Source organism: Brevibacillus fluminis (assembly GCF_052072235.1).
In the GTDB taxonomy this organism is placed as follows: Bacteria; Bacillota; Bacilli; order Brevibacillales; family Brevibacillaceae; genus Brevibacillus_D; species Brevibacillus_D fluminis_A.
This window is the reverse complement of sequence record NZ_CM125436.1, coordinates 3,862,674-3,919,067: the sequence shown is the minus strand read 5'-3', so window position 1 is coordinate 3,919,067 and position 56,394 is coordinate 3,862,674. Positions and strand designations below refer to the sequence as shown.

General features: G+C 52.3%; 58 protein-coding genes and 3 tRNA genes (2 of these 61 running past the window's edge). 32 read left to right on the top strand and 29 right to left on the bottom strand.

Going from position 1 to position 56,394, the window contains the following annotated elements:
- Window positions 1-171, top strand: the final stretch of a protein-coding gene (locus ACTID9_RS19495; RefSeq protein ID WP_441066571.1) for a hypothetical protein. The gene continues 498 nt to the left of window position 1, outside the view; 171 of the gene's 669 nt are visible here — the last part of the coding sequence; the start codon falls outside the window, past its left edge; its stop codon occupies window positions 169-171.
- 46 nt (window positions 172-217) lie between these two features.
- On the opposite strand, the gene ACTID9_RS19490 is transcribed toward ACTID9_RS19495, so the two are convergent.
- The 6 genes from ACTID9_RS19490 to ACTID9_RS19465 all read right to left on the bottom strand — a co-directional run bounded on the left by ACTID9_RS19490 (window position 218) and on the right by ACTID9_RS19465 (window position 5,370).
- The gene (locus ACTID9_RS19490) at window positions 218-1,525 is read right to left on the bottom strand and encodes an NCS2 family permease (RefSeq protein WP_441066570.1); all 1,308 of its coding nucleotides are present in this window, start codon (window positions 1,523-1,525) and stop codon (window positions 218-220) included.
- A gap of 143 nt (window positions 1,526-1,668) precedes the next feature.
- Complete coding sequence (locus ACTID9_RS19485) at window positions 1,669-2,157, bottom strand: chemotaxis protein CheW (protein ID WP_441066569.1); 489 nt, start codon at window positions 2,155-2,157, stop codon at window positions 1,669-1,671.
- A 65-nt stretch (window positions 2,158-2,222) separates the two neighbouring features.
- Window positions 2,223-2,555, bottom strand: coding sequence for an AzlD domain-containing protein (locus ACTID9_RS19480; RefSeq protein WP_441066568.1), 333 nt, complete (start codon window positions 2,553-2,555; stop codon window positions 2,223-2,225).
- Window positions 2,552-3,301, bottom strand: coding sequence for an AzlC family ABC transporter permease (locus ACTID9_RS19475; protein WP_441066567.1), 750 nt, complete (start codon window positions 3,299-3,301; stop codon window positions 2,552-2,554). The genes ACTID9_RS19480 and ACTID9_RS19475 overlap by 4 nt, the downstream gene beginning before the upstream one ends.
- On the bottom strand, window positions 3,298-4,725 hold the full coding sequence (pdxR, locus tag ACTID9_RS19470) for a MocR-like pyridoxine biosynthesis transcription factor PdxR (protein ID WP_441066566.1): 1,428 nt from the start codon (window positions 4,723-4,725) through the stop codon (window positions 3,298-3,300). The genes ACTID9_RS19475 and pdxR overlap by 4 nt, the downstream gene beginning before the upstream one ends.
- 129 nt (window positions 4,726-4,854) lie before the next feature.
- The gene (locus ACTID9_RS19465) at window positions 4,855-5,370 is read right to left on the bottom strand and encodes an ADP-heptose synthase (RefSeq protein ID WP_441066565.1); all 516 of its coding nucleotides are present in this window, start codon (window positions 5,368-5,370) and stop codon (window positions 4,855-4,857) included.
- A 328-nt stretch (window positions 5,371-5,698) separates the two neighbouring features.
- Here ACTID9_RS19465 and ACTID9_RS19460 point away from each other — a divergent pair, with 328 nt between their 5' ends.
- Window positions 5,699-6,406, top strand: coding sequence for a TerC family protein (locus tag ACTID9_RS19460; RefSeq protein ID WP_441066564.1), 708 nt, complete (start codon window positions 5,699-5,701; stop codon window positions 6,404-6,406).
- 139 nt (window positions 6,407-6,545) lie between these two features.
- On the opposite strand, the gene ACTID9_RS19455 is transcribed toward ACTID9_RS19460, so the two are convergent.
- Window positions 6,546-7,178, bottom strand: a complete 633-nt coding sequence (locus ACTID9_RS19455; RefSeq protein ID WP_441066563.1) for a MerR family transcriptional regulator — start codon at window positions 7,176-7,178, stop codon at window positions 6,546-6,548.
- Between the two features lie 117 nt (window positions 7,179-7,295).
- Window positions 7,296-7,952 carry a metallophosphoesterase family protein gene (locus ACTID9_RS19450; RefSeq protein ID WP_441066562.1) on the bottom strand — a complete coding sequence of 219 codons (657 nt, stop codon included), beginning with the start codon at window positions 7,950-7,952 and terminating at the stop codon, window positions 7,296-7,298.
- 163 nt (window positions 7,953-8,115) lie between these two features.
- Between ACTID9_RS19450 and ACTID9_RS19445 the strand changes: the two genes are divergently transcribed.
- From ACTID9_RS19445 to fabI, 3 genes are all read left to right on the top strand, one after another.
- On the top strand, window positions 8,116-8,841 hold the full coding sequence (locus ACTID9_RS19445) for a ZIP family metal transporter (protein ID WP_441066561.1): 726 nt from the start codon (window positions 8,116-8,118) through the stop codon (window positions 8,839-8,841).
- Between the two features lie 68 nt (window positions 8,842-8,909).
- On the top strand, window positions 8,910-9,032 hold the full coding sequence (locus ACTID9_RS19440) for a hypothetical protein (protein ID WP_441066560.1): 123 nt from the start codon (window positions 8,910-8,912) through the stop codon (window positions 9,030-9,032).
- Between the two features lie 97 nt (window positions 9,033-9,129).
- Window positions 9,130-9,906: an enoyl-ACP reductase FabI gene (gene fabI, locus ACTID9_RS19435; protein ID WP_441066559.1), complete on the top strand. Its 777-nt coding sequence runs from the start codon at window positions 9,130-9,132 to the stop codon at window positions 9,904-9,906.
- 69 nt (window positions 9,907-9,975) lie between these two features.
- On the opposite strand, the gene abc-f is transcribed toward fabI, so the two are convergent.
- The 3 genes from abc-f to ACTID9_RS19420 form a co-directional block, all read right to left on the bottom strand.
- Window positions 9,976-11,625 (bottom strand): ribosomal protection-like ABC-F family protein, encoded by a 1,650-nt coding sequence (gene abc-f / locus ACTID9_RS19430; protein ID WP_441066558.1) that lies wholly within the window; start codon window positions 11,623-11,625, stop codon window positions 9,976-9,978.
- A gap of 444 nt (window positions 11,626-12,069) precedes the next feature.
- On the bottom strand, window positions 12,070-14,268 hold the full coding sequence (locus ACTID9_RS19425; RefSeq protein WP_441066557.1) for a UvrD-helicase domain-containing protein: 2,199 nt from the start codon (window positions 14,266-14,268) through the stop codon (window positions 12,070-12,072).
- Window positions 14,269-14,429: 161 nt separating this feature from the next.
- Window positions 14,430-15,788, bottom strand: a complete 1,359-nt coding sequence (locus tag ACTID9_RS19420) for a hemolysin family protein (RefSeq protein ID WP_441066556.1) — start codon at window positions 15,786-15,788, stop codon at window positions 14,430-14,432.
- A 289-nt stretch (window positions 15,789-16,077) separates the two neighbouring features.
- On the opposite strand from ACTID9_RS19420, the gene ACTID9_RS19415 reads away from it, so the two are divergent.
- On the top strand, window positions 16,078-16,992 hold the full coding sequence (locus ACTID9_RS19415) for an MBL fold metallo-hydrolase (protein WP_441066555.1): 915 nt from the start codon (window positions 16,078-16,080) through the stop codon (window positions 16,990-16,992).
- Here ACTID9_RS19415 and ACTID9_RS19410 read toward each other — a convergent pair.
- Window positions 16,963-17,310 (bottom strand): hypothetical protein, encoded by a 348-nt coding sequence (locus ACTID9_RS19410; RefSeq protein ID WP_441066554.1) that lies wholly within the window; start codon window positions 17,308-17,310, stop codon window positions 16,963-16,965. The genes ACTID9_RS19415 and ACTID9_RS19410 overlap by 30 nt on opposite strands.
- A gap of 99 nt (window positions 17,311-17,409) precedes the next feature.
- Here ACTID9_RS19410 and ACTID9_RS19405 point away from each other — a divergent pair, with 99 nt between their 5' ends.
- Entirely contained in the window at window positions 17,410-18,264 is an 855-nt protein-coding gene (locus tag ACTID9_RS19405) for a PHP domain-containing protein (protein WP_441066553.1), read from the top strand.
- A 391-nt stretch (window positions 18,265-18,655) separates the two neighbouring features.
- Here the strand turns inward: ACTID9_RS19405 and ACTID9_RS19400 are convergent, their stop codons facing one another.
- Window positions 18,656-19,612 carry a cation diffusion facilitator family transporter gene (locus tag ACTID9_RS19400; RefSeq protein ID WP_441066552.1) on the bottom strand — a complete coding sequence of 319 codons (957 nt, stop codon included), beginning with the start codon at window positions 19,610-19,612 and terminating at the stop codon, window positions 18,656-18,658.
- A 12-nt stretch (window positions 19,613-19,624) separates the two neighbouring features.
- Window positions 19,625-19,933, bottom strand: a complete 309-nt coding sequence (locus ACTID9_RS19395; RefSeq protein ID WP_441066551.1) for an ArsR/SmtB family transcription factor — start codon at window positions 19,931-19,933, stop codon at window positions 19,625-19,627.
- Between the two features lie 229 nt (window positions 19,934-20,162).
- Here ACTID9_RS19395 and ACTID9_RS19390 point away from each other — a divergent pair.
- A protein-coding gene (locus ACTID9_RS19390; RefSeq protein ID WP_441066550.1) for an IS3 family transposase occupies window positions 20,163-21,307 on the top strand; the annotation gives its coding sequence in 2 pieces (ribosomal slippage) (window positions 20,163-20,451 and window positions 20,451-21,307; 1,146 coding nt in all).
- 64 nt (window positions 21,308-21,371) lie between these two features.
- Here the strand turns inward: ACTID9_RS19390 and ACTID9_RS19385 are convergent.
- Both ACTID9_RS19385 and ACTID9_RS19380 read right to left on the bottom strand, forming a co-directional pair.
- Complete coding sequence (locus ACTID9_RS19385) at window positions 21,372-21,818, bottom strand: GNAT family N-acetyltransferase (protein ID WP_441066549.1); 447 nt, start codon at window positions 21,816-21,818, stop codon at window positions 21,372-21,374.
- Between the two features lie 6 nt (window positions 21,819-21,824).
- The gene (locus ACTID9_RS19380; RefSeq protein ID WP_441066548.1) at window positions 21,825-22,334 is read right to left on the bottom strand and encodes a 2'-5' RNA ligase family protein; all 510 of its coding nucleotides are present in this window, start codon (window positions 22,332-22,334) and stop codon (window positions 21,825-21,827) included.
- 774 nt (window positions 22,335-23,108) lie between these two features.
- Between ACTID9_RS19380 and ACTID9_RS19375 the strand changes: the two genes are divergently transcribed.
- The 11 genes from ACTID9_RS19375 (at window position 23,109) to ACTID9_RS19325 (ending at window position 33,661) form a co-directional block, all read left to right on the top strand.
- A complete protein-coding gene (locus ACTID9_RS19375) occupies window positions 23,109-24,680 on the top strand; it encodes a sensor histidine kinase (RefSeq protein ID WP_441066547.1) in 1,572 nt (523 codons plus the stop codon).
- Complete coding sequence (locus tag ACTID9_RS19370; protein ID WP_441066546.1) at window positions 24,673-25,311, top strand: response regulator; 639 nt, start codon at window positions 24,673-24,675, stop codon at window positions 25,309-25,311. The genes ACTID9_RS19375 and ACTID9_RS19370 overlap by 8 nt, the downstream gene beginning before the upstream one ends.
- On the top strand, window positions 25,308-26,492 hold the full coding sequence (locus ACTID9_RS19365; protein ID WP_441066545.1) for an HD-GYP domain-containing protein: 1,185 nt from the start codon (window positions 25,308-25,310) through the stop codon (window positions 26,490-26,492). The genes ACTID9_RS19370 and ACTID9_RS19365 overlap by 4 nt, the downstream gene beginning before the upstream one ends.
- Window positions 26,493-26,947: 455 nt before the next feature.
- Entirely contained in the window at window positions 26,948-27,472 is a 525-nt protein-coding gene (locus ACTID9_RS19360; RefSeq protein WP_441066544.1) for a signal peptidase I, read from the top strand.
- Entirely contained in the window at window positions 27,469-28,746 is a 1,278-nt protein-coding gene (locus ACTID9_RS19355) for a TasA family protein (protein WP_441066543.1), read from the top strand. The genes ACTID9_RS19360 and ACTID9_RS19355 overlap by 4 nt, the downstream gene beginning before the upstream one ends.
- 12 nt (window positions 28,747-28,758) lie before the next feature.
- On the top strand, window positions 28,759-29,382 hold the full coding sequence (locus ACTID9_RS19350) for a hypothetical protein (RefSeq protein ID WP_441066542.1): 624 nt from the start codon (window positions 28,759-28,761) through the stop codon (window positions 29,380-29,382).
- 11 nt (window positions 29,383-29,393) lie between these two features.
- The gene (locus tag ACTID9_RS19345) at window positions 29,394-30,452 is read left to right on the top strand and encodes a hypothetical protein (protein ID WP_441066541.1); all 1,059 of its coding nucleotides are present in this window, start codon (window positions 29,394-29,396) and stop codon (window positions 30,450-30,452) included.
- A gap of 394 nt (window positions 30,453-30,846) precedes the next feature.
- Window positions 30,847-31,398, top strand: coding sequence for a signal peptidase I (locus ACTID9_RS19340; protein WP_441066540.1), 552 nt, complete (start codon window positions 30,847-30,849; stop codon window positions 31,396-31,398).
- Window positions 31,399-31,401: 3 nt separating this feature from the next.
- Window positions 31,402-31,944 carry a signal peptidase I SipW gene (sipW, locus tag ACTID9_RS19335; protein ID WP_441066539.1) on the top strand — a complete coding sequence of 181 codons (543 nt, stop codon included), beginning with the start codon at window positions 31,402-31,404 and terminating at the stop codon, window positions 31,942-31,944.
- A gap of 112 nt (window positions 31,945-32,056) precedes the next feature.
- Window positions 32,057-32,794, top strand: a complete 738-nt coding sequence (locus ACTID9_RS19330) for a TasA family protein (RefSeq protein WP_441066538.1) — start codon at window positions 32,057-32,059, stop codon at window positions 32,792-32,794.
- 135 nt (window positions 32,795-32,929) lie between these two features.
- The gene (locus ACTID9_RS19325) at window positions 32,930-33,661 is read left to right on the top strand and encodes a TasA family protein (RefSeq protein ID WP_441066537.1); all 732 of its coding nucleotides are present in this window, start codon (window positions 32,930-32,932) and stop codon (window positions 33,659-33,661) included.
- An 84-nt stretch (window positions 33,662-33,745) separates the two neighbouring features.
- Here the strand turns inward: ACTID9_RS19325 and ACTID9_RS19320 are convergent, their stop codons facing one another.
- Window positions 33,746-34,678 carry a manganese-dependent inorganic pyrophosphatase gene (locus ACTID9_RS19320; protein ID WP_441066536.1) on the bottom strand — a complete coding sequence of 311 codons (933 nt, stop codon included), beginning with the start codon at window positions 34,676-34,678 and terminating at the stop codon, window positions 33,746-33,748.
- 401 nt (window positions 34,679-35,079) lie between these two features.
- Here ACTID9_RS19320 and ACTID9_RS19315 point away from each other — a divergent pair, with 401 nt between their 5' ends.
- The gene (locus tag ACTID9_RS19315; protein WP_441066535.1) at window positions 35,080-36,597 is read left to right on the top strand and encodes a DUF4077 domain-containing protein; all 1,518 of its coding nucleotides are present in this window, start codon (window positions 35,080-35,082) and stop codon (window positions 36,595-36,597) included.
- A gap of 87 nt (window positions 36,598-36,684) precedes the next feature.
- Here the strand turns inward: ACTID9_RS19315 and ACTID9_RS19310 are convergent, their stop codons facing one another.
- The 3 genes from ACTID9_RS19310 to ACTID9_RS19300 form a co-directional block, all read right to left on the bottom strand.
- Window positions 36,685-37,098, bottom strand: coding sequence for a hypothetical protein (locus ACTID9_RS19310; RefSeq protein WP_441066534.1), 414 nt, complete (start codon window positions 37,096-37,098; stop codon window positions 36,685-36,687).
- A 448-nt stretch (window positions 37,099-37,546) separates the two neighbouring features.
- Window positions 37,547-37,622, bottom strand: a tRNA-Val gene (locus ACTID9_RS19305).
- Window positions 37,623-37,647: 25 nt separating this feature from the next.
- A tRNA-Ile gene (locus ACTID9_RS19300) sits at window positions 37,648-37,724 on the bottom strand.
- Window positions 37,725-37,888: 164 nt separating this feature from the next.
- On the opposite strand from ACTID9_RS19300, the gene ACTID9_RS19295 reads away from it, so the two are divergent.
- From ACTID9_RS19295 to ACTID9_RS19275, 5 genes are all read left to right on the top strand, one after another.
- Window positions 37,889-38,809 (top strand): DMT family transporter, encoded by a 921-nt coding sequence (locus ACTID9_RS19295; protein ID WP_441066533.1) that lies wholly within the window; start codon window positions 37,889-37,891, stop codon window positions 38,807-38,809.
- A gap of 132 nt (window positions 38,810-38,941) precedes the next feature.
- A complete protein-coding gene (locus ACTID9_RS19290) occupies window positions 38,942-39,151 on the top strand; it encodes an acetyl-CoA carboxylase biotin carboxyl carrier protein subunit (protein ID WP_441066532.1) in 210 nt (69 codons plus the stop codon).
- Between the two features lie 30 nt (window positions 39,152-39,181).
- A complete protein-coding gene (locus ACTID9_RS19285) occupies window positions 39,182-40,090 on the top strand; it encodes a hydroxymethylglutaryl-CoA lyase (protein WP_441066531.1) in 909 nt (302 codons plus the stop codon).
- A 21-nt stretch (window positions 40,091-40,111) separates the two neighbouring features.
- Window positions 40,112-40,891, top strand: a complete 780-nt coding sequence (locus tag ACTID9_RS19280; protein WP_441066530.1) for an enoyl-CoA hydratase — start codon at window positions 40,112-40,114, stop codon at window positions 40,889-40,891.
- A 60-nt stretch (window positions 40,892-40,951) separates the two neighbouring features.
- Entirely contained in the window at window positions 40,952-42,484 is a 1,533-nt protein-coding gene (locus tag ACTID9_RS19275) for an acyl-CoA carboxylase subunit beta (RefSeq protein ID WP_441066529.1), read from the top strand.
- A gap of 159 nt (window positions 42,485-42,643) precedes the next feature.
- Here the strand turns inward: ACTID9_RS19275 and ACTID9_RS19270 are convergent, their stop codons facing one another.
- The 4 genes from ACTID9_RS19270 to ACTID9_RS19255 form a co-directional block, all read right to left on the bottom strand.
- Window positions 42,644-43,534 (bottom strand): NAD-dependent epimerase/dehydratase family protein, encoded by an 891-nt coding sequence (locus ACTID9_RS19270; protein ID WP_441066528.1) that lies wholly within the window; start codon window positions 43,532-43,534, stop codon window positions 42,644-42,646.
- Between the two features lie 174 nt (window positions 43,535-43,708).
- On the bottom strand, window positions 43,709-44,947 hold the full coding sequence (locus tag ACTID9_RS19265; protein WP_441066527.1) for a site-specific DNA-methyltransferase: 1,239 nt from the start codon (window positions 44,945-44,947) through the stop codon (window positions 43,709-43,711).
- A 120-nt stretch (window positions 44,948-45,067) separates the two neighbouring features.
- Window positions 45,068-45,757, bottom strand: a complete 690-nt coding sequence (locus ACTID9_RS19260; protein ID WP_441066526.1) for a YidC/Oxa1 family membrane protein insertase — start codon at window positions 45,755-45,757, stop codon at window positions 45,068-45,070.
- A gap of 35 nt (window positions 45,758-45,792) precedes the next feature.
- A complete protein-coding gene (locus ACTID9_RS19255) occupies window positions 45,793-46,053 on the bottom strand; it encodes a hypothetical protein (protein ID WP_441066525.1) in 261 nt (86 codons plus the stop codon).
- 89 nt (window positions 46,054-46,142) lie between these two features.
- On the opposite strand from ACTID9_RS19255, the gene ACTID9_RS19250 reads away from it, so the two are divergent.
- Window positions 46,143-46,532 carry an alpha/beta fold hydrolase gene (locus ACTID9_RS19250; protein WP_441066524.1) on the top strand — a complete coding sequence of 130 codons (390 nt, stop codon included), beginning with the start codon at window positions 46,143-46,145 and terminating at the stop codon, window positions 46,530-46,532.
- On the top strand, window positions 46,489-46,641 hold the full coding sequence (locus tag ACTID9_RS19245) for a hypothetical protein (RefSeq protein WP_441066523.1): 153 nt from the start codon (window positions 46,489-46,491) through the stop codon (window positions 46,639-46,641). The genes ACTID9_RS19250 and ACTID9_RS19245 overlap by 44 nt, the downstream gene beginning before the upstream one ends.
- A gap of 120 nt (window positions 46,642-46,761) precedes the next feature.
- Here ACTID9_RS19245 and ACTID9_RS19240 read toward each other — a convergent pair.
- Together ACTID9_RS19240 and ACTID9_RS19235 are read right to left on the bottom strand one after the other, a co-directional pair.
- Window positions 46,762-46,837, bottom strand: a tRNA-Val gene (locus tag ACTID9_RS19240).
- Between the two features lie 120 nt (window positions 46,838-46,957).
- Window positions 46,958-47,524, bottom strand: a complete 567-nt coding sequence (locus ACTID9_RS19235) for a phosphatidylglycerophosphatase A family protein (RefSeq protein WP_441066522.1) — start codon at window positions 47,522-47,524, stop codon at window positions 46,958-46,960.
- Between the two features lie 460 nt (window positions 47,525-47,984).
- Here ACTID9_RS19235 and ACTID9_RS19230 point away from each other — a divergent pair, with 460 nt between their 5' ends.
- From ACTID9_RS19230 to ACTID9_RS19220, 3 genes are all read left to right on the top strand, one after another.
- On the top strand, window positions 47,985-50,288 hold the full coding sequence (locus tag ACTID9_RS19230) for an Ig-like domain-containing protein (protein ID WP_441072656.1): 2,304 nt from the start codon (window positions 47,985-47,987) through the stop codon (window positions 50,286-50,288).
- Between the two features lie 489 nt (window positions 50,289-50,777).
- A complete protein-coding gene (locus ACTID9_RS19225) occupies window positions 50,778-52,517 on the top strand; it encodes a methyl-accepting chemotaxis protein (RefSeq protein ID WP_441066521.1) in 1,740 nt (579 codons plus the stop codon).
- 127 nt (window positions 52,518-52,644) lie between these two features.
- Complete coding sequence (locus ACTID9_RS19220; RefSeq protein WP_441066520.1) at window positions 52,645-53,235, top strand: SET domain-containing protein; 591 nt, start codon at window positions 52,645-52,647, stop codon at window positions 53,233-53,235.
- Window positions 53,236-53,552: 317 nt separating this feature from the next.
- Here ACTID9_RS19220 and ACTID9_RS19215 read toward each other — a convergent pair whose 3' ends face one another.
- A complete protein-coding gene (locus ACTID9_RS19215) occupies window positions 53,553-53,891 on the bottom strand; it encodes a YmaF family protein (RefSeq protein ID WP_441066519.1) in 339 nt (112 codons plus the stop codon).
- Window positions 53,892-54,107: 216 nt separating this feature from the next.
- Here ACTID9_RS19215 and ACTID9_RS19210 point away from each other — a divergent pair, with 216 nt between their 5' ends.
- Window positions 54,108-54,422, top strand: coding sequence for a YbjQ family protein (locus tag ACTID9_RS19210; protein ID WP_441072654.1), 315 nt, complete (start codon window positions 54,108-54,110; stop codon window positions 54,420-54,422).
- Window positions 54,423-54,526: 104 nt separating this feature from the next.
- On the opposite strand, the gene ACTID9_RS19205 is transcribed toward ACTID9_RS19210, so the two are convergent.
- Together ACTID9_RS19205 and ACTID9_RS19200 are read right to left on the bottom strand one after the other, a co-directional pair.
- A complete protein-coding gene (locus tag ACTID9_RS19205) occupies window positions 54,527-55,495 on the bottom strand; it encodes a carbohydrate kinase family protein (RefSeq protein WP_441066518.1) in 969 nt (322 codons plus the stop codon).
- Window positions 55,496-55,627: 132 nt separating this feature from the next.
- Entirely contained in the window at window positions 55,628-56,044 is a 417-nt protein-coding gene (locus ACTID9_RS19200) for a YjdF family protein (protein WP_441066517.1), read from the bottom strand.
- Window positions 56,045-56,338: 294 nt separating this feature from the next.
- On the opposite strand from ACTID9_RS19200, the gene ACTID9_RS19195 reads away from it, so the two are divergent.
- Window positions 56,339-56,394 carry the beginning of a VCBS repeat-containing protein gene (locus ACTID9_RS19195; RefSeq protein ID WP_441066516.1) on the top strand. The gene runs 1,300 nt beyond the window's last position, so only the first 56 of its 1,356 coding nucleotides appear in the window; it begins with the start codon at window positions 56,339-56,341; the stop codon falls past the right edge of the window.

Sequence of the window (56,394 nt, the reverse complement as noted above, 5' to 3'; positions counted from 1 at the left end):
CAGATTGCCCAGCTTCGCTCTTTGTTCGACATCCACGTGCTGACAGAGGTGGAGGAAGAAACGGGGGGATCGGTTTTGTACGATTCCGTCGATTTGTTCAAGGAGATTTTGGGGATCGAGGAGATGGTCTGGGTTAACTACGCATATTTGGCGAGCGGTCAAAAGGAATAAAAACACCCCCTCTCCTGTTACAAGGAAAGGGGGTGGGCTCGCGCCATCAGAGAGCGGTGCCAAGCGCATGCAGGGCAAAATTGAGCAGAAACAAACCTGCGATGACATAAAGGGGAGTGGCCACCTCACGCGCTCTGCCCATCGCCACTTTCAGCAACGGATACGCGATGAAGCCAAAGGCGATCCCATCGACGATGCTGAACGTAAGCGGAATGAGCGCGATGATGAGGAAGGCAGGGAACCCCTCGGAAAAATCTTGCAGGTTGATTTTCTGGATGCTCTGCACCATCAGCCCGCCGATAATAATCAAAATAGGAGCGATTGCGCTGTCGGGAATCCACTTGATCCAAGGCAGGAACAGGAGGGAAACCAAAAACAGCGAGCCTGTGACCAGACTGGTTAACCCGGTCTTGCCTCCAGCGGCGATACCGGCGGCGCTCTCCACCGTCGAAACGGTCGGACTGCTGCCGAAAATGCCTGCCAGCATGACAGACAAGGCGTTCGCCTGCAGGGCTTTGGAGAACTTCTCCTCTTTCCCCAGCATGCCGAGAAAACCGTGGATCAGTCCCATATTCTCGAACACGACGACAAGCGTGAACGAGAAGGTGGCAATCCAGAAAGCGGGTTTTAACAAACCGGCAAACGAAAAGCCGGCAAAAACAGACGCATAGTCCGCTGCGGAAAAGCTGCTTGCTGCGGTGTTCGCAGCATTCGTTTGGCCTGTTACAATCGACAGAACCGTGCCCGCAATGACCGTGATCAAAAAACCCCCCGGCACTTTGCGGACAAACAAGACGAGTGCAAGGCAAAGCGTGAGCAGCGTCAACAGCACGTGCGGGTCAGAAAAGTTGCCCAAGGTCACGAACGTCGTCGGGCTGGCCGCAACGATGCCGCCTTTTTGCAAGCCGATCAACGTGAGGAGCAAACCGATGCCCACGGTGATAGCTTCCTTCAGCGACTCGCTGATCGATTCCGCAATTTTTGCCGCCAAGCTGGTGTACGACAAAATCGTGAACAAAATGCCGGAAACAAAAACGGCAGCCAATGCTTCCTGCCAGGTGAGTCCCATGGCTTGTACCGCGGTAAAGGCAAACATCGCATTGATGCCCATCCCGGGAACAAGCACGATCGGTACATTTGCGCGGAAGCACATCAACAGGCAGCCGGCAAATGCCGTCAGAACCGTCGCGATGATCCCTGCTGCGAGTGGAATCCCGGCGTCTGCCAGAATCGCCGAATTGACAGCGAGCACGTACACGATCGTAAAAAAGGAAACCGTTCCGGCCATCACTTCCCGTTGCCAGGTGGTCTGATGTCCGGCTAAATCAAAAAGCTTATGATTCCATTTATGCAACGTTTAACCTGCTTTCGAAAGTAAAGCCCCTCTCCCACCCATGACATAGCTCCAGGGGAGCCGCCATTGATTGTAATGGTACCAAAAGAGAGAGGGGAAAGGCAAGGATCGATTCGCCGCGAATGCGTGGCGACCCGGGAACGCTATTGCGCTGTACCCGGCTGGATGCTCGCCAGCGTTGCATGTAAATCCAGCAAAAGAATCAGGCGATCCTGCAGGCGGGCGACGCCGTACAAATATTTTCCATCCACGCCGGCGATGAGCGCCGGTGCCGCTTCCACTTGCGAGACCGGAATGCGCACGACCTCCGACACCGCATCGACGACGATGCCGACCTGCATGCCTTCCATATGGATGTCGATAAAGCGACTTTCCTCTGTGAGCGGAATGGACTCGAGGCCAAACAGCTTGCGCAGGTTGATGATCGGCAAAATTTTGTTGCGCAGATCGATAATCCCTTCCACATACTGAGGGGAGCGGGGAAACCGGGTCACAGGCAACGGCTTGATGATTTCTTTAATCGCTTCAATCGGCAATCCGTAAAACTCGTCGCCCATTCGAAACAGAATGGTTTGCAGCGAGTCGCCTGCCATTTCCCAGTCTGCCGCCCCTTTTTTTACTTGCGTGCTCATGAACGGACCCTCCTTTGTATGGACGAACTATTTCTTTTTTTCCCGCTTCTGTCAGGGCGAAACCATTATTTCCAAGGAAACGGGATGATTCCGGTTGAAACCAGCACGACCAGAGCCAGACTGACGCCAAAGCTGACGAACACGTTTTTGGACAGCCGCATCAGCAGCATGCACACCGTCGCAGCTAATAGGTAGAGCGGCTGCCAGGCAAGATGGCCTTCTTTCAAAAAGAGCGTGGGAAAAATGAGTGCCGCGAAAATGCCAATCGGAATGAAAGACAAGCCGTTGCGCAGTCGGAGGGAAAAATACTTGCTAGGCAACCGGAGGAATAGCCGTCTGGAAGGATAAGTGACGGCGGCCATGCCGAGGTAGAGCAGTATTGTATCCAAGAGGGTCATGCTGATTCAACTCCTTTTGGTAAATTCTCCTCAGATGGCGCGGTTTCCTGTTTGGGACCAAGGAAATATCCGATCCCAAAAGCGAGCAGACCGGCTGCCAAAAGATGCAGTCCATTGGGCAAAATAAAAGCGAGGACGACCGCGGCTCCGCCACAGGCAACAAACGTGACAATCCGCAGAGGGGAATAGAGCTGGTAGTAGACGAGGGCGAGGAACATGGCCGAAAAGCTGAAGCCCAGTCCGAGTGACGCCGGGTCAGGCAGCCACTTGCCAGCCACCGTGCCAAGCCAGGTCCCGCCGACCCAAGTCGCATAGAGAGCAAGGCTGGTGCCATAAACATACATCATATTGCTTGGATGTGTACGAAAGCGATTCAGGGTGATCGCATACGATTCGTCGATGAATAGGAAGGCGAGCATGTTCACGTGTTTGGTTGGATAGCTTTTGTAATAGGGTGACATGGACAAGCCCATCAGCAAGTGGCGCGAATTCAATAGGAACGTAGCGATGATGATCGCGACCAAGCCGGTGTGCTCGCCAAGCATCGACAAGGCGGTGAACTGGGCCGAGCCGGCAAAAACAACGAGCGACATGGCAACGCTTTGCCAAGCTAAAAGGCCCGTATTGGTCGCGAGCAGACCGAAGATGCCGCCAAATATTACAAAGCTGAACACCATGGGCAACGCATCGACCACGCCTTCGCGGAATGCGGCCCACTTGGATTCAGCAGGTTTTGCCTGTATCATTCTCCTCGCTCCTTTCCTTCCCGCAGCAATTCGTCCATAATCTCCATGCCTCTGGCGATCTCCTCCTCCGTCTCATGGGAATAACACAAGCGTACATAAGGCTGGATGGCTTCCCGCAGCAGAAACATGTCGCCGGACACGATCGACAACCCTCGCTCATGGCAGCGCTGCATCAGCTCGCGCGCATTCATTCCTTCAGGAAGCGAGACCCAGTAATAAAAGCCGCCTGTCGTTGGCTCAAAATGTACGCCCAGCGGTTTCATGCGGACGAGATGCTTTTGCATGGCTTGCGACTGCGTACGGTAAATCGCCCGAACTTTCGCGAGATGCTGCTCAATGTTTTGCTCCATCAAAAAGTCGGCGAGCGCGATCTGTCCCAGCGTATTCGTCGTGATCGACAGCTCTTTCATACGCGAACACATTTGAATGAAAGGGCGGCTCGCCGCAATCCAGCCGATGCGCAAGCCGGGAAACAATATTTTGGAGAACGTATTGACATAGATGATATTGCCGGAATCATCAAACGATTTGAGCGGTGGCGGCGGTTCTTTTTCCATATGGAGGTGCCGGTAAGCGTCGTCTTCAACGATCGGGATGCGGTATTGTTCGCTCAAGGCGACCAATCGCTTGCGGCGGGCAAGCGACAGCGTGACACCGGTCGGGTTGTGGAAAGTAGGTACCGTGTACACGAACTTGGGCCGGTACCGGGCCAGCACGCCTTCGAGCACGTCTACTTTCATCCCGTCTTTGTCCATCGGCAGCGGGATAATCCGCAAACCAAGCGATTGAAACAATTGCAGCGAGCCGAAGTAGGTCGGCATTTCCGTCGCGATCGTGTCGCCAGGCTTGGCTATCAGTGTCGCGATGAAAAAGAGAGCTTCCTGCGAACCGCTTGTGATCATTACTTGATCCGGTGAATGAATTTGCGAGATACCCAGCTGCTTGACGATCCATTCCCGCAGCGGCAAATAGCCGGAAATAGTATGAAAGTAGTAGGATTGCGGCTTTTCGGCAGCGCGTTTGACATATTCAGCGAATGGCGAAAAATTCCACGTATGCTTCCCGCCATCGCCATGGGCAAAGTTGATCAACTCTGGCGAAAGCACCGGCTTGTTCAACATTTCGGCCATATGGGAAGGTGTCGTCTGCAAGGCGGACAGCTGGGACACTTCCTGCCAATTGATGCGGCCGAGGCTCCGTTCCGGCGGGAGCGGTTCGACATAGCGCCCGCTGCCCATCCGGCTTTCGATGAAGCCCTCCGCTTGCAGCTCGTCATACGCCTTGACCACGGTATTGCGACTTACGCCCAATTGGCTGGACAGCTTTCGTTCTGGCGGAAGCATGGAGCCAATTGTCCATTCTCCACTCAATATTTGATAGCGGAGCTGATTGTACACTTCCTGATAAATCGGTTTTCGCCCCATTATTTCGCCTCATTTTCGTAATCGGTATGTAGCTTACTATAAGGCGGCACGCATGGAAATAAAAGAGCCAATTATCTGCTGATAAAAAGCCAACAGAGCTTCCTACCGGTTGAGGAGCTCTGTTAGCTTTTACATCCAGTCATCGCGGGAAATGCCATCTTCCACGGCAAAGTTGAAATCTTCGATGTCATAAAACTGAACGGGCAGCAAATATTCCAGAATACGGTCCTGCCAATCATCCTGGTCGGTGATGAGCGGCGCTTCGAAGCGCATCGAGGTGAGCAACAGCTCGGTTTCAATCGGATCGAACAACTCGCCCCACATTTCGTTGTCCTCCGCTTTCACGACGGTTAGCGATACGTTCGGGCGAATCGGAAAGGTTACAGTGGACCACGGTGCAACCAACGTTTTCTCCATTTTTTTGCTGCTGAATGGATCGCGGAAAAATTGGAGCATTTCGGTAATCATGGCACGAACATGCTTTTCTTCTTCGCTGTCGTACATGATCGGCTCCTGGCTATGTAGAAATTCGTCCAGCTCATGGATCGTCGATGTGGGGATGAGGTATTCTACGGGTTCAAGCGGATGGAGCAGCTCTCCGTAAATCGCCAGCATCACCGCTTCTATGACGAAACGTTTGGTCATTGAAAAAACCTCCTCCTGTTCATCATAGTAAAAAACAGCCTGTTCGCCAAGCGGGACAACTGTAAAGATCACAAAAGAGCGTGCAAGTGCCGGTTTGACAACAGCCCAAAACAGCGGTAAGATAGTCACGTAGCAAATTGAATAGCTGCAAAGGGGAGTAGCTTTAACAGCAAAGTCGTCATGACAGGATGCGAACCATCCTCGGCTTTGTTGGCGATGCCTGACATTGTTAGCAAGACCTTTGCCTATGGATGTGTCTTTGGTGACCCATTTATAGGCAAAGGTCTTTTTATTTGCTTCCAAAACTCACAGATAGGGGCGGGGATTCATGTTTACACCAGAGTTTTTTTCAGCGCTATCGATGATTATCATGATCAACATCGTCCTGAGCGGGGACAACGCGGTGGTCATCGCCATCGCGAGCCGCAGACTGCCTGCCGCACAGCGGAAGAAAGCGATTTTTACCGGGACATTTCTGGCGGTCATCGTGCGCGTCATTGCGACGGTGGCAGCGGCATATTTGCTCAAGATTCCGTTCCTTTATCTGATCGGCGGGCTGATCCTGATCTGGATTGCCTACAAGCTGCTGGCGGAAGAAGAGGATAGCGGCAAAATCAATTCGAGCGACAACCTGATTCAAGCGGTCAAAACGATCGTCATCGCGGACATCATGATGGGGTTGGACAACGTGATCGCCATTGCCGGTGCGGCGCAGGGCGATTTGCTTTTGATCGTGCTTGGCCTGTTGATCAGCGTGCCGCTGATGATTTTCGGCAGCCAGCTGATTTTGAAAGCGATGGAGCGGTTTCCCTGGATTTTGTACATCGGTTCTGCTGTCCTGGCATTGGCGGCCGCTGACATGATCGTCAATGAAAAGGCGCTGCATTGGATGTTGCCGGAGGGAAGCTGGATTGCCAACCTCTTTAAGGCAGCCGTCATCGCAGGGGTGCTGATCCTCGGCAAGAGACAAAGAGACAACTATGCAAAAAAGCACCAGGAACGAGCCGCAGCTAGCGGAATCGAAGAAACGGCGTAAGAGCCGTGAACGTTTGCGGGACAAGCCTGTGGCCGTTCCTTTCCACGAAAACGTCTTGCGCATAAGAAAAAAGAAAAGTCCGGTTGCGCTCGAAAGCGTGTCCCGGACTTGTTTTATTTTCAGGCTCAGGCCTGTGGCCTTATGATTCCGCTGCGTGCGTGGTGCCGGCCGACGTGGCAGGGCGGCTGAACCAGCGAAACGGATTGAGCGAAAAGCGCGATTGGTATCGTTCTTGCCGATGCTTGCGGCGAGTGAGGCTCTGCTGGATCAGGTCCAGCTCGAAAGACACGCGGCGCATCTCCAGCCGGAGCGTTTCCTGCATTTCCTCGATCTCGGTCATTTTTTGCAGAATGGTGGATTGCATCTGCTTGACTGCCGTAATTTGCGAAAGTTCCTGCTTGAACAGATAGAGCGTCTCGCTGACCGCTTGATCCATCTGGTTCAGCTCGACCATTCCGGGAACCGCTTGTCCAAGCGCAACCATTTCTTCTCCTGCCGCCACTTCCTGCATCGCAAGCATGTCCGGCGAGAGCTTTCCTTCTTCCACCAGTTCTTTCTGAATGTCCCGAAGCGACGAGTTGCCGGCTTCTTTCCGTTCTTTCACTTCTTTTAAAATCGACACGCCGCTCTCGCTGATCAGATAATGGCCCTGCGCGTTTTTCTGTCTCTCATGGGCAGGCACAAACATTTCCAGCCAATTTCGCAACGTGCGAACATGCACATCCAAACGCTCAGCTACTTCCTTGGAAGCCATCCAGACTTGTACGTCCATTTCATCCTCTCCTTTGAGCGACCGAGTATGGAGTCATTATACCACCAAATTTTCCCGGTAGAAGAGAATCGACAAAGGTTCTAAAAACTAGTGAAGATTCGGCTCATTTGGACAGGCCTACACAGGTTTGTCATTTTCTGGTAATGAAGCGGTTTCGCGGAAAAACGTGACGGTGTTGCCGGTTTCCTCATACAGGAGCCACTCCGGTTCCTCGCTTGCGACCGCGCCTACGTTGATGCCCCAATAACGGACCAAGTCCAGTTCAATCGGTACGCCGAATTGAATATCCAGCTTCTTTGGCTGCCATTGTTTGTTTTGCCACTGCAGCTGGTAGAGCGAGCTGTAATGGGAATGGCCGAAAAAGAGCAGATGTTTGTCGAGACGTTTCGGATAGGGCGCCCAGTTTTTGTCGTTGACGAACAGGTGCCCGTGCTCCAGGCGAGCGTGCATAAGCTCGATCGCAGGGGGAAGCGTCAGGAAATAGCGGAGATCCTCATCGGTTTCCTCCTTCGGCAGAAGATGGCGGATCCGTTCTTCCTGGTTGCCGACGATACAGCTGACGGATGAAAGCCGTTTGGCGAGCTTGGGATCGAAATCGACAATCTGATCGGCAAAGGCAAACAAAAAATCGTTGACCTGCGATTTCCCTACCTTGCACTCCCATATATCGCCGAGACAAAAAATATGATCGACATCATGTGCCTTGATCGCCTTCAGCACTTGTTTGAGATGTTTTCGCTTGCCATGGATATCGGACAAAATCGCGTATTTCATGCAGTCAACCCCTTTATACTCTGGAACAAAATCGTGATGAGGTATACTTCCCCATGGTTCGGGCGGAAACCTTCACATATCGCGAGAATTCCGTGAGTAAAATGGAAATAAGGGCGCGCAGGGAAGCGCTTGTGGGAGAAAAAAGGGGAGGCAGGCAATCGCCGTGGATGGAATCATCACTTCATTCCCGTTGTTGATGGCAGCATCGTTTGCCAGCATGATCGGCGGGCTACTCATTTTTTTCAGGAAACATTGGTCCGAAGATTCACTCATGTCCATGATAAGCATTGGTGCCGGACTGCTCTTGTCGATCACATTGTTTCACATGCTTCCACAGGTGGCGGGCAATGCCCAGCAATCGCTGATGCCGTTCGTGGTGATCGGGTATCTCTTCCTGTTTGCGATCGATCTGGCTGGTCACGGTCGAGGCAAGGCGGACGGGGCGGTGATCGGCTTTGTCATCCATGCCTTTTCCGAGGGCGTATCGCTTGCCGCGGCATTCCAGGTGAGTCCACAGCTGGGGCTGTCGATTTTGATCGCGCTGCTGTTCCACAAAATTCCGGAGGGTATCACGATGGCATCGTTGCTTCTGGCGGTCACTCACCGGAAGCAGACCGCGTTTCTCGGGAGCGTGCTGCTGGGAGTGGCGACGCTTGCGGGAGCGCTGCTGGCTGCGGTGATGGAGCGGTTCATCACGACCGCTTCCATTACAAATCCGCTGCTGGCATTGAGTGCAGGTGTATTCCTGTATGTGTCGACGAGCCATCTGATTCCGCACATTCGCCAGGCCAAAAATATGCGAGCAGGCTTTTATTTTTTCGGGGCCGTGCTTTTGTATATGCTCTTGTCGACCGTGCTGGGGCCGGCGGTGCACCATCATCATGTATAGCGGCGCTGCATTTTTTCCACTATAAAGGGGAGCAAGTCATCCAACCTGAGAGGAGAGTGTGTCCACCAATGAGCACAAAAGAACCAGACAACCAAATGGAAAATGAACAGGGGCCAAAACAGGAGCCTGAATTTCCATTGCAGGGAACCCCGCTCAACCCGATCATGGGCGAGTGGACCTCTTCGACCTGACGAAAGATTTTGTCCTCGGTCGCTGATCCCTGCTCGAAAGCATGTCCGAAATGGTATATAATGGAGGAATGTTGGAGAGGAAAGGGGTCAGATGACCATGAACACCTTGTTGCAGGGCAAAAATATTGTGGTTATGGGTGTGGCCAATCATCGCAGCATCGCCTGGGGAATCGCTCAATCGCTGTCAAAAGCGGGCGCGAACCTGATTTTTACCTACCAAGGGGACCGTTTGCGCGATAACGTGCTGGAGTTGGCCAAAACACTGGATCAGCCGGAGCAAATCCTGATCAATTGCGATGTCACCAAAGATGATGACATTGCAGCTGCTTTTGCACAAATCAAGGAAAAAGTCGGTGTCATCCATGGCCTGGCGCATTGCATCGCCTTTGCCAAAACGGAAGAGCTGGCGGGCGAGTACGTCAATACGTCCCGGGACGGCTACCATTTGGCACAGGACATCAGCGCTTACTCCCTGGTCGCGGTAGCGCGCGAAGCTCGCCCGCTGATGACAGAAGGGGCCAGCATCGTGACGCTTACATACCTAGGTGGCGAGCGCGCCATCCCGAACTATAACGTCATGGGCGTCGCCAAAGCGGCTCTCGATGCCAGCGTCCGCTATTTGGCAAACGATCTCGGCAAAGAGAACATCCGGGTGAACGCGATCTCGGCAGGACCGATCCGCACGCTCGCCGCAAAAGCGATCAGCGGCTTCAACACGATCTTGAAAGACATCGAGGAAAAAGCACCGCTCCGCCGCACGATTGATCAGTCCGACGTAGGCGATACCGCCCTGTTCCTGTTCAGCCACTTGTCCCGCGGCATCACAGGCGAAATTATCCACGTGGATGCCGGTTACAGCATTGTCGGCAATTAAAATAATAGGAAAGCATGGGAAAACTCCCGACTGCCAAAGCTGGCTGTTCGGGAGTTTTTTTGCGGTCGGCTATTTCCCCATTCGGGCGCGCAATGCCCGCAGTTTTTGCGTGATGTCCTGATATTGCTGCTCCAGCTCTTCTTTCAAAGCGGCATCCTTGATCGGCATGCTGAGACGGCCGATGATTTCGCCCTGTTTTGTTTGCAATAACAGCAGATCATCCGCGCCTGCGCTTCTCGCCTCATTCCGCGTTTCCTTCCAGGCTACATACTGCTGATAATTGCCTTGATAGAAGACGGGGCCAGTTTCCTCCCAGACGAGGACATGGTCGGCGACTTTGTTGATCAGCGTGCGGTCGTGTGTCGCAAACACGATCGTCCCGGGATAATCGGCGAGCATTTGCTCCAGCTCTACCTGTGTCAGCAGGTCGAGGTAATTGGTCGGCTCGTCGAGCAGCAGCAGATTGGCATCGCTTAAAAACACCTTGGCGAGCGCTGTTTTGCTTTTTTCCCCGCCGCTTAGCAGGTGGACGGGCTTGTGCACATCGGCCTCCCTGAACAACAGGCGGGCGAGAGCAGTGCGAATCAGCGTTTCCGATTGGCTGCTGGTGGCTGCCACGTTAGCAAGAATCGTTTGGCTTTCGTCCAGAAGGGAGAGCGATTGTGCGAAATAGCCAATCTGGCAGCTTTGGGAAACATGAATGCCGGGTGCGCCCTCTGCAATCATGGAAAGCAGCGTTGATTTGCCAGCGCCGTTGCGGCCGACCAGCGCCACTTTCATGCCTGGCTTGATCGTGCAGGAAAGCTTGTGAAAAAGAGTTCGGTCGCCCGTGTGACGGGACACTTGATCGAGCATGATCGCCGCCTTGGCGTGCACTTCTTGATAGGCGGCCGTATCAAACTGGACGCGGGCAATTTCCCGTGGCTTTTCTTTTTTCTTCAGCCGGGCGAGACGGGTCTCCAACGCTTTCGTCGATTTCTCCACCTTTTCCATTCGCTGGCTGGCGCCTTCCTTATACAGCCTTGCCTCCGAGCTGCTAAAGCGTTTGGGAATCTTGCTCATGCCGGTCGCGCGCTGTTTTTTTTCGACGATCGCCTGATTGAGCCGCTTCCACTCCCGCTGATACGCGTCGAATTCATCATGCGCGCGTTTGCGCCGATGTTCCTTTTGCTCTTGATAGTGGCTGTAATTGCCTTGATATTCGGTAATGACGCCATCCTCAATTTCGAGGATGCGGGTGCAGACGGCATCGAGCAGCGAGCGGTCATGCGAGATCAGCACGAGCGCGCCGTCGTAGTCTTTCAGCGCTTTTTCCAGCTGCTCGATCCCTTGCATATCGAGATGGCTCGTCGGTTCATCGGCGAACAAAAGCTGTGCGCCTTGCTCCAGCGCATGCGCGATTTTGAGGCGTACCTGCTCCCCGCCGCTCATGCCGTCATGAACGTCCGTAACGCCCCAGACCGCTCTGTGGCGAGCGGATGTTTCTGCCGCATCGCCTGGTCCGAACTGGCGGATGAGGGCGGTTTTTGCATAACGCTTTATTTTTCCGGACAGGAGAGGCTCTTCTCCTGCGAGCAGGTGGAGCAAGGTGGTTTTGCCGACACCGTTTCGGCCGACGATGCCGACCCGGTCGTGGCGGCGAATCTCCAGCTGCTCGAGTTTGAACAGCTGTCGGTCGCCAAAGCTTTTTTCCAATTGCGTTGCTTCAAGCAGTAACATACACATTCCCCCTTGGGTACATGGTTTTTTGACGATGAATTGAAAAAAAGACGTCTGTGGCAGACGTCTCGTGGATTACGTGTTTAGCGCGCAAAAAGGCCGGTTGGATCGTTTTTTGGCACACGAAAAAAAGACGCCGCGAAGCCGACGCCTTTTTGGGCAAACCAAAAGAAAAGGCGCCGGAAAACCCGACGCCTGCATGCCATTAACAAAAAACAGACGCCGGACGTACCGGTGCCTGTTGGATGGATAACTGGATGAAAACAAACGGCAAAAGATGCCGCTGCCAACGATGGTCAGGAACGAACCCGGTACGTGTTTTCGCTATGAAGTTGTGGTCCTTTGCGAACGAGAACACCTTTCAAGGGTCTGTACCTCCTGATTATCATCAAAGATTTGGAAACTATATGCAGTATACACGACAAACGGAAATGTTGCAAGCGATTAGAAACCAGCCATTTCCTTGATGAAGCGGGACACCCGCGTCTTTCGCCCAAAACGCTCCTGGGGAATGCCGACGAACAGCTGGTGCCTGGCGCGCGTGATGGCCACATACATGAGCCGACGCTCTTCCTCGATCGCATCGCGCTTGCCGCGCCGCAGCTCGTCCAGCGCGTATTCGTGGGGCAGGGACCCTTCGACCAAATCGAGCAGAAATACCGTGTCGAATTCGAGCCCTTTGGCACGATGGATGCTCATCACCTGCACGGACGGCTCAGCGTTTGGCCGCGCGCCGCTGCGGTCACGATTGAGCTGCTGGGTGACGAAATGCAGGAAGCCGTCGATCGTTTCATGCCGTTTGGCCGCGCCGTACAGTTGCTGCAGGTCGTCGGTGGCTGCCTGGCCTTCCTGCTCAGGGCGCTCTTTGTTTTTTTTCTTCACGTAGTCGCGGAGCTTGCCGTCCTCATAGATGAATTCCAGCGCTTGGGCCGGTGTCAGCTTCGGCACCTCGTCCAAAATCGCCAAAAAGGCTTTCAACTGCGTTTTTTGAAACGATTTCAACCCAGGCAAGCGCGGCAAGGCGTGGGCGAGCGGGACATCGTCGAGAATCGCCTGGCTGCGAATCGCATTCCACTGGCTTTGTGCGATGTAGAGCGTAGGCAAAACGTCGCGCAAGGCGTCGGCATCATCCGGATTTTTGGCGAGACGCAAATAGCCGAGTCCCCAGCGGACCGCCTGCTTACGGTAAAACGGTTCTTCTTCACCGGTGAAGGCAAAAGGGATTTTGGCTTCCCACAGGCGTTCGACCACCGGGCGGGCCGACTCATGCGTGCGGAACAGGATGGCCATCTGGTCTGCACGCGCACCGTGAGCCAGCTGATGGGTGATCTCATCGACGATGCGGGAGGCTTGCTCCTCCTCATCGTCAGGATAAAACAAATAGTTTTCGCCGTCCTCGCCGTGGAACGACTTGAGTTTTTTTGCATGTCGGGCCTGATTGTTGCCGATCAGCGAGTAGCCGAGTCCGACGATGGAAGGGCGGGAGCGATAGTTGACTTCCAGCGTAATCGTTTGCGCCGTAGGGAAATCGTTGGAAAAACCGAGAATGTACCGCGGGTTGCTGCCACGGAACGCGTAAATGGACTGGTCGTCGTCGCCGATGACACACAGGTTGTTTTCCGGCGCGGCGAGCAGCTTGACGGTCTCGTACTGCACCCGGTTGATGTCCTGAAACTCATCGATCATCAGGTAGCGGATGCGGCTTTGGTATCGGTTGCGCACGGTTTCATCCGTCCGCAGCAGCTGGTAGCAGCCGATCAGCATATCGTCAAAGTCGAACCACCGCCCGCGCTGCTTGGCTTCCTCATACAGCGGATACAGGGCGAGAGCGGCTTGCTCCTCCGTCGTATCGAGCGGGCGAATGGACAGATGCTCGGGCAGCAAGTATTCGTTTTTCCAGCGGCTGATGATCGAGAGCGCCTGGGACAGCTCGGCCTCGCTTGCAAGCGGCGGGTCCATTTGCGCAAGCAGGCCGCTTTCCCGCAGCAGCTTGAGCTTCTGCCAGTCTTGTTTCAAGAGGCGCTGCGGGTCCCATTCACCCGGACGTTCATGCAGCAAAATTTTAAAGAAAATGCTGTGGAACGTCCCGGTGATCAATCCGTTTACCTGTGCGGGGGAGAGCTGGCCGCGCAGCCGGTGCTTCATTTCCTCGGCCGCCTTTGTCGTAAAGGTCACCATCATCAGGCTGCGGGAATCCACGCCTTTTTCCTGGATCAGGTGGGCGGCGCGGGCAGTCATGACGCGTGTTTTGCCGCTGCCAGCCCCGGCCAGGATCAGCAAGGGGCCTTCTGTCGTATGGACCGCACGCACTTGCTCGGGGTGAAGTGGCTCCTCGCTCTTGTGCGCCAGCTGCTGGATCGTTTTGCGGGGAACGAGCCGCTTGCGAAAGTCGTGGTTTGCGACTTGGGCAGCCGCCACTTCCGCGAGCGCCAGCGCAATCGTCTCATCCGCCTCGCAGGCCGCGCCTTCTTTTCGATGAACAAAGTGCGGCTCGGTGCTGATACCCGCAACAATCGTCACCGGCTGGCTGCAATGGGGGCAAAGCAGCTTGCCTTGCCTGTCCATGTGGCGCCAGTAGGCAATCTGGTCATAGTTGTCAGCGGTCAGCTGAATTGGTTTCGTATGTAGGAGAGCTGTTTTCAACTCGTCGTCACCTCAATCATGGCATACTTATCTATCCTAGCAGATGGATGGCCGAATGTAAGGGGTTGACGTGGATTTAGCGCGCACCGATTCGCCGGTACAGACAAAAACGGCTGTTGATGGTAGAGGCATCAACAGCCGGATCAGGATGGTACGATTCATTATTGCGCTTGCTTGAGCAAGCTGTCTTCCGTTTCCGCGTCTCCTTCTTCCGGCACCTGCGTGATGCCGACGCGGGTGATCCGGTGGCTGTCAAGCTCGGTGATCGTGAAGACGTAGTTGCGGTAATGCACCGATTTGCCGACGGCGATGTCCTCGTTCAAATGACTGTACAGCCACCCGGCGATCGTATCCACTTCATCAGAGTGAATGTCAACGGATATATAATCGTTCAACTCGGATAACAGGGTTTTTCCTGAAACAGAGAGTTCATCATCATTTGATTTTTCCACTTCCGGGCGCTCGTTCTCGTCGAACTCATCCTGAATGTCGCCGACAATCTCCTCCAGAATGTCTTCCATCGTGAGCAAACCGGCGGTGCCGCCATACTCGTCGATGACGATCGCGATTTGCGAACGGCGTTTTTGCATCAGGCGCAGCACATGGCTGATTTCCATGGATTCCGGTACGGTCAAGAGCGGACGGAGGAATTCATTCAGGTTCACGTCGCCATCCGTCAACGCTTTGAGATAAAAGTCGGATGCATGGACGAAGCCGATCAGACGGTCTTTATCCTCATGCGCGACAGGGAAGCGGGAGTGGCGCGAACTGCGAATGATCTCCAGGTTTTCTTCAAAGGTGTTGTCGTCATACAGGCAAAACATGTCGATACGAGGAATCATGATTTCTCGTGCCAGACGCTCGGAAAACTCAAACACATTGTCGACCAGATCCATCTCGTCCTGGTCAATGTGGCCGCTTTTGTGGCTTTCGTTCACAAGCAAGCGAATTTCTTCTTCCGTATGTGCCGACTCCTGGTCAGTGGCCGGTTCCAACCCCAAACGGCGCAGAAAGAAGTTGGCTGAACCGTTTAAGAGCATGATCGCCGGATAACTGATTTTATAAAACAGGATGAGCGGTGCTGCAGTCCACAATGAGGTGGATTCCGCCTTTTGAATCGCTAATGATTTGGGGGCCAATTCACCCAAAACGATGTGCAAAAACGTAATGAACCCGAAGCCGATGGCAAACGACAAGGCGGAAATGAGATACGCCGGCAAATGGAATTGATGGAGAAGCGGCTCCACCACTTTGGCGATCGCAGGTTCACCCACCCAACCGAGGCCAAGCGATGCGAGCGTGATGCCAAGCTGCGATGCGGAGAGGTAAGCGTCCAGCTTTTGCGTCACCTCTTTGGCGTAGCGTGCCCGCACGTTTCCTTCGCTGACAAGCTGGGTAATACGAGTTTGGCGCACCTTTACTAGCGCAAATTCTGCTGCTACAAAGAAGCCGTTCACAAAGACCAAAAAGAGAATCAGCAGCAGATTGAAAAGACTCTCCCCTATCGGAATACTGTCCAAGTAGCTCTCCTTGCCCCCTGATTTGGAAGGAAGGAGAATTCACCTCCATACGTGATATCAGATTCTCGCTGTTACACAGCATTTTACTAAGTATACCAATAGGAGCTGCACGTCGTCAAAAGAGTGGAAATCGTAAGAATCGAGATTACGCTCCAAAATATGACATCTGCGAATGTTATCGCTGCTTTGATACCATTCCGGCAAAAAAACGCTGATTTTTTTACAGTCAGGAATTTGATGGAAGGGATGCTTCTTGGTATTGTAGAGCAATAAGGGAGGAGGGATTCACATGGCTGCCGCATATGCGCCGATTATGGTGGGTGAACGGACCGGTTATTTTGCCGGAAGTGTGAATATCGGCATTTTGCTGGGACAAACGGGTGCGATCCTGATTGATTCCGGACTTGATACGCAAAATGCAAAAAAGCTGAAAAAAGGATTGGACGAAATCGGGCAAAAGCTGGTGGCGATCGTGCAGACGCACGCGCACGCGGATCATTTCGGCGGCAATGCCTATCTGCTCGGACAGTTCCCCGAGGCGGTCGTCTATGCTCCGGAGCTGGAGGAAGCGATGATCCGCAATCCGCTGTTGGAGCCGATTTATCTCGGGATGGGCGCGTCACCGTTAAAAGAGCTGAAAAACAAGTTCCTGCTTGCGGAAAGCTCGCGGGTGGACCATATTCTCCCGTCAGAAGGGACGATCATAATCGATGGGCTGGAATTGGAACTGCTCGCCCTGCCAGGTCACAGCTACAATCAGATTGGCATTGCAGCGGAAGGGATCTGCTATGCGGCCGACAGTTTCTTCGGCGAGGAAACGCTGAAAAAACACAAGCTGCCATTTCTGGTCGATGCCCGCGAAACGCTGCACAGCTTAGCCAAACTGCAGGCAACGAATTACGAAGGGTATCTGCCCGGACATGGCAGCTTTGAAACAGCTGTGGATGCGGTCTTGGAAGCGAACATTCGCTGCCATCAGGAGCTGCTCGATCGAATCGAAGCGATATTTTCGACGGAGGCCACCTTGGAAGAAGGCTTGATGCACATCTGCAATCAATTGGAAATCAAGCTGGACAATCTTTCGGGCTATGTGCTGTTTCGGACGGCGTTCATGGGCTATCTGGTCGGGCTATTGCAGGAAGAGCGGATCACCTACCGATTCGTGGAGAATCAGCTACGCTTCGCGAGCGCGAGGCTGGGTTGAAGCCAAGTAATCGGCGACTTCTGCGAGCTTATGCTCGGCTGCTTGCCGGATTTCATCAGGGATCGTTGAAAGCGCTTTTGATTCGAGCGAGGGCGTGCCGAATTTGACGATCACCTCGCCAGAGTGGGGATGATCATGCAAAATGTTGGTTGGGATTCGCAAAAAATAGGAGCAGTTCGTCGCGGAATCGTAAATGACTACATCATACATAGGCGGGTGCTCGCCAGCTGCTGGACGGAAGCCTTGTTGGCGCAACAGTTTGTCGATGGAACTCAATGGCTGCGCGACGCTGCGTAAGGTTTTGCTTTTCAAGATCATGCAGATCCCCCTTGAGGCGTCATTTTTCCCCATATATATGAGGAGCGCAGCCCTTTCATACATGCGAATGCATAAATTACGGGAGATCACAGAGGAGGAATGAAAGTGAGTCAACGGGCAGATTTGCATACCCATACGCTCGCCTCCGACGGCACGAATGCGCCGGCGGAAAATGTGCGGCTTGCCAAAAAACAGGGGCTTGCCGCCGTAGCGATTACGGACCACGACACGGCTGCTGGCATCGCGGAAGCGGTGGAGGCAGGCAAGGAAGAAGGCATCGAGGTGATCCCCGGCGTCGAGATCAGCTCGGTTGCCGGTGGGCAGGACATCCATGTGCTGGGCTATTTCATCCCGTATGAGTCGGCTGAATTGCATGAGCGGCTGGCCCGCCTGCGGGATGCGCGGCACGAACGGAACAAAATGATCGTCGAGCGTTTGCGGGCACTTGGCATCGACATCACGCTGGAAGCGATTTATGCGCAAAAACAGGACAGCGAAAAAAACATCGGCCGCCCGCATATCGCCGAAGAACTGGTCCGCTTGGGCGTCGTAGAGTCCATCGCGGAAGCTTTCGACAACTATTTGGGCAAAGGCGGCGCAGCCTACACCACGCCCAAGCGGATGACGCCGGAGGAAGCGATCAAATTCATCCGCGAGGCAGGAGGAGCAGCAGTGCTCGCGCATCCTGGCCTCTACGGCGACGACGAACTGGTGGAATCGCTGATCGTCTACGGTCTGGACGGCATCGAAGTCTGGCACCCCGACCACGATGAAGCCGCACAAGAGCGATACCGCAAGCTCGGCGAAGAATACGGCCTGATCCTCACCGGCGGCTCCGACTTCCACGGCTGGCGCGGCGAAGAACCCTATCACGCCATGCTTGGTTCAAAAACTGCGGAAATGACCGCAGTTGAAAAGCTAAGAAAAATCGCCTCGCTCCGAAAGGTACGCTAAAGCGCCATAAAAAGGGAAGAAACCCCGGCATGAACTGATCCCTGTCAAGGAGAAAGGAATCAGTCAAACAAGCAGGGGTTTTTTCTTTTTTTATTTTTCCCTCCCGAACAAAAGGTGAAGGGGGCTTCCCACCGCAGCGAAGGGTTTTTGAAAATAGTGGAGCGAACGCCTTTACAATCCCGACAAAGGCTGCGCGCAAAAAACGAAAACGCTTTGCGCCACATATCATCATCGAGATACACCCGCCGCGCAGCGTGTGGCAGTGGGGCGCAGTTTTCGTTTTTTGCGCGCAGCCGGCCTTGAAGACATCCGCGCAGGGATTGTAAGAGCGTTCGCGTAACTATTTTCAAAAACCCCGCCCAACCACAGCAGCCCAACCGCAACCTTTCGTTCAAACCCTACACCCTGTATGCCGCACCCCAGGCTTCTCCACCTGAATCGTACAATGCGCAATGCTGAACGTCTCCTCCAACTGATGAATCGCGGTCTGCAGCACGGCCTGGCTATCGGTGTCTTCCGTAATCAGCAGGTGGCAGCTAAAGGAATCGAGTCCGGACGTAATCGTCCAAATGTGCATGTCGTGCACGTTCAAAACACCGTCGATCTGCTCCAATGTTTGGCGCACTTTAACCTGGTCAACGGTGAGGGGTGTCCCTTCCATCAAAACGTGCAGGGCGTGAGCGATCACGCTCCAGGCTCCTTTCAGGATCAGCAAGGCGACAATGACGCTGATGAGCGGATCGGCGACGTACCAGCCGAACAGCGACATGATCAGACCGGCTGCGATCGCCCCGACCGAGCCGAGCGCATCGCCGATCACATGCAAGTAAGCGCTGCGCAAATTGACATTGTTTTTCACGTCGCCCTTGCGCAACAATGCCCAGGCGGAAAGCAGATTGGCGGCAAGCCCGACGAATGCGATGATCATCATCGAGCCGCTGGCGACGACCGGCGGATTCCAGAAACGTTCCCAGGCTTCCCAGATGATGAAGCCGGCCACGATGAAAAGCGTCACGCCATTAAACAGGGCAGCCAATATTTCAAAGCGGTAATACCCGTACGATTTCGCGGGCGTTGCGGGACGAGCGGCAAACCAGATGGCAACGAGGCTCAGCGCCAGGGAGCTGGCATCGCTTAGCATATGGCCCGAATCGGAGAGCAGCGCCAGGCTGTTTGTGAAAAGGCCCCCAAAAAACTCAAGCAGCATGATGCCGGCGGTGATGATGAGAGCCAGCATCAATCCTTTCTTGTTCCCTTCCCGGGTATGGTCATGGCCATGGTGCGCGTGTCCATGAGCATGCCCGGGATCGTGTCCGTGATGGGAGTGCGAATGACCGTGCATGTGCATGAAAATCCCTCCTTACTCGTGTTCGATATGATGAATAGCTTGCCTCAAGAGCGCGATGACATGTTCGTCGTCATAGGAGTAAAAAAACTGGTTTCCTTGCCGCTTCGCTTTGACCAGCCGCAAATTTTTCAAATAGGCAAGCTGGTGGGAGACGGCGGATTGCGACAATTCAAGGACTTCGGCGATATGCGACACCGCGCATTCTTCTTGCGAGAGCAGGTGCAAAATTTTGACCCTGGTGGGATCACCCAGCGCTTTAAACACTTGCGCGACAGCTTCGACCGTCGTAGCTGACAAAAAATGATGCGAGGATTGTTCCATGATAAAACCCTGCCTTTCCCAAATGTAATCATCAAACTATATGATCATATGCTCATATACAGTTTATTCAACTAAACCGAATTTGTCAATTCCTTCCGCACAAAAAGAAAAGACGTTCCCCTCAAAGGGAACGCGGGACTGACCCCATAGCGTGAGACAAATCAAAACACCTTCAAGAAAATGTGAACATGTCGTAAGATGTGGATACAACCTTGGAGGTGTTTTTACGTTGGCAACACGAGTAAGTTACCCTGTGGAAACCAAGATGAAGGCCATTGAAATGAAGGTAGCAGGCATTCCGGTAAAGGAAATAATGGAACAGCTCAACATACGAAATAAGACGCAGGTGGAAACATGGATGCGTTGGTATCGCAATGGTGAAGTGAACCGGCTCGAGCAGCCTGTCGGCAAACAATATAGCTACGGTAAAGGACCCGCGTATACATCAGAACTGGAGCAGCTAAAGGCGGAAAATCATTTTCTGAAACAACAAATTGAAGTGCTAAAAAAGTACGAGGACTTAGAAAGGAGGTGTCACCTAAAATCGTAGTTGACCTGGTCGAATCTATTCAGGGGAAAGTCACGGTCAAACAAGCATGTTCATGGTTAGGCGTTCCTCGAGCTACCTATTACCGTTGGAAAGCAAAGCCTGAGACCAAGCAACCAGACAGCCTTGTTGAGAAGATTCGTGAACTCTGTACACAGCATAAATTTCGCTACGGATACCGAAAGATTACTGCGCTCCTTCGAACTCAGCAAAAGATCAATCACAAGTGTGTACAGGACATCATGCAACGAGAGCAACTGCAATGTCGTGTCAGAGTCAAGAAACGGAAACCAACAGGACAGCCCACATACATTGCAGAACATCTGTTGAAACGTCAATTTCAAGCGAATGCGCCGCTGGAAAAACTCGTTACGGATATTACGTATTTGCCGTATGGCGGGAAAATGATGTACCTATCGAGTATCTTGGACTTGTATAACGGGGAGATTGTCGCTAGCAGTATAGCAGACAGACAAGATACGGCACTCGTGCTGGACACGCTGAATCAACTGCCGCCTGTACCTTGCGCGATGCTCCATAGCGATCAGGGCAGCGTCTACACATCGCAGGCGTACCAAGAGGCAGTAAAGGGAAAAGGCATTACCATGAGCATGTCCCGCAAAGGCACGCCCGCTGATAATGCCCCCATCGAATCGTTTCATTCCACGCTAAAGTCTGAAACGTTCTATCTCGAAGGGGTAACCCATACAACGACGGCAATCGTTGAACAGACCGTTCGAGATTACATCACTTACTATAACTCAATTCGGATTCAAACGAAACGAAATAACCAGTCACCGATTGATTTCCGACGACTGACCATTTAGACTTGTAAGGTGTTTTGATCCCTGTCTCAAAAACAGGGGTCAGTCCCCGCCTTCATCAATGGCACTACAGCTTTTTTTCCATGGCAACATGATCGATGCCTGCTTCCACAAACATCTCGCCGACTTGCTCGTAGCCCAGTTTTTCATAAAAACGCTGCGCATGGCATTGCGCATTGAGCTTCAGCTTTTCATAGCCTTGCCCACGGGCGGTCTGCTCCAGCACTTCCATCAGTGCGCGGCCAAGGCCCGTCCCGCGCTCAGTTTCGGTTACAGCGACGCGCTCTACTTTGCCGATGCCATCCGCATAGGTGCGGAGACGTGCGGCGCCGACCGGCTGTGTCCCTTTGGTAGCGACAAAATGGATCGTCGGTGAAAAGCGCTCATCGAACTGATCCATCTCGATCTCCTCTGGAACTTGCTGCTCGTCAATAAAAACGGCGCGGCGGACAAAGAAGGCCGCGTCTCGATCAGCCTCTGTCTCCGCCACGCGGATGTCATACCCGATGTCCATGATCCGTTACTTGCGCAGCTGGAATGACTGATACACGCTCCAGATGCCATCCTCCAATTGGTAAATGAGGTGAAAGCGGTCGATTTCGGTTTCCAGATCCACTTTGGCCATGCTCAATTGGCCGTACACATCTTTCAGCTCGTCATCCGCAAAATCGCGGCCGATTGTCAGGTGCGGCACGAAAGCGTACGTTTCCGGACGGCTGGAACAGCACTCGATCACTTGCTGATGCAGCTCTTCAAACGCTTCCTTATTTTGGATACCAAGATAAATCACGTTATTTGTCGGATGGAACGTGCTGAAACGATGGAACTTGGCAGTAAAGCTGTCTGTATGTTCGGCCACCTGCTGCAAATGCTCCACCAGCTCAGGCAGTTTGGCATCATCGAGTTCAAAAGCTTCTTTCAAACGGATGAAAGGTGGGATCAGCGCATACGTTGAATCGTAACGCTTGCGGTATTGGTTCGCAAATTCTTGAACTTTACTAGAAGGAAAAATAACGACACTGTACTTCAAAAAAATCCCTCCTTAGTTATGTTTCACTGTCGAATGGTTTTTATTTTAGCAAATAAATACGAGTTTGTATAATTATAAGTTCACTCGCGCATATTCCGGTTACCCTTTGGCAAAACTAACCGGAGTGGAGGGATTTTGATGAAATTGGCTATTATGATCACGTTCATTTTTTTGGTTCTCCTGACATTGACGCTGATTATGTACACATTATTTCGAGTCATCAGGCGGGCGGAATAAGCGAGCGAAAAAGCACTCTCTATGGTCGGAGTGCTTTTTGTTTTCTACAGCACCTGCCTTCTAGTATGACCAGTTCCGTTCCTTGCTAACAAAAAGCAGGGCAAAAAAGTGGCAAGCGCTTGGCGATCGAAGGCTTTTCGCAGCGTGCTTGCTGCTGATAAATTCTTCTCAATATGCGAAAGTATGCGAAAGACGGATTTTTCGTGCGAAATCATGCGAAAGCGAAGGATGGATTTGCGATAACGAAGTTGGAACGAGGCTTTGCAAGATGAGAAAAGGCTTTTTTATTCCGATTTTCCCCTGGGAAACATTGGCATGAATTTTGTATGTGAGAATAATCGAGTGGCAAAATGAACTTTCATGTGTACAACGGAGGTTGGTAGAAAAGAAAAAAGCGGCGGCAACTATTGTGCGGGTATGCCGCAGATTCGACACCGGGTTCGACATTTTCAGTCTATTGCGGGAAGCAGGGGAATCACGTAGCATGAAGGAGTATCGTCCCCTATCCAGTTCGTGAAGAAAATGGTGCTGCCAAACATGAGAGGAATTGTAAGCAATTTTCGTATTTTTCTCGTACTCTATCGCTGGTTCATCTGCTTGACGATCTGCCTGTTTTACATAACGGCAAGACCAGATTCGACACTTTTGTTCATGCTTTTGTCCTTGCTGTTCGGTGTGAATATCGTAGTATCCATCTTCCTTTTTCGACCGGTCTCGCAAAAAAAGCAAATCTTGCTGGCTGTTTTTGATAGTTTGATCAGCGCATTTTTGCTGGCAATGACCGACGGGTGGGCATCGCCGCTCATCTACCAGGCTTATTCCTCCCTGCTCCTGTTCTCGTTTCACATGTGGGGAGTTCCCCTGCTCGCCTACACGCTGCTCTTTTTTTTGACGACCATGCTGGTGCCCGCCGATGCGAAAAACGCGATTATCCTTGACGAGACGATGACCAAACAGCTTCATATCATCATACAAGGCTTCACCTTCGTGACGCTGTACCTGCTCGGCAGCTATGTTGTGTCCTATTTGCTGAAACAGTATCGCAATGCGCTCTTGCTGCTGCGTTTTTTGCGGCGAGTGCCTGCGGTTGTCCAAACGGCTGAACTCGCTGCGCGTGTGGAGAGATTGCTCGTACAGATTTTGGAAGTGCAGCACGTTTTCTTTTATGATTCACTCGAACAAGAGCATTCTGGTGAATGGCTCAAGGCTCTCTATCGCGCCAAGGTAGTAGAGCAGCAAAGGGCAAACGCGTTCCCGCTGCAAAAAGCACGCGTAGTTAGTCCAACACGTGAGCATGAAGAGGGTTACTATTACCATCCGCTGCTGGAAAATGGGCGCCTGGCCGGAATCATCGTCATTCCCTTGGAAGAAAAGCGTACGCTTACACGGACCGATTTGTTTTTTCTGAATGTTGTGTCTTGTGTCGTGAAGCTGTATCTCAGACTCTTCTCCCTAAAAGTGGAAACAAATGAAGCGGCGTACAGTTATTTGCGCAAAAAGCTGGCCCAGGACATGCACGACGGACTGGCACAGCAGCTGTTTTTTCTGTCGGCACAGCTCTTTCGGATGAAGCAGAACATGCAGCCGATCCATAACGACGAGCTTGCAAGCGCGATGGAAGAAATGGAGCAGCAGGTGAAAGAATGCCATTTGGAAGTACGGGACGTGATCGCCAATTTGCGTGAAGAATACGAGCCCTGCCATATATTTGACGCTGTACGCAAATTGCTCGGGCGGACGACGGCAAACAGCAGCCTGCATCTGGAGTATGTGACGAAAGGACGAGTGGTAAAGGAAAATGTCCTGGTCGAGGAAGCGATCTATCGCTTCGTGGAGGAGAGCGTTTACAACGTGCTCAAACATGCAAGGGCCGACGAATTGCACGTCGTGCTCGAAGCGACTGCCGTACAGTGGACGGTAACGGTCCGGGATAATGGCCGAGGGTTTGCTGTACAGGAGCAGGCGCATCGGAAAGAGCGGTTTGGCTTGATCGGAATGAAGGAGCGGGTGGAACGGGTGGGTGGTACCGTGACCATCCATTCTGAAGCATCGAAAGGCACACTGGTGGTTGCAGTTATTCCGAGATGGGGGTATACAACGAATGGATGAGAAAAAACAGGTTCGCGTGCTGCTGGCTGATGATCATCGCATTGTGCGCGAAGGGATGAAGCTCATACTGGAGTCCGTGCCGAAATACAAAGTGGTTTCCGAAGCGGCAAACGGTGATGAATTGATGCACAAGGCCCTTCAGCTTTCGCCGGATCTGATTGTTTCCGATTTGAAGATGCCTGGCAACCCGGTTTTTGATAGCTGCAAAAAGCTGAAGGAGCAATTGCCCGAGATGAAAATCATGATTTTGACGGCTTTTGACGAAAGCGAAGATATTTATCAGGCGCTGGAAGCGGGAATCGACGGCTATATTATGAAGGATACCATGCCCGAGCAGATTCTCAGCACCATGGAGATGGTATACATGGGGTACTCCTGCTATCAGCCGAAAATAAGCAAACAGAAGAAGCAGGATGCCAAACAGTTGGAACTGACGGAGCGGGAGCAGGAAATTTTTCAGCTGATCGTCGAGAACTTGAGCAACCAGGAAATTGCGGAGAAGCTGTATATCACCGAAGCGACCGTGAAAACACATGTGAGCAGCATCTTGCGCAAGACAGGTCAACCGAACCGTTCACAGGCCGTCCTGTTTGCGATTAAAAACGGATATGTCAAGGTGCCGACATCATGAGAAGTCTGTATATTCTCTTTACGGAGCGGATCATGTTCGTTGCAGCCACCTTGCTCACCGTCTTTTCCGTTGCGTTGGGTGCGCTGAGGATGATGAACGCCATGGATGTTATGTATTCGGTGGTTTTGGTCAGCCTCGCCGCATCTGTGGTTATGTGGGTTTTGTATGTGTTGCATCGCACTCATTTTTTTGATCTGATCGACTCGATCCAGTTCGCTGCCTTTTCACTCCTGCTGTTTATTTCGCTGGTTGCTTTTTACAATCCGTTTGGCGTGCGGGAAATGTGGGCGCTGTTCGTGATTTACCTGCTGGTGATCAGCTTTTACCAAAGCCAAAAGATGTTTCTGGTCTGGAGCGGCGCGTGCTTTATCGCGTACGGGATCATCGTGTACCGTGAGTTGCATTTGCTTGCTGGCGATTCGACGAAGGAGCAGCTGATCATTTTGGTCCTGTACCGCGCTGCTTTGATGATCGGCGGGATGCTGCTCGCCTTTCTCGTTTTTTCTTACTCCAAAAAGCTGAAAATGAGCGTGCAGGAGCAGCAGGCCAAGAAAGAGCGGAAGCAGCTGTATCGAATGGTGCATGCGTTGGTCCCCGTTGTAGAAAGGAAGACGCAAACGTCGCGGAACGAAATCGAGACGATGCATGTGCTGATGAAAAGCATGCTTCGTGCTTTGCGCAGCGATGTTGAAGAATGGGAGCTGCGAATGATCGTGATGCTCCATTATGTCAGCAGAATCAAATGGCCCGATTATTTTTTCGACAAAGAGGGAAAATTGACGGATTTTGAGTACCAAATGGTGAAAGAGCATTGCTTTTTCGCAAAAGAGTTTCTGCCTGACGAACCGGCGTACCGGCGGATTATCGATGCACTCAGCTTCCATCATGAACGGGTGGATGGCACAGGGTACCCCCATTGCTTGACCGGGGACAAGATTCCGCTCTTGTCACAAGTGTTGGGAATCGCCGAATGCTACATTGCCTTGGTTTCGCCGCGGTCGTACCGGGGGATGGTGGAGGAGCAGGATGCTTTGAGCGAAATTCGCCTGACCCAAGGCACCGCGTTTGCGGAAGACGTCATCGAGGCACTCGCCGGGACGATTGCGATGGGCAGCGCACGCAGCAGCCACGAGCAGCCGCTTCCGTCAAAAGTAGGTCTGCATCCGCTTAAAAGCGGATAAAAGATCATGCTGGAATGCGATATCCTTTTTTGTGAGCGATTGGTATATTTCGGAAAAAAGAAATGAGGGTACAAGGGATGCTTTCAAAAAGGTGCGACGGGTGCCATCGGCAATCTTTCAGCAGCGGTGAGTGGGGCACGTGGATTTGTCCCTATTGCGGGCTTGATCTTACAGACACGAAACCGGAAAAGACCGAGAAATCAGGCGGACATCTCTCAACAGCATATGATGTGCGGCACAACAAGCCGACATGTGATGAAAGCTCTGCGTAACAGCCGCAGAGCTTTTTTCCTGTTTATCGCTGCCGATGCAAGGGCGGATGGCGACTCATCCTTCAGTATGAGAGGGCAGCTGCATCAGGATGAGAGAATATCATCTTTTTACGTCGACAAGTCCTTCTCCTGATGGAAGAGAGAAATCGCGCTCATGATTACAATGAAGAAAAGGGGGCGGGCATGGTGAAGCAAACGCTGCTGCGTCAGATCATTTCAGGTGTGCTTCTCGTATTTGTACTGGTCAACCTGCTCTTTTATGCTAGCGCGAAATGGAATGCGGATCATATGCCCGGTGTGGCGAAATGGCGATTTTTGTCCGTGTTGACCGGAAGCATGGAGCCGACGCTGCAAGCGGGCGATCTGATCGTTGTCGAACGCTATGGGACAGCGGAACCACTGCCTGGGGAGATCGTCACGTTTTGGGAAGACCCGGCGCATCAATCGGTCGTTACGCATCGCATCGTGCAGCGATTACATAACGGTTATCTGCAGACGAAAGGAGATGCCAACGTGGTGAAGGATGGGGGATGGACCGCACCTGACCGTGTCGTCGGCAGAGTGGTCGCAGTCATTCCGCATGTGGCTGGCATCTATCACTTTTTGCAAACACCGGCCGTCCTGCTTTCGATGATCGCAGGATTGATCACAAGCGGCATTTATTCGCGGAGAAGGCTGAAGCAAACCAAAATGGGGGAAATCACATGAAGTGGATGGAAGAAGCAAGGAAGTGGCCGCTAAAACGGATCGCGTATGGCGCGGTGGTCATCTCAACGATCGCAGCCAGCTCCAGTTTTGGCACGTACGCGTATTTTACGGATACGAAAGAGGTAGGGGCTACGTTCGCGTCGGGTACGCTGCACATCGATTTGTCGGAAGAAAAAGCGGCGGAGGCCACCTTTGGCAGCGGGGAAACGGCGTTTATGCCAGGCTCGCGGTTGACGAAAGCGTTTGTCCTGAGCAACAAAAGCAGCTCGGCGGTCAAGTATGCGCTGCAAGCGGAGCCGGGCGAAGGCGGGGAGAACGCGGTCTATGATCAGCTGATCGTAGACATTCGCGAGGCAGGATCGGATGCGCTGCTCTACAGCGGAAAAGTAAAAAACTTGAGCCGCGCGAACGTGGTCATTTCCAACTTTGACAAAGATGCGCAGATGACGCTTGACTATACCGTCTCATTGCCGGAAAGCGCCGGAAACGATGTGATGGGGCTGACAAGCACGGTGGATTTCGGCTTTCTCGCCACGCAATCGACCAATAGCGATTATTTTGCACAGTCAGGACCGGTCATGACGTTGACACCGGAGCAATTTTCCGGCCAAGGACGAGGCGAAACGCTGGATCTGCTGGCAAAAGCGGTGGAGGGCACCACGTTTGTTTTGGGCGAGGGGGAGTACCATCTTCCTGCCAACCTGAAGCTTGGTCAAAATATCCGGCTGCAAGCGGATAAAGGGAAAGAAGGGAAAGTGAAGCTGTATTCGGACGGAGGAGCCGGCGATGCGATTTTGCGATTGGACAATGCCAGTGTCGACGGGCTTACGTTTATGGCGGGGGCAGAGACCGCGATTGAAGCCGGCTCACATGTGAACATCAGCCGCTGTGAATTTTCCGGCGATTTTGATACCGCGATTCGTGCAAAAGAGCAAGGGGAAGGAAGCGCGATCGTGGATGTGGCGATCAGTCAAAATGCATTTCTGAATAATCGCGTATCAATCGATGTGAGTGCGGATGCACAAGGCGTGGTCATTGACCAAAACCGTTTTGAACAGGCAGAGAAAGCCATCCATGTCAAAAACGAAAAGCATGTGGAACTGCAAGTGACACGCAACGATTTTGCCAAGGTTGGCGGTGTGCCGGTTGAAAGCGATGGTGTGCGGATCGGAGACGGGATCGCCGGTTTTTCCGAAACGGACGGCAAGCTGGCCTTGCATCTGCAGCATTTGGACATCTATCTGGCCGACAACCATTATCCAAAGGGCGAATAGGAGCTGGGACACTTGAAACTGCTTGAGAAATGCATGGGCAGCCTGCTGATTTTGGGCGTGACCGTCAGCGTCTGGCTCCACCCGGCGTCAACCTATTCGTGGGCGTGGCAAGAAGCGAAGAGCACGGGGCATGAATTCATAACCGGCGTGCTGGATTTGCAAGGAAGCCGCTTTGACGACAATTGGACCGTGATTTCCGGGGGGAACCAGTCGGTTGATTTGTCGAGGATGATTCCCGGTGATGCGCGGAGGCTGGATGTTACGCTTGCGAACGGTGCGAGCACGATCGATTTTGATTACAAGATTTGCGCAGTCTTGTCGGCGATCGACGCGGATGAAGCGCACCTCGCCATGGTCAATAAGCTGGAGAGCGTGATGATGGTGCGGGTTGAGCATGGGGACAAGGTCGTCTATGACGGAACACTGGCCGGGCTCAAGCCGCTGGCGCCGGGCGATACGCCGGTAGCCAATCCGACCGAGGATACGTTTCATGTCGGGGATGCGCAGCGGGAGTATCGAATCACCGTGTATTTGCCGCAGACAGGCGTGGGTGAGGGGTATCAGGGAGCGGCGGGCAATCTGACGATCCGGTTTCTGGCGAAGCAGCATACGCCGGATGCCATTTATGCAGAGTGAGGGGGAGGCGTATGAAAAAACTGATCGTTGCCTTTCCGCTGCTGTCTCTGTTGTTTGTGTCGGTGCCGATCCAAGGGACGCTTTCCTTTTTCACCGGGGAAAAAAACAAGCAGACGGAGCTGTCGATTGGCAAAAACGAGGATGTATTCCAGACCGCCACGACTGACATCGTGCTCGAGACGGACATTCATAAAACGATCAACATCACGCGGGAAAAGCATGCGAATGGAAGCGTGACGGAAACGCGTGACAGCGACCTTTCCCTCCAGGAGGGGGAGCAGACGATCACGTTTGCTCCGCAGCGGCCCGGACTGCTGTTGAAGCCGGAACAGCTGGAAGTGGAAGGGTGTTCATCTGTACGGATTGCGGCAGGCGCAGATGACAACACATTTACCATCACCCTTGACGCACATGGACATCAGAGCGAGACCAAAAAAGGGACGCTGCATGTGCGGGCGATGGACGGCTTTTATCATTTGCAAATCCCGATGGTATGCAAAGTGAAATACACCGAGAACACGGAAATCACGGTGATCGATCCGCCGCCTGCGCCGGAACCAGGCACGCCGCCGACCGGCCAGCCGGGTGAACCGGGGCCAGGCACGCCGCCGACCGGCCAGCCGGGTGAGCCGGGGCCAGGCACGCCGCCGACCGGACAGCCGGGTGAACCGGGGTCAGGCACGCCGTCGACTGGCCAGCCAGGGGAACCGGGGTCAGGCACGCCGTCCGATGGCCAGCCGAGCGAACCGGGAGCAGGCACGCCGTCCGATAATCAGCCGAGCGAACCGGGAGCAGGCACGCCGTCCGAGGGTCAGCCGAGCGAACCGGGAGCAGGTGCGCCGTCCGAGGGTCAGCCGAGCGAACCGGGAGCAGGCACGCCGTCCGATAATCAGCCGAGCGAACCGGGAGCAGGCACGCCATCCGATGGCAAACCGAGCGAACCGGGAGCAGGCACGCCGTCCGATGGCAAACCGAGCGAACCGGGAGCAGGCACGCCCTCCGATGGTCAGCCGAGCGATCCAGGAGCAGGCACGCCTTCACCGGATACGCCCGAGCCTTCGCCGACATAACCAACGTGACCGTCAGCAAATGGCCCACTGTCACGGCCGTTTGCCGATCATTCCATCAATAGCCTAGCGATGCACCGTCATCGTTAGGCTTTTTTTATTATTGGTAAACAATGCGATCGAAGAGTCGGCCTTCTCTCGGCTGGTTAATCGCCTCATTGTTCGTCACCAGCCAAGCGGAACCCGGGGTCATCCTTCAGTATGAGGGCGCTCGATGGCTCGGTATGACACGATTCGTTTTCAGGCGGAGCGAAATCGGGCGTGGAGGAGGAAGCGAGACCCATCTGTCGATACGGGCAAGTTCACTCTGACGCAGGAAGTTGGAACGCGCGAAAAACACTATCATGATAACTGTAAGCAGCCGCTAGAGCCGAGAGGAAAGTGAGGGGTAACGAATGTGCGCTACATAGGCAAAACGCTCTCGATCCTGACGACACTCCTCCTGATCCTGGTGATCGCGTTAAACGGCCTGGTGCTGGTAGGGAAAATGCGGGAGGGCAAAGCGGTTTTGCTGGGATACGAGCTGATGGTTGTGTTGAGCGGCTCGATGACACCCACCTTTGCCACAGGCAGCATCGTTGCGGTCAAGCCGGTACCGTTTCCGGACATCAAAAAAGGCGACATCATCACCTTCAAGAGCGATGCAGGCTATACGGTAACACACCGCGTCGTCGATACAAAAGACGGCCGGCTGGTGACCAAAGGTGACGCCAACCCGGAAAGCGACATGGCAACGGTCGCGCCCGACAAGGTGGTCGGGAGAGTATCCTTCTGGCTGCCCTACATGGGGTACCTCATCACATTTATGCAATCAAAACTGGGCATGTTTTTGTTCCTTGCGATCCCGGGCGTCTACCTGATCGGCTCGACCTTGGCCCGAATCAAAAAGCTGGCAATGGTCGAGGAAGAGAAGCGCAAAGGCATACGGCCTGCCCATAAGGAGGAGTAACTAATGAAAAAGTGGATCAGCACCATTGTCACCTGGATTCTCGCAATCATCCTGATCGTGACCGCCGCAGCGGTGATCATCTCGAAAGCATCAGGCGGCGAACCCAAATTATTCGGCCTCGAGCTGAAGGGCGTGCTTTCCGGCTCCATGGAACCAACCTTCATGACAGGCTCGATCATCGCAATCAAACCCGGTGGAGACATGACCCGCTTCCAAAAAGGCGATGTCATCACCTTCAAAGTGGATGATAAAACACTGATCACCCACAGAATCGTCGACGTGCTGAAAAATGGCAAAAACGTCTCGTATGTCACCAAAGGCGACAACAACGCCAAGCCGGACCCGACGCCAGTCCTGTCTGAAAATGTGGTCGGCGAATACATCGGCATCACGATCCCGAACTTGAGCTACCTGCTCGACTTTATCCGCTCCAAAGCTGGGGCCGTCATCCTGATGATCGTGCCAGGAATCTTCCTGCTCGGCTACTCCGTCCTGTCGATCCGCAAAGCGATCAACCAGCTGGAAAGCAAAACAGCCAATCAGTAAGCAAGAAACGATTCAATCCCTTGTTTGCAACTCCTTATGAACTTGAATCATAAGGGTTCAAAAAATATAAAAATACAGCCCATAAGTGGGCAAATCTGAGGAGGAATTATTCGTGAGTTTGAAAAAAGCATTGGGTATGGGTGTAGCAACTGCAGCGCTTGGCATGTCTTTGATCGGCGGAGGAACTTTCGCGGCCTTTACGGATACGGAAGATTTGCAAAACAGCTACGCAGCCGGTACGTTGAATCTGGAACTGCAAACGATGAAAGGCGGCGCACTCGGGACGAACGTCTTCTCCTCGACTTTGAAAAACCTGAAGCCTGGCGATAGCGTATCCCGTACCTTCAAGCTGGTTAATGCTGGTACCTTGTCCATCAAAGACGTGAAATTGCAAGCGACTTATCCGGACAAAGCGAGCGATAATTCGCCTAACTATATCGACGGCACGAACACAGCCAATCCAAACTACAGCAAGCTGGATGCGAAATACCGTGGGTCCGCGTTCAACAACACAGCTGACGAATTCGCTGATCAAATTTGGGTGCAAGTTTACGGCGGCGATCTGCCAAACGCCAACAAGCTCGTTTGGGAAGGCAAACTCAGCACGCTGAAAACGCTGTGGACTCCTGACATCACCGACAAAACCGCCAACAAGAGCCTGCCTGCCATTCCGGTTGATGACGATGGCGTAACCGTGAAACTGACCTTCAACGCTGACGCAGGGAACAAATTCCAAGGCGATATGCTCAAACAAATCAACTTCCAATTCGCGGCATCCCAGTTCAACGGCAAGCAGTTTAACGATGGCGACAACATCGACAACAGCAACGCAACACAAACCGATAACTAAGCAAGGAAATGGTAGAGGGGCTGCCGGGTGTTTCCTGGCAGCCTTTCCCTTCACGCTGAATCGCCATACATAACGATTTTCTCGCCTACAAGAAAAAACAATGTTTCCCCTCGCACGGGGAGAGGAGGATAAAGAATGAGTGTAAAAGCAAAGGTAACAATGGCCATCTTGGCCGCAGCAGCGGGGCTTTCGCTGGTGGGAGGAGGGACGTACGCGTCCTTTACCGACACGGAGTCCGCACAAGCTGAATTTGCCGCTGGAACGATTAACCTGCAGGTGAAAAAGCTGAACGGTGACACGCTGGCGACGAATCTGTTCGCATCCAAACTCGGCAACCTGAAGCCGGGCGACAGCGTGGAAAAGCTGTTCAAAATCACGAACGGCGGGACGCTTTCCATTCGGGATGTGTTCTTGAAGGCGACCTATACGGAGGGTGATTTTGTCGATGGCGCTGATCCACGTTCAGAAACGTTCGCCAAGTTGGACGCAAAAGCAAAAATAAAAAATACGGCGGATGAATTCGCCGATCAAATTGTTGTAGAAGTATTCGGCGGTGACATTTATCCATACAAGTCCGTTTGGAAAGGGACGTTAAAGGAACTGAACCAGGACGCTGTCATGTCCGGTGATATTACAGACCCGACCATCGGCCACAGCTTGCCGGCACTTCCGTGGGCGGACGCCGATCCGGTTCGGGTACGGCTCACGTTCAAGGATACGGCGAACAACAAGTTCCAGGGCGATGCGCTGCAAAAAATCAACTTCCAATTGATCGCGACACAGCATTTGGGCACCAATTTTGGCGATGGGGAAAATATCGAATGGTTCAACGGCTCACAGCTTGACGCGCCTAAGCCGCGTCCATAATCTTCCACGGATAATGAAAAAAGCTCGCATCACCTGCTGGTGTGCGAGCTTTTTTTGCGTGCGAAGCTTGCGAGGCCCGATGCCTTATTGTTGGCTGAACGTATCGGTCAAGACAGGAACGATTTGCTTCTTGCGGGAAACAACGCCTTTCAACACGGCTTTGTTGTTTTCGAGCGTTACGTTGTACGCTTTTTCCACGACATGTGCCGCGCGTCCGAGCGCAATCCCGACGGAATCGTTGTTCAGGATGTCGGTCACGACGAACAGGAACAGATCCAGGCCTTTTTCATCGATAATGCCGTTCAGCGCGGCTTCCAGCTCGTCTTGGCGACCCAGCACATCGTTTACGTCAACAGCGTTTACTTGCGCAATTTCCACTTTTGCATTGCCCATTGCGAATTCTTTGGAGTCCAGGGAGATCAGGTCCGCGATGGATTTGTCGCTCAGGTCGGCACCTGCTTTCAGCATTTCGAGACCGTATGCTTGCAGGTCAACGCCTGCGATGGCAGCCAGCTCATGTGCAGCATCCACATCTTGCTGTGTGCAAGTCGGGGATTTCAGCAGCAGCGTGTCGGAAATGATCGCGGACAGCATCAGGCCAGCGATTTCTTTTGTTACGGCAACGCCGTTTTCTTTGTACAGCTTGTTTAAGATGGTTGTCGTGCAGCCAACCGGCTCAGCGCGGTAGTAGAGCGGGTTGCTCGTTTCAAAGTTGGCGATGCGATGGTGGTCGATGACTTCTGTCACGCGTACGGAATCGATGTCGCTTACGCTTTGCTGACGCTCGTTATGGTCAACCAGGATGACTTCATTCACTTCATTTGCGACGGTTTCTACCAGACGTGGCGCTTTCGCTTGGAAATAGTCCAGCACAAATTGGGTTTCCCCGCTGATGCTGCCCAGGCGAACCGCTTCCACGTTTGCCCCCAGCTTCGTTTTCAGGTCCGCATAGACGAGAGCGGAGCAGATCGAGTCCGTATCCGGATTTTTGTGACCAAAAATAAGCGCTTTTTCCATTTGTCTGTTTACCCCTTTATCGTTTATTCTGATTTATCCGATAGGAATTATACAATTATAGCATAGAACTACCGCGATACCCACATTAAATTATAGCCACAATAGGAGGAGTTTCAAATGTTTTCTGCGCGGCTTTTCGCACGGACGCGTGAAGATTTGCGTGAAGCCCGCAATTTTTTGCGCGATGCAAGCCCCACGATCGCGCTAAGATGATACAAGACGATAAAACCGGGTGATGACTTCCGTTTACGGGTGGTCAGCACGAAATGAAACCCCACATTTTTTGTAGGGGTTTTTCAATCGCTCAACAAAAGAGGGAAGGAGGGTATTCATCTAGGAGGGGGCATGTAAAGGAAAACAGGTCTAAACGGCATGTAAATACAGATGACAGGGGATTGAGTATGATCGTCAATTTGGTAACAAAGATGAAAAACAGCTTTCTTGATCATTTGGAAAGTGACCATGGCAAAAATAAATTAATGCTGCTTATCTTTTTTATCGTCTATGTCTATGGAGAATGTAACGTATTAACCAGTACACCTTTCATGCATCCTGTAAATTTGGTTTTCTTTTCCTGCGCAACCGCGATTCTCACAGTGGGACTCATCCTCTTTCAACTGAAATCATTTCGATCTTCCTTCAAATATTTGATTTGCGCCTTAAACATCGCTTTCGCCATCGTTCAAATGTTGATTTTTAATGGTCTTCCGCCGGTTTTTGAAATCATTTACTTTACAATAGCCACTTCCGCCCTGTATTTGAATGGAAGGCTGGTATTATTCACCGGGCTTTCTTTGTGGCTGTTCGCCATTCTAGGCAATCACTATTGGCATGACATCTTTTTTCCGCAGCGTTTGGCAGAGATCGCCAATGTTTCGGAGGGCTTGATTCTGCAAACAACGTTCATTCTTTGGGGCGTAACCCAAATTGGTCATTATTTGACGAGATCCATGAAGCGGGAAAAGGAAGAAGCAACGCTGAAATCCGGAGAATTGCAAAGAGCATACAAGATGATCGACACTACGCTGAAAGAGCTTCTGGTAAATGTTGATACACTAAAAGAAAATGTCTTGATATCCTCCCAATCCTCGCAGGAAATCCAACTCGCGTTTAAGGAAATTGCGATGGGTGCGCAAAATCAAGCCGATAGCATCACGCAATCAGCCGAACAACTAAATGATATGGAAGAAATTTCGGCTGACATCCTGCAGAAAGTACAAACCGTTGCGGGAAATATTCATGAAAGTCTTGAATTGGGCACTTCAAGCAAAAAGCAAATTTCGTCGTTTGAAGACAATATGAATGAATTAACGAAAGTGGTCAATGAGACCGGAATTGTGGTTCGCAATTTTACCGAACAATCGATGAAGATCAACGAAATTGTGAAGCTCATAACGGATATCGCGGCGCAAACCAATCTTCTTGCGCTGAATGCAGCAATTGAAGCCGCAAGAGCAGGGGAGCAAGGCAGAGGATTTGCGATTGTCGCGGGTGAGGTACGTAAACTTGCCGAGAAATCACAGGAATCAGCTGAAAACATTCAAGTTATTTTGAACCGGTTTATCGGCCAGGCAGAACTGATTGAAGAAAAGATTTTGCGGGGCGAACACGTGCAGAAAGAAAACAGCAAAATCCTGGGGAAAATATTTTCAAACGTGGACACGCTTAGCTCGTTTCTCACCGAAATTCACGATGTCATGCAAACCATCGTACATCACCAGCAGCAGTTCAAAGAAAAAGCAACGCATATCGTGAGTGATATGGCGGTTGTGTCCACTGTTACGGAGCAAACCTCGGCGGCGACGGAACAAGTATTGGCAAGCGTTGAAGAGGAATCCAGCCGCATCCAGATTTCGGTGAGGGCATTGGAGCAAGTGAAAAGAACGATGGACGAGCTTGGCAGGCTAACCGCAAGATAGCAGGTTGAAAGGCTGTTTGGCTGGCGCGGGTTTTTCTCGGGCCAATCAAACAGCCGGTATAAGGACAACCGGGGTCTCCCTCCGCTTTTAGCGACGATCGCGAAAATTTCCATAGTCGATAAACACGATTTTCCCGTTAGGGTTAATCCGCAAGTTTTTGCGTTTTGGCTTGCCCGCTACCGTGACGACATCAAAAGGATAGATGCCGTATTTGCGCAGATTGACAGACACACGGTGAAGTTTTCTCCGGTATGAACGGGTGGCGGGGAATTGGTTCCGGTATCGTTTCATCATGATCCAGGAGTAATCCCGGTGGTAATCGAGAATTTTCCCCAGATGCCTCCTGACGTAACAGGGGGCTGTGCCGTAAAGATACACTTCCTTCCAATTGCAGCGCTTGCCATACTCCGATTTCGCCACTTTCAGCACATAGCCGTAGCCAATATCGTAGACGTTTCGATAGACACCCGACCCGATCGTTTTCCGAATATAGTTGTACATAGAATCATTGCGCCCCCACTGGTTGGTTGATGGTTCTATCATATTCAGCGAAAACAGCCATGTCCCCTATCAATTGCGTATTTTCTCCACGGAAATGAAACGGTAGAAAATAATAGCAGGCTGAAATTATTGGAGGAAAAGTCGGAAAAAACTGGATTGGACATCCGAGATATCAAGGAGAATGTCAAAGAACTGATTCAAGGTCAAGAAAGACAAGATCGTATCCTTGAAATGCTCTCTGTTAAATCCATTGAAACGGATTCATACAGTCGGGATTTTAAAAGAAAAATGTAGTGAAGCTCACTCATCCAAAGACGAGTGGGCTTTTATTTTTGACCGAAATAATTATTCTTGACCACAGGAGCATTTCTGGGGGGGAATAAATAATACCATGCATCAAGACAAAAAGAAAAACCCTTATATACCAAGGGTTACAGTTTGTTATGTATGGTGATCCGGACTGGGTTCGAACCAGCGACCCCCACCCTGTCAAGATGGTGCTCTCCCAACTGAGCTACCGGATCATAATGTTGTTAGTAAAACGGTTAATGGTGGGCCCTGTAGGACTCGAACCTACGACCAATCGGTTATGAGCCGACCGCTCTAACCAACTGAGCTAAGGGCCCGAAAAACAAGTTTTGCAGCAACGAAATTAAATATACCTTATTTTCTCAGCAATTTCAAGAGGAAAAGTAAAAATGTTTAATAAAACCAAAAACAAAACTTGATGCAATATTCTGATATGTATATAATTGGAAGCGCATCTGTAGGAAAATAAGGGAACGGGGAGATGGATGTGGCGTTCGCTTTTTTGCAATTGGCGTTATCGATGGCTTTTGTCGGGAGCAACATTCCGATCGGCAAAGCGATCGTGGAGGATGTGCCGGTCTTTTTGTTTTCGGAGCTGCGTTTTTTGATCGCGCTCCTGATCTTGCTGCCGCTTCTGCGGGCAAGGGGGGAATGGCGCGGGGCATGGCGGCTTCAGGAAGGCAAGACGATGTTTTGGCAGGCGTTTTTCGGCGTATTTCTGTTTTCGATCTGCATGCTCTACGGTGTCCAGCAAACGAGCGCCACATCAGCGGGGATTATCACGAGCACGGTGCCAGCGTGCATTGCGCTTTTCTCGTTTCTTCTATTAAAAGAGAAACTCAAGGCGAACCAGCTGGTTGCGATCGTGCTGTCGGTCGCAGGCATCGCGCTGATCACCTTGACCACAGGCGGTGGGGGACAGCAATCGCTGGCGGGCTTGTTCGGCAATTTGCTCGTGTTTCTCGCCGTCATCAGCGAGGCGCTGTTTACGATATTGGCCAAGCGGGTGTCGGGGCGCGTCACACCGTTTCAAATGACGGCTGTGATCAACACGATCAGCTTCGTCCTGTTTTTGCCGCTGGCGATTTACGATTTGACGAAAATTTCGCTTGCCGCAATTCCGACCTCCACTTGGCTGTTGATCGTGTATTATGCGATTACGGCGAGCGTGCTCTCATTTGTCCTTTGGTACCGGGGGGTGGCCAAAGTGCTGGCCTCAACCGCAGGATTGTTCACCGGCGTCATGCCGATCAGCGCAGCGGTCATCTCCGCGTTGTTTTTGCAGGAAGCGTTCACCTGGCTTCATGCGGCGGGAATGCTGCTCGTTCTGGCAGCGATCTGGACCGGAACGGTGAAGCGCAAAGAGCGGGGCATCGGATCGCACCAACTGAATCTGAAATGAAGCAGCCGTGTGCTGCTTTTTTTGCATCTGTTATTCTTGTAACTGTTTCCACTATAATAAAAAAGAAGAACATTCATTACTTTTGTATTGTTGAAAATGATTCATCGGTACAAACATGAGGAGGGCTGGACAATGCAGATCAAAGCGATTATGGCAGGAAACGTGTGGAAGGTACTGGTGAAGCCAGGCGATACGGTGGAGAGCGGACAAGATGTCGTGATTCTCGAATCCATGAAAATGGAAATCCCGATCACAGCTGAAGCGGGAGGAATCGTGAAAGCTGTGCATGTCAACGAAGGCGACTTTGCCAATGAGGAAGATGTGCTGGTTGAATTGGAGTAGTGCAACCTTGGAAAAAGGAGTTGTTCGTGCATGAAGGAACCTGCCGCAGTCGTCATTAAAGAAGTCGGGCCGCGCGATGGGTTGCAAAATGAACAGGTCACGATTGCGACAGAGGACAAAATCGCCTGGATCAACCAGCTGTCCAAGAGCGGGGTCACGCACATTGAAATTACCTCCTTTGTCAATCCCAGGTGGATCCCTGCATTAGCCGACGCGGTTGAAGTCGCGCTAGGCATCGACCGTGTGCCGGGCGTCACCTATTCCGCACTGGTTCCCAATGCGCGTGGTCTGGAACGGGCCTTGGCCGCCAACATCGATGAAGTGGCCGTGTTTCTGTCGGCCAGCGAGACGCACAACCGGAAAAACATCAACAAAACGATAGAAGACACACTGCCGATTTTACGGGAAGTCGCGACGGAAGCGCTGGCGGCCGGAAAAAAAATTCGCGGCTACGTCTCCACCGTATTTGGCTGCCCGTATGAAGGGCACGTAGCGACAGAGTCGGTGATCCGCATTACCGATGCGCTTCTGGACATGGGTGTCGGCGAAGTGTCCCTCGGTGATACGACCGGGATTGCCAACCCGCGTCAAGTTCAAGACGTGCTCGCGCTTTTGCTCGAACGTTTTTCGCACGACCAGCTGGCGATGCATTTCCACGATACGTATGGAAGCGGGCTGGCGAATGTGTACGCTTCATTGCAGATGGGGATGACCACGTTCGATGCTTCAACCGGCGGATTGGGCGGTTGCCCGTATGCGCCAGGGGCAGCGGGAAACATCGCGACAGATGATTTGCTGTACATGCTTCACGGGATGGGCATCCATACCGGCATCGACCATGGGCGATTGCTCGAGGCGGCGGCGTTTATCCAAGCCAAAATCGGCCGCCAACTGCCGAGCCGCAATCTGCAAGCTTATCTTTCCGGCAACAATTCGTAGCCATTCGTACGGGAGGTACAGATGGAACCATTGATACTGGTCGCAAAGCAAGAAGGAGTCGCAACGATTACGCTCAATCGTCCGGAAGCAGCCAATGCGCTTTCGGTGCAAATGCTAAAAGAGCTGCAGGCCGCAATCGATGAGCTGCGGTGGGAGCAAGCCATCCGTTCCGTCATCGTAACGGGCGCAGGCGAAAAAGCGTTTTGCGCAGGGGCTGATCTGAAGGAGCGCGCTGGCATGAATCCACAGCAGGTGAGACAAACCGTCGCGTTGATCCGTGACACGATACACGCATTGCAAACGCTTCCAAAGCCGGTGATCGCTGCGGTGAACGGTGTCGCATTCGGCGGCGGGACCGAGCTGGCATTAGCCTGCGATATTCGGATCGCTTCGAGCGCGGCGCGATTTGCACTGACGGAAACGTCGCTCGGCATCATTCCGGGCGCTGGCGGGACGCAGCGGCTGCCGCGACTGATCGGACCGGGGCGTGCGAAAGAGCTGATTTTTTCCGCGCGAAGGGTAGAGGCGGAAGAGGCGCTGCAAATCGGGCTGGTCGAGTACGTCGTTCCAGCGGATGCGCTGACGGAGCGGGCACAGGAGCTTGCGGGCCGCATTGCCCAAAACGCACCGATCGCACTGGCGCAAGCCAAGTTCGCTATCGATCAAGGATTGGAAACGAGCCTTGCCAACGGGCTTGCGATCGAGCAAAAAGCGTATGAAGTGACGATTCCGACCCGCGATCGCGAGGAAGGGCTGCTCGCTTTTCGCGAAAAGAGGGCGCCGCGCTATACCGGCGAATAACATGTGGTACGGAATGTGAGCAGTTGATAAATACGAGGCGAAAACGAGGGGTTGATTCACATGAAAGCAGATGAACGCAGCTTTTCGGAACGAGTGGAGCGGATCAAGCAAGGCGGCGGACAAAAGTATCATCAAAAAAATGCGGAGCAGGGCAAACTGTTTGCGCGCGACCGTCTTCGCCTGTTGTTTGATGCCGGCTTCGAACTGGAGGATGGCTTGTTCGCCAACAATTTGGCGGATGATTTACCGGCAGACGGCGTGATTACGGCGATCGGCAAAATCCACGGGCAAACGGTATGCGTCATGGCCAACGATTCGACGGTCAAAGCCGGATCATGGGGCTCCCGCACGGTGGAGAAAATTATCCGGATTCAGGAAACGGCAGAAAAATTGCGCGTGCCGCTTTTGTACCTGGTTGACTCCGCAGGCGCACGTATCACCGATCAAATCGAAATGTTCCCGGGCCGCCGCGGTGCAGGACGCATTTTTTACAATCAAGTGAAGCTGTCCGGACAAATTCCGCAAATTTGCTTGCTCTTTGGGCCATCGGCCGCGGGCGGTGCATATATCCCGGCTTTTTGCGACATCGTGATCATGGTGGACGGCAATGCCTCCATGTATCTCGGCTCGCCGCGGATGGCGGAGATGGTGATCGGCGAAAAAGTGGAGCTTGAGGAAATGGGCGGAGCGCGGATGCATTGCTCGGTTTCAGGCTGCGGCGACGTGCTGGCCAAAAACGAGGAAGAAGCGATCTCTATGGCGCGCGATTATTTGTCCTACTTCCCGGCCAATTTTGCCGAAAAGCCACCTGTGCGTGAAGCAATTGCCCCTAAGCAATTCGCCAAAACGATCGAGGAGCTGATCCCGGCGAATCAGAACGTTCCTTTTAATATGCACGATCTGATTGAGCGTTTGGTCGACGAGGGTTCGTTCTTTGAAATCAAAAAATTGTTCGCCGCCGAGCTGGTCACTGGCCTTGCGCGTTTGAATGGTTCCCCGATCGGGATCATCGCCAATCAGCCGCGTGTCAAAGGCGGCGTGCTGTTCCATGATTCTGCAGATAAGGCGGCCCGCTTTATTACGCTGTGCGACGCATTCCATATCCCGCTTTTGTTCCTGGCCGATGTGCCAGGTTTCATGATCGGAACCAAAGTCGAGCGCGCAGGCATCATCCGCCACGGGGCAAAAATGATTTCGGCGATGTCGGAGGCGACTGTGCCGAAAATCTCGATCATCGTGCGCAAAGCCTATGGCGCAGGGTTGTACGCGATGGCCGGCCCTGCATTCGAACCGGATTGCTGCCTGGCGCTGCCGGGCGCCCAGATCGCGGTCATGGGGCCGGAAGCGGCGGTGAATGCGGTCTATGCCAACAAAATCGCCGAGCTGCCGGAAGAAGAGCGCGCTGCGTTTATCCAGCAAAAACGCGAGGAGTACCGCCAGGACATCGATATTTACCGTCTGGCCTCCGAGCTGGTCATTGACGGCATTGTGCAGCCGAATTCGCTGCGTGACGAGCTGATCAAGCGCTTTGCGGCATACAGCACCAAACACTTGCCGTTCTCGACGCGCAAACACCCGGTGTATCCGGTCTAAGCTTGTAACACGAAACGTCCAACGCGCCAGTGAGCGGGTTGGACGTTTTTTGATAAGCTGAACCGTTTTAACTCGTACGAAGGTACTGCAAATATGGGACTGCATGCGCTCGAATGCATCGTCTTATTTTTACATACAGCAGCTAGAAAAAAACCGCTCCTAGACAGCATCCTTGGCATACGTACGGATCAGAGAGTCGAGCATCTGATCGAATTCGCCGAAGGCAAAACCGACGCTGCGGGCTTTCGCCGTATCCAATGACCATGACCATGGGAAGGCATAGGGAGATTGATGTTCGGGCTCGGCTTTTTCGACGATGAGCGGTTCTTTGCCCACGATGTGACCGATCCGCTCAAGCAGCTCCCGATGGCTGATGTCGCCTGTGTACCCTGCATTGATCGGTCCGACAAACGATTGGGTTCCCAGCCAAAACAAAAAGCGGCTCGCGTCCTCGGAAGAAATGAAACCGATTCGGGTATCGGGATGAGAGATGCCGATCGGCTGCTCACGGACGACATGCTCGACATGGAAACGCAGCCGGTTGGTGTAATCGTCAGGCCCGATTACCAGCGGGAAACGGACGGCGACGACAGGGAAGGGCGCTTTTTGGAACAAAACCGCTTCCGCCGAACGCTTCGCTTCGGTATAGCCTGCGATGCCCGGATATTCGCGGCGCTTTCCGGATGAATAGGCATAGGTAAAGGGGGAGAAATCCTCCTCTTTTTGCGCTGTGCCGCCATCATAGACGGCCATGGTTGACGTGAATATATACCGTTTTGTATTGCCGGAAAAAAGATAGCACGCATCCAATGCTTCTTGCGGCGAGTAGCAGGTCTGATCGTAGATGACATCCCAGCTTTTGCCCTCGACGGCCGTCTCCATCGATTCCGCATCTTCTCGGTCAAGGACCAGCCGCCGGATTCGGTCGCCGAAAGGATCAGCGGTTTTTCCACGCGTCCCGATGGTCACCTCAACGCCCGCATCGAGCAGCAGCTGAACCAAACGTTTGCCAAAAAATTGTGTACCTCCCAAAACAAGAGCAGATCTCATCGTCGAATCGTCTCCTTTAAATTATGTATCTATTAAAAATATTTTATTAAATAAAAAATGTTCTATCAAGGATATTTATGCAAAATAAAAAAGATAGACAGTGAAAAACCTTCTGCCAGGCGGCGGAAGGTTTTATATCCACCCAAAAGCTTGGTGTGGCTGGGAAAGGCGATGTCAGCTTGTTTCCTGCACCACATGATACGAAAAGCCGCCGCCGCCTGTCCAAGCCACTTCCTTCGTGATTCCCCCGTGGTCCTCACCGTCGATCACTTTTTTCATTCGCGGCCAAATGTGCGTATGACAATGCTCGCCGCGCTCAATCATGACCCAGTTGCGCCTCATTTTGTGTGCCACGGCTCCTGTCGTACCCGATCCGGCGAAGGCATCAAGCACATAATCGCCTTCCTTTGTCGCAATCTCCAAAATCCGCTTGATCAGCTTTTCCGGTTTGGGGGTGGCAAACGGATTTGCCGCATTCAGCTTTTTGACTTCCTGGCGCGCATTGCGGTTTTCGCCGACCTCGGAATAATGCCACACCGAGCGCGGCACGACGCCTTTCTCCTCGATTTCTGTCAGGAAACGTTTGATGCAGGGCTTGTTGTTGCCGCTCTTACCAAACGTGATCCGGCGATCCGCCACCAGTTCCCGAAACCGTTCCTCCGTGTACACCCAGGCACGCCCAGCGGCAGGCCGAACCTGTCTGCCTGACGGGGTCGTGATCGGATACAGCGCGCTTTCACTGATGGTCTTCACCGTCATATCTCCTGGAAACCAGGGGCCGCGTCCATAAAAGACTCCCTGGGCATCAACGCCGTCAAATTCGTCGCTGTGCTTGTAGATTTTGTTTTGCTCCTGTGTGCGCGGCAGCTTGTTGGGACGCCAGAGCGTTTTGTCCTTGGCATAGACCAAAATATGGTCGTGCGTATCGGAAATCCATCTCGCATCATTGGACGGCGACGATTTCTTGATCCACACAATATTGCTGACGAAATTGTGCCGGCCGAAAATCTCATCGCACACGACCTTCAGATAATGGGACTCATCATCATCGATGGAGATCCAGAGCGTCCCGTCTTCCTTCAGCAGTCGGTGAAACAAATGAAGCCGCTCTTTCATGAACGAAAGCCAGCTGCCGTGGTCAAGCCCGTCGTCGTATTGGTCGAAAACTTGTCCGGTATTATAGGGGGGATCGATATAAATGCATGTGAAACGTTCCGCATACTGCTTCATAAGAGACTGCAAGGCAAGCAAGTTCTCGCCGAAAATCAGATGGTTGTCACAGGATGCCATGCGATGTTCCGAATGGGGAGAATGATAGGAGCGAGAAGCGTCGGCAGTCAGTCTGGGAAATGTCGCAGCGTGTTCGGAGCGTTTGCCAGGCCAGATCAATTCCAAGCGCGTCAAAGGGTCCATAGCTCACCTCTTGTATGGAAGTTGTTACCATTTTAGTATATCGGATTTTTGTATGGAAAAATATAGAAAAAAGAAAAGCTCCCTTACAGGCGCAAGGGAGCTTTCGCAAATGCTATGCGGTTATTCCGAACGAACGAGCAGCTGCGGCTTTCCGCGGAGCAGCAGTTTTTTGCCTATGCTTGTGCGGTAGAAACCGCGTTCCAACAGGCCAAACAGGGACCCTGTCGTCCAATACAGCCCGAGCGCAACGGGAGCTTTCCAAAGAATCATGATAAACACCACAACCATGATCATGGACATGCCGATTCGCTGCCCAAGCGGGGCTTGCGTAATCAGTTCGCTGGTGAGCGGGATCATGCTGGTGATGAAGGTGAGCCCTGCGGCGAGCGTGGGTAAAATATGCCAAGCGTCGTTTTGGGCAAATGTGACGACCCATGGGATCAAGGAAGACGACATGGCCGCACCGTGGGACAAAAACAAGCCATACATGGCTACGAAAATCGGCATTTGCAGAAAAGACGTGGCAATGGTGGACAGCGGCTTGATGCCTGCCGTTTTATAAAGCGTCATCGTTTCCTGCATCAGCCTGGCCTGGTCTTCCTTATGCTCCTCCCGCAGTTGCTTGAGCTTGGGTTGAACCAGGGATTGCAGCACCTGCTGGCGTGCGTTGCGCAAATTAAGTGGAAAAAGCAAGCTGCGTACCAGCAAGGTCAGCAAAATGATGGCGATCCCCCAATCTTGCGCAAACGAGAAAATGGCGCTCAAAAGGGAAGCGAGCAGAGTTACGATCGGTTGAACGAATGCTTGCATATGGTAGTGTCCTCCTTGTATGAAAAAAGTCGAGCTTATGTCATACAAAAGAGGGAGCGTTCTTCATCGGTGGATCGGCTTGCCTTTTGCAACGGAATCTTGCGCCTGACCCGAAGCAGCTTCGGACTGGATGTGAACCGGATCAGCGGAATGGTCGGCATGCGCTCGTGAACCGGGTAAACCCAGCAAGCGGCCAGGCGATTCGGCACTTCGTGTGCGCAAAACAGATGTGCGACCAAATAGCCGGAAAGCCCGAGTGCAAGCAGCAAGAGGGACATGTCCAAAGGAAATTCCACGTCCGTCGCCTCCTGTGTGAAGTCTAGTTATCTACCTGTAACGATACCACAAAAAGAGTAGATACTGAAATATATGTAGCGAAAGGGTGATGATGTCTCTTATTTGCAACCGATCACCGGGCAGTCAAACTGGCCTGATTGAGAAAATTTTACTTATTTTTCTTTCATTTTATGGTATGGTTGTACTACTAGTTACATATTACCAGTTGTTTATAAAAGGTGGTCCACCAGTCATGTATGTAGTAAAAGATGGGATCAAAATCCATTTTAAATATAGTGAAAGCATAAAAGTGACGGGAAACGGAGGGACTATCGTCCTAATCCATGGGATGGGGATGGATATGTCCAGTTGGGATGATTTGACCCCGTTTTTGGTCTATCATTACAACGTTTTGCGATTCGATCTGCGCGGACATAAAGCTGGAGGACGAACTCGTGTCGCTTGCCCAGTGGGGGATGGACATTTGCCAGCGAAATAACGACTATAAACGGGTGCTGCAGTTCATCGATGCTTCCTTGAAGCTGCGGCCCTATGATGATGTGCTCGAATCGAAGCAGAAGCGGATGCAAAAGCGATTGGATTTGTAGATAGACAGAAAAAAACAAGCCGCTGGTTGGAAGACGGCTTGTTTTTTTCTCGCTGTGTATGGGAGACAGACAAATAAAAAAACCTCAGGTCATCGACCGAAGGCTTCATCATTGTTGTTATGGTGATCCGGACTGGGTTCGAACCAGCGACCCCCACCCTGTCAAGATGGTGCTCTCCCAACTGAGCTACCGGATCATCTCTTACAAGTATTACTATATACGATTTTGCGAGAGAAATCAAGAGGGAAATGCCAAACTTTTTCACTTCAAGCGAAAAAGTTTGGCATTTTTAATAGAGAATGATTTGGCCATCGGATTATCCGGCTTGCTCATCGGGATTTTCAAGAGTCTGTTGAGCTTGTGCCTTGGCGTCCATTTCCGCTTCCTGCTCATCGCGGAGGCGGTGTGCCATGCGACTCGACGCATTCGCTGCCACGCTTGCCACCAAGTCGTCGAGGAATGTATGGACACGGCCGGATGCTTTGTTGTCCAGCTTGCGGATGATGCCGATTTTTTGCTTGTCCAGATGACCGAATGTCGTTACGGCGATGCTGCCATAGCCAAAAACCGAACCGATGGCAAGCGTTTCGTCGCATCCGAACAGCCCTTCATCCGAGGCGATAATCGATTGCAGCGGTTCGGACAGCAACCCTTTTTCCGCCAATATATCAAGTTCAACGCCAACCAGGATGGCATGTTGGATTTCCCTTTTCTCCAAAACGGCATGGACGCTGGCAATGCACGGTTCCATTGTCAGCTGGGGATGGTAAGGCGACTGCATCAAAAAGACGATTTCGGCAATATCCTGTACGGTTACCCCACGCTCGGCCAACCGCTCCAATGCAGCTTTTCGGACTTCTCTGCTGTGCACCTGTTTGCTCATCGTATATGACAACCCCTTCCACCAAGAGTGCAGTCGTGCTTCTATATAGTATCACACCACTTAAGAATTGCGACAACTTTTTGACGAATTCAGACGTGGGTGAGGGAGGAGAAGGGGCGGGATATATTCGGGGCGTTGCTGTGGAGATCGGCTCTGTCTTGCCAACCGGGATTGCTTAGATAAGCGCTTCCTTATGCGGTTTGTGAAGGCTTTTGTTGAATCGATCTTCCTGGTTCGTAACAGCTTGAAAATCGTATACCTCTTTTTAGGTAGTCCATCTTTCCTGACGGTGTGCGGGTGAATGTACGCTCTATATAAAAAGTAGTAGGAAAATTGTAATGATCCTGTAATGGTCGTTTTGCTAGAATGATCCGAGATGACTGACAAACTACGACAACGTTGTGTTACTTTGCAATGTCGAGTCGAACTATACAAGCTAGGATGTGAATCGATTTTGGTTATGAAAGGTAAAGGCGCAAAAAAGATTTTCACAGTATTGCTCTCTTCAAGCATGCTGCTCTCGGTAACACCACAAGCATTCGCAAATCCGGCTGGTGCACTTTCCCAGACCGTTTCGTATAAGGCACAAGCGGCAGCTGTCACAATCAAAACCATTGATGCAGGCAACGGCACGATTGCCGTCGGATTGTCTGCGCTTCCGACAAAAGCTCCGAATTTGGAAGACTTCAAATTCACCCGCCAAATCAACGGCAAGTCCGCTTCCGCTTTGAAAGCGACGGACATGGTTTGGGATGCGAAAACGAAAACCGCATTCTTTACTTTTAAAGCGATCAGCGCGACATCCGCGAAGCAAACCGTCATCGTGCACGCCGAATACCAAGGCTCGAAACTGAGCGCGAAGCCGTTCACCATCGCAGCAAAAGGAGCGGACGTGGACAAGCTGGAGATCAGCGCGAATGCAGCAGATTCCATTTTGATTCTCGGCTCCAAAACCGATGCTGAATTGACGCTCACCGCTGTTGCCAAAGATGAAGACGGAAACGTTGTTACCGGCAAGCGCGTGAAATGGGAAACCGCTGACAAAGCCATCGCAAGCGTGGACCGCTCGGGTGTGGTAACAGCGGTAGCAGAAGGCTCCACCACCATTACGGCAACCTATGGCGATGTCAAAGCAACGTTCAAAGTGACGGTAAAAGCGGATGTGCCTGGTGTTTCTTCCGTGACTGCTACCAATGGCTCCATCACAGCCGTGTTCAAACCAGCTCCGAAAGAAGAGCCAAAGCTGAAAGATTTCACGCTGACCCGCCAGATCAATGGCAAAAAAGCAACGACGCTGCGCGCGACCGGCTTCACCTGGAATAAAGAATCCAAAACAGCTGTGTTCACGTTCAAAGAGATCGCGGCGACGAAAGAAAAACAAGAGGTTGTCATCGGCGTAACGTATGAGAAGGAACAAGTTTTTGCCGATGCGTTCACCATCGCGAAAAAAGATGCGGAAGTCAAAGAGATCGAGCTGATCAACCTGTCGGCGGACGCTGAATTGGCTGTGAATTCTTCGGATGATGCAGAGCTGAAATTGTCCGCAGTGGCAAAAGACGAAGAAGGCAACCAAATCGCAGGCAAAAAAGTAACCTGGAAATCGGATGACAGCAAAGTCGTGACCGTCGATCAGGATGGCTCGGTGAAAGCGGTCGGTGCAGGGAAAGCGAAAATCACTGCGACGATCGATAAGGTGAGTGCGAGCATCGACGTAACGGTTGTTGCGGCAAAACCGGAGATTTCCCTCAGTACGTCTACATTGAGCGAATCGGCTGCGAACGATGGTAGCGTGGCAGGCACGCAGGTTGTGACGCTGGTGAATGGGAAGTTTGCGAGTGATATTTCCGCGGCTGATGTGACCGTGAGCAACTTGCCGGCTGGATTGGGTGTAAGCGTTGCTCGTATTAGTGATACGCAGCTGAGTATTTCGTTTACCGGTCGTGCGGTGAAGCATGAAGCGGCGAATAGCGTGAGCGGTTTGTCTGTGACGGTGGCGAAAGGCAAGGTTGAGGGTGCCAAGGAGAATTTGACTGCGGGTAGTTTTGGGATTGTGTTTAAGGATGCGGTTGTTGTGCCGCCGGTGAATCCGCCTGCTGATATCACAGCCCCAGTTTTCTTAGCTACATACCCGAAAGTAGGAGCGGTGCAAACTGCAGGTAGTAAAAAAGCAGAAGTTTTAGTGAAAGTAAACGAGGTAGGAACGGCGTACTATGTGGTTGTTGCTAATGGGGCCGCAGCACCAAGCGCTGCCCAAGTCGTTGCTGGAAAAGATAATACAGGGGCAGCAGCACTGTATGCGGGCAATACAGCTGTTGCAGCCAATACGGAAAAGAGCTTTATCACGGGTTCTTTGGGAGCAGACGCAACTGATTTTGATGTTTACGTCGTTGTCAAAGATGCAGCGGGTAACACCACAGCCGCAACGAAGGTGGATGTGACTACGCCTGGAGCAGCAGACAGCCTGATTACAGAAGTAACCTACACAGCCACACCAGGTTTGCAGGAAGGGAACCCAAATGTAGCCCCAGGAGCAACGGTAGGAACTTTGGGAGCAACAGGTGGAGATGGAACAATCACTTATGCTTTGGCAACAGGTGATGGCACAAACGATGCGGACAACGATAAGTTTGTCATCGCAGGAGCTAGTGTAAAAGTAGCGACGGGAGTAACTCTCACAGCTGGTACGTACAAAGCCTATGTAGAAGCGACTGACGCAGATGGCGACAAAGACCAGGTAGCTATTACTGTAACAGTAGCACCATAATGTAGTTTTACTAAAAATAACCGTTATGAGGAACAACTCATAACGGTTATTTTTACAAGAGAAGATCATTGTAAAGGATATGGAATTTAAACTGTGTAAACCATTAAAAGCTAACCTTCATAATAGCCTATCAGATCGAGGAGGTTCACTTCACGTTGACGTCCGTAATTACTAAGTAGTTCATTTTTAGTGGGGTTCTAGCGAAGGGGAATTTCTTTTTCCATTGGTCCCTCTAAAATTATTTTTGTCGTGTACTAACATGTCTTAGTAAATGCCTAAATCAATGGAGGACAATGTTTTTTAAAATTCCCACCCCTTGACTTCCTCCCCCCAAACCCCACAAAATAAAACCAACACCCTTCACCCAATAAACCTTTCACCCACCACAAAACCATGTTTACACCCCTAAAAAACCGGGAACCTAATCCCCAACCAACAAAAACAGAGAAAAACCGTGAAAAAACCAAACCAAGGGAGCCAATTCAACAAATGCAAACGCAAAAATCAAAATCTTCTCTCTCCATCAAAATCATCACCACCACCGCCATCCTATTTCTGGTCGCTTTTCTCATCAACGAAATCCTCTCTTACTGGCTCAACAGAGGAGCCATCGAGGATACCATCGGCAGCTACGGCTCACAGCTTGTCAGCAATGTAGCAAAGGGTGTCGACGCAGACGCCTACCAGCAGTTCCTGCAATCGCGCGCCCAGGACGACAACTATTGGAAAGTGCGTGACCAGCTCAACACCTACCGAGAAAAAATCGGCGCCAAATACATATACACAGTCGGGCTGACCAGCGACCACAAAGTCGAAATCCTGATCGACGGAGCGGCGAAAAACGATGAAACCGCGTCACCGATCGGGGAGATTTCCGATGCTACGCCCGATTCCGTGATCGCACCGGTATTCAATGGCGAGCTGACCCATGGGGGCATTGTGCACAGCGAAAAATACGGCGACCTGATCAGCTCCTATGCGCCGATTACGGACAAGTCCGGCAAAGTCATCGGTGTCATCGGAATTGATATGGAGGCAAGCTTTGCCAACACGCTGATCGATAAAAGCATCAACTACTTCTTGTTGAACAATACGCTCTTGATGGTCATCGTCTTCCTGCTGATCCTGACGATCTTGTTCCTCTTGATCCGCAAAAGCTTGAAGCCGCTTGCCGTTATGAAAGAATATGTCACCCAGATCGCGGATGGGGATTTGACGCTTGATGATCTGCAAATCAAGTCGCGCGATGAGATCGGGGCGCTTGCCGCGGCGGTCGACCAGATGAAAAACAATTTGAAGCTGCTGATCGGGATGGCGCGGGGACTGTCGTTTGGCATTCAGGGCACAACCGACGAGCTGACAGGGTCCATCGCGAAAAGCAAAGCAGCGTCAGATCATATCGCCGCGTCCATCAAAGAGGTGGCGAGCGGCGTGGTTGTGCAGCAGCATGGCGTGGAGGACAGCGCCAAAGCGACGGAGGATCTGTCGATCGGGATTCAGCGCATCGCGGAGTCTGCCTACACGGCGCTTGAATCTGCGATCGAATCGGGTCAAGCATCGGCGAGCGGAGGCGAGGCGATGGAGAAGGTTACCAACCAGATGTCGACGATTGAGTCGGCGTTTGGGGCGTCTTTCCAATTGGTACAGCAGCTTGGTGCGCGTTCGACGGAGATCGGGCTGATCGTGGAGACGATTACGGCCATCGCGAACCAGACGAATCTGCTGGCGCTCAATGCCGCGATTGAAGCGGCGCGTGCGGGTGAACAAGGGCGCGGGTTTGCTGTCGTGGCGGACGAGGTGCGCAAGCTGGCGGAGCAGTCGCGTGATGCGGCGGTCCAGATTTCCGGGCTGATCGAGTCGATTCAGCTCGACACGCACCAGGCCATCGTGGAAATGGAAAAAGGCAGCAAGGATGTGCAGGCAGGGCTGCAGGTCACCGAGGATGCGAAAGCGGTCTTCTTCACGATCGCGGCGGTGGGCAAACGGGTTGAAGAGCAGATGCAGGAAGTTTCGTCGACTTCCGAGCAAATCTCGGCAAGCTGCGAAGAGATCACGGCGATGGTCCAGCGTATCGCGGATGTCGCCAGAACGTCGTCCGACAGCACGCTTGCCATTACGTCTGCGGCAGAACAGCAGCTGGCAATCGTCAAGCAGGTGACGGACGGCATGGATTCGCTTCGCAGCATGACAAGTGAGCTGGAAGCAACCATCCAGCATTTTAAAGCATAATCCTGCTCGTCCATGAAATCTCCCGTATCCCGGGAGATTTTCTTTTCTTTTGGCCGACTTACCGATTCATGCGCCCTTTTCCATGCTCCCGCATATTCTATCCCAAAAAGCAAGGGAGACGTCAGCCATGATCCACCCGCATACAGAATTGCGCTATATAAATGAAGTGATCGGGTATGGGGTATTCGCGACACAGTTTATTCCAAAAGGAACCATTGTTTGGGCGCTGGATGATCTCGACCAGATTTTGGAGGAAAAAGCCGTCAATGAACTGGACCCGCTGCGCCAGGTCAATGTGAAAAAATATTCGTATCGCAACCAGCATGGCAAATATGTGCTCTGCTGGGATAACGGCAAATTTGTCAACCACAGCTTCAGCCCGACGTGCGCGGCAACCGCGTATGAGATCGAACTTGCATCGCGCGACATTTATCCGGGAGAAGAGCTGACCGACGATTATGGCACGCTGAATCTGGATGAGCCGTTTCACTGCCTGCCGGAAGCCGGAACGAACCGGACGGTCGTGCTGCCTGACGATCTGCTGCGCTACCACCAGCAATGGGACCAGCTGGCGGCTGATGCGTTTCAGTGCTTTCTGCAAGTGAAGCAGCCGCTGTTCCATTTGATCAAGCCCGAATATGTGGAACAGGTGCTTGCCGTGGCACATGGAAAAATGGCCCCTGAAACGATCTTGTCCACGTATCATGTGCGCGCCTGACAGACCGCATACGTCGAGAGCGGTGCTCCTTTCGCAGGAAATGATCCGCACCTCGTCCATGCGCGAACGAAACAACTCCGTGCATCACCACGCCATGCTTGTATAGGCAGCAAGCTGGTGAAGAAGGCGATGGCATGGAACAAAGCACATTTTCGGCCAGCATTCTGCCTGAGGTTAAAGAAACGCAAGAACAAGGCTCCGCATCAATGGAAGAGGCGGAGCCTTTTGCGTGCAGCCCCGGCTGCGCGGTCAATCGGTGCGCAGCCGGGGTTTTCAACGAACGTCGTGAATACTCATTCGCTTGTTTCAACCGGCACCTACGTATTTCGTCCCGTTTGTCCACGGTAGGGATGGCTATGGCAATCGGTGTAAGAGGTTTGGCCGACGATTTCGTGCGTATGGCCGCCATTCGCGAGTGGAATGGGCGGGCCGGTCCATCCGCGAAAAGGATGCTCGTGTCCATCCTCATAGGAGGAAACCCCCGAGTAATAATGGACATGCTGATCGCCTTCGTCGCCCTCCGTCGATGTGGTTGTGCCCCGCACAAGATGCCTGTGCCCTGCGGAAATCGAGGTCGGTAGCGCGAATGGATGAGCGTGGAGCAACGTCTTTTTTTCAATGGCAGTGGCAACAGGATGGTCGTAATCCTGTAACACAAAAACCCCCTCCTTCTGCTGTACTCACAGTACATGCGGAAAAGGGCATTTTGGCTCTAGGCATCTATCACGTTTTTTAGGCGAGTGCCTCATTGCGGCTGGGGAGGGCGGAAAGCAATTTCGCCAAACGAATATATTTTTCTGTAACTTTTTGCACGTGGGCCCGTAAGACATAATAGTAAGGCAAGAGCCACTGAATCCGGGAGGGAATGCATGATGTTAGTTACAACGACCAATTCGGTTGAAGGAAAAGAAATCAAGGAATATTTGGGAATCGTGAGCGGCGAGGTGATCCTTGGGGCCAACGTTGTTCGCGATTTCCTGGCAGGCATCACAGATATTATCGGCGGACGCAGCGGTGCGTATGAAAGCAAGCTGCAGGAAGGCAGAGAGCTTGCGCTGAAGGAAATGACGGATCGCGCGCGCCAGCTTGGCGCAAACGGCATCGTCGGGGTGGATCTCGATTTCGAAACGCTGCGAGAAGGCATGATGATGGTGATCGCTACGGGCACGGCCGTGCGCATCGGCTAAACAGCCAAGCAATCAACCCGAACACGGGATAGCATAGAAAAAAACACGATCCGCTTACGGGCAGATCGTGTTTTTCATTAGATTGGATATGACCGTTTTGGTGTTTAGTTTTGTGCTGTGGATGCAGACAAAATCGACATCACGATTTCATCAGCCTCCATGCGGTGATGCAGATCCGGGCAGGTGGTATCGGATTGGGAAATCGTCCAGCCCGCGACTTTTGTTCCGCAGATGGCCGCTTCTTTCAAATCAGCACCGCGCACCAAAGCGGCTACAGCACCGGAGAAGAACGCGTCGCCGGCACCGCTCGTATCGACGACTTGCACCGGGAATACGTGCTGGTGACCCGTCTCATTCGTTTCCGCATGGTAATAGACGGAGCCTTGCTCGCCAAGCGTTACGATCATCGAGCGCAGACCGGCGCTTTTGACGTATTCTGCGAGCAGACGTTTTTGCTCATCCGGCGCTTGCGTGGAAAACGGCTGCTTCATCAGCATGTCTGCCTCATAGTTGTTGCAGATGAAGCAGGACAGCCCTTGCAAAAGCTCGGGATGCTGCATGATCGTGTCCAGGTTGCCCGGAATGCCATAGACCGGTTTGCCGGCAGCATGCGCGAGGGTCAAAATCCGCTTGGCGATCGTCTCGTTCAGATCCAATTCGAGCGCGATGTGGGAAGACTGGGCGACGATGGCTTCCCCATGCTGAGCGACGATCTGTTCGAAGACGCCGAGTTCCGGCATTTGCGAGATCGACCCCGCCAGTTCGCCGCGTTCGTCCAGGATCGCCATCCACATCCCCATGCCGCGGGCAGGGGCAGCCTGCATGAAGTCGGTGTGGATGTTCAGGTCGTTCAAACGATCGATGACCTCTGTCCCCATGCCCGTCGCGTCGACGGAAGAGACAAAGGAAGTGGAAATGGACAGGCGTGCCAAATTTTCGGCGATATTGCGACCGACTCCACCGTGTACAAACTGGATGGAGCCCAAGTTTCTTGTTGTAGCGTGATAGGTTTGGAAAGGAAAGCCTTTACAATCGACAAAAACCGTACCGATCACCGTTACCAGGTGGCTCATGTTCAATGGTCAACTCCTACATAGAAAATCATCCTTTCTAGTATAGGAACAGTCTTGGCGTTTGTCCATGACCGGATTGGAAATAAAAATCGGGCTGCCAACAAGATCCATGTTGACAGCCCGATTTTCCACTTATTTACCACGGTGCTTTTGCTTGGCTTTTTGACGGGCGATCTCTCGCTTATAGGCGAGCTGTTCCTCCTTACGCTCACGGGAAGTCGTCTTGCGCTCTTTCTTGCGCTGCAAAAGCTCAAGCTTGATCGCTTCCTGCGCGAATGTGGAGATGCCGCGCTGCTGCAGTTCGCGGTTCGCTTCACGGGCCATGCGCTTCGGATTGAGCCTGCGCTCTGCCATCGGCTTGGTGTCGACAAGCTGCGTCGCTTGCGCCATCAACGGCAGCATCGCATGATTGACGAAGAAAAGCACCTCCGCGTCTTTCGGCTCCGGCCCGAATATGTGTCGCCGCGCTTTGAGCTTGTTGTTCTCATGCTCTTCAACGACGCCCACCCATAAGGAACAAGCTGCGTCAAAAAAAACGGTTAACTTCATGGTAAACCCCCTCTTGTTTTGCAACAAGAACGATGGACATCCCGAGGGGGGAAGGTTACTGACACCGCAGCCGCAGCAGGCTGGCGATGCATCCGGACTACCAACCGAATCGTGTTTTTTCGCTCTTTCTTGAAACATTATTATAGAAGGTTTGGAACCGGATGGAAAGGCCTGGCGATGCGCACCGCGTTTGTTTTTGTACACAAGAACCGTAACTATTTTGCAACCATTTGCGGGAGGCATCTTGTTACAATGGGGATGAACAGCAAGATGAACGTGAAGGGAAGGGAAATCATGAGGAAAAACCGAGCGGCCTTGGCAATGAGCGTGTTGTGCTGCCTGCTTGCCGG

Excerpts from the sequence above, each read along its gene's own strand:
- ACTID9_RS19410 (WP_441066554.1), bottom strand. The coding sequence starts at position 17,310 with ATGATCTTGAAAAGCAAAACCTTACGCAGCGTCGCGCAGCCATTGAGT.
- ACTID9_RS19265 (WP_441066527.1), bottom strand. The coding sequence starts at position 44,947 with ATGGACCCTTTGACGCGCTTGGAATTGATCTGGCCTGGCAAACGCTCC.
- ACTID9_RS19415 (WP_441066555.1), top strand. The coding sequence starts at position 16,078 with ATGGCTGCCGCATATGCGCCGATTATGGTGGGTGAACGGACCGGTTAT.
- ACTID9_RS19260 (WP_441066526.1), bottom strand. The coding sequence starts at position 45,757 with ATGCAAGCATTCGTTCAACCGATCGTAACTCTGCTCGCTTCCCTTTTG.
- ACTID9_RS19360 (WP_441066544.1), top strand. The coding sequence starts at position 26,948 with ATGGTGAAGCAAACGCTGCTGCGTCAGATCATTTCAGGTGTGCTTCTC.
- ACTID9_RS19460 (WP_441066564.1), top strand. The coding sequence starts at position 5,699 with ATGTTTACACCAGAGTTTTTTTCAGCGCTATCGATGATTATCATGATC.
- ACTID9_RS19355 (WP_441066543.1), top strand. The coding sequence starts at position 27,469 with ATGAAGTGGATGGAAGAAGCAAGGAAGTGGCCGCTAAAACGGATCGCG.
- ACTID9_RS19230 (WP_441072656.1), top strand. The coding sequence starts at position 47,985 with ATGAAAGGTAAAGGCGCAAAAAAGATTTTCACAGTATTGCTCTCTTCA.
- ACTID9_RS19450 (WP_441066562.1), bottom strand. The coding sequence starts at position 7,952 with ATGAAATACGCGATTTTGTCCGATATCCATGGCAAGCGAAAACATCTC.
- ACTID9_RS19465 (WP_441066565.1), bottom strand. The coding sequence starts at position 5,370 with ATGACCAAACGTTTCGTCATAGAAGCGGTGATGCTGGCGATTTACGGA.
- fabI (WP_441066559.1), top strand. The coding sequence starts at position 9,130 with ATGAACACCTTGTTGCAGGGCAAAAATATTGTGGTTATGGGTGTGGCC.
- ACTID9_RS19385 (WP_441066549.1), bottom strand. The coding sequence starts at position 21,818 with ATGGACATCGGGTATGACATCCGCGTGGCGGAGACAGAGGCTGATCGA.
- ACTID9_RS19220 (WP_441066520.1), top strand. The coding sequence starts at position 52,645 with ATGATCCACCCGCATACAGAATTGCGCTATATAAATGAAGTGATCGGG.
- ACTID9_RS19400 (WP_441066552.1), bottom strand. The coding sequence starts at position 19,612 with ATGCACATGCACGGTCATTCGCACTCCCATCACGGACACGATCCCGGG.
- ACTID9_RS19310 (WP_441066534.1), bottom strand. The coding sequence starts at position 37,098 with ATGTACAACTATATTCGGAAAACGATCGGGTCGGGTGTCTATCGAAAC.
- ACTID9_RS19295 (WP_441066533.1), top strand. The coding sequence starts at position 37,889 with ATGGATGTGGCGTTCGCTTTTTTGCAATTGGCGTTATCGATGGCTTTT.
- ACTID9_RS19480 (WP_441066568.1), bottom strand. The coding sequence starts at position 2,555 with ATGACCCTCTTGGATACAATACTGCTCTACCTCGGCATGGCCGCCGTC.
- ACTID9_RS19205 (WP_441066518.1), bottom strand. The coding sequence starts at position 55,495 with ATGAGCCACCTGGTAACGGTGATCGGTACGGTTTTTGTCGATTGTAAA.
- ACTID9_RS19290 (WP_441066532.1), top strand. The coding sequence starts at position 38,942 with ATGCAGATCAAAGCGATTATGGCAGGAAACGTGTGGAAGGTACTGGTG.
- ACTID9_RS19270 (WP_441066528.1), bottom strand. The coding sequence starts at position 43,534 with ATGAGATCTGCTCTTGTTTTGGGAGGTACACAATTTTTTGGCAAACGT.
- ACTID9_RS19475 (WP_441066567.1), bottom strand. The coding sequence starts at position 3,301 with ATGATACAGGCAAAACCTGCTGAATCCAAGTGGGCCGCATTCCGCGAA.
- ACTID9_RS19285 (WP_441066531.1), top strand. The coding sequence starts at position 39,182 with ATGAAGGAACCTGCCGCAGTCGTCATTAAAGAAGTCGGGCCGCGCGAT.
- ACTID9_RS19275 (WP_441066529.1), top strand. The coding sequence starts at position 40,952 with ATGAAAGCAGATGAACGCAGCTTTTCGGAACGAGTGGAGCGGATCAAG.
- ACTID9_RS19210 (WP_441072654.1), top strand. The coding sequence starts at position 54,108 with ATGTTAGTTACAACGACCAATTCGGTTGAAGGAAAAGAAATCAAGGAA.
- ACTID9_RS19200 (WP_441066517.1), bottom strand. The coding sequence starts at position 56,044 with ATGAAGTTAACCGTTTTTTTTGACGCAGCTTGTTCCTTATGGGTGGGC.
- ACTID9_RS19370 (WP_441066546.1), top strand. The coding sequence starts at position 24,673 with ATGGATGAGAAAAAACAGGTTCGCGTGCTGCTGGCTGATGATCATCGC.
- ACTID9_RS19345 (WP_441066541.1), top strand. The coding sequence starts at position 29,394 with ATGAAAAAACTGATCGTTGCCTTTCCGCTGCTGTCTCTGTTGTTTGTG.
- abc-f (WP_441066558.1), bottom strand. The coding sequence starts at position 11,625 with ATGTTACTGCTTGAAGCAACGCAATTGGAAAAAAGCTTTGGCGACCGA.
- ACTID9_RS19315 (WP_441066535.1), top strand. The coding sequence starts at position 35,080 with ATGATCGTCAATTTGGTAACAAAGATGAAAAACAGCTTTCTTGATCAT.
- ACTID9_RS19225 (WP_441066521.1), top strand. The coding sequence starts at position 50,778 with ATGCAAACGCAAAAATCAAAATCTTCTCTCTCCATCAAAATCATCACC.
- ACTID9_RS19365 (WP_441066545.1), top strand. The coding sequence starts at position 25,308 with ATGAGAAGTCTGTATATTCTCTTTACGGAGCGGATCATGTTCGTTGCA.
- ACTID9_RS19250 (WP_441066524.1), top strand. The coding sequence starts at position 46,143 with ATGATGTCTCTTATTTGCAACCGATCACCGGGCAGTCAAACTGGCCTG.
- ACTID9_RS19375 (WP_441066547.1), top strand. The coding sequence starts at position 23,109 with ATGAGAGGAATTGTAAGCAATTTTCGTATTTTTCTCGTACTCTATCGC.
- ACTID9_RS19320 (WP_441066536.1), bottom strand. The coding sequence starts at position 34,678 with ATGGAAAAAGCGCTTATTTTTGGTCACAAAAATCCGGATACGGACTCG.
- ACTID9_RS19455 (WP_441066563.1), bottom strand. The coding sequence starts at position 7,178 with ATGGACGTACAAGTCTGGATGGCTTCCAAGGAAGTAGCTGAGCGTTTG.
- ACTID9_RS19485 (WP_441066569.1), bottom strand. The coding sequence starts at position 2,157 with ATGAGCACGCAAGTAAAAAAAGGGGCGGCAGACTGGGAAATGGCAGGC.
- sipW (WP_441066539.1), top strand. The coding sequence starts at position 31,402 with ATGAAAAAGTGGATCAGCACCATTGTCACCTGGATTCTCGCAATCATC.
- ACTID9_RS19395 (WP_441066551.1), bottom strand. The coding sequence starts at position 19,933 with ATGGAACAATCCTCGCATCATTTTTTGTCAGCTACGACGGTCGAAGCT.
- ACTID9_RS19280 (WP_441066530.1), top strand. The coding sequence starts at position 40,112 with ATGGAACCATTGATACTGGTCGCAAAGCAAGAAGGAGTCGCAACGATT.
- ACTID9_RS19235 (WP_441066522.1), bottom strand. The coding sequence starts at position 47,524 with ATGAGCAAACAGGTGCACAGCAGAGAAGTCCGAAAAGCTGCATTGGAG.
- ACTID9_RS19405 (WP_441066553.1), top strand. The coding sequence starts at position 17,410 with ATGAAAGTGAGTCAACGGGCAGATTTGCATACCCATACGCTCGCCTCC.
- ACTID9_RS19325 (WP_441066537.1), top strand. The coding sequence starts at position 32,930 with ATGAGTGTAAAAGCAAAGGTAACAATGGCCATCTTGGCCGCAGCAGCG.
- ACTID9_RS19440 (WP_441066560.1), top strand. The coding sequence starts at position 8,910 with ATGAGCACAAAAGAACCAGACAACCAAATGGAAAATGAACAGGGGCCA.
- pdxR (WP_441066566.1), bottom strand. The coding sequence starts at position 4,725 with ATGGGGCGAAAACCGATTTATCAGGAAGTGTACAATCAGCTCCGCTAT.